The following is a 56,105-nucleotide window of genomic DNA, read 5'->3' as shown; positions in this document are numbered from 1 at the left end:
CAAGTGTGCCTGTAAAAACCACTGTCTTGCCGGCGACGGCGCCGGATGCGTTCACCGTTTCAGCCTTTTCCGGCGTCACTTCTTCCAGCAAGCGATCGACCGCATCGCGATTGTGTTTCTCGTCAAAGAAATCGATGACCCCGCGCGCCACAAGGGCGCCGACGCCGTCAATGGAAAGCATGTCCTTATAGGCTTCGCTTTCCGGGTCATGAGCCTCGCGCGCGGCGACGTAAAATGATTGAAAATCGCCATAATGGCTCGCGAAAAGCCGCGCGTTTGTTTCACCCACATGGCGAATGCCAAGCGCGTTGATAAACCGCGCTGACGATATGGACCGGCGCTCATCAATGCCGTCGAACAAATTCTGAACGGATTTTTGATTGGTGGGCGGTTTTTCTTTTCCGGTCTTGTCCTTTTTCCGCTCGCCCTTGTCGTCGAGATCATAACGATGAAGGTCAATCTTTCCGGCTTCCTGCCGCTTGCGCAGGGTGAAAATATCCGCTGGCTCCTTGATGACGCCTTGTTCATGGAAGGCGGCGATCTGTTTTTCGCCCAGACCTTCGATGTCGAACGCCTGGCGCGAGACAAAGTGCTTCAACCGCTCCACCGCCTGCGCATCGCAGACAAGCCCGCCAGTGCAGCGCCGGTCCACATCCGCTTTGCCGGTATTGGGATTGACTTCGTTGACGGCGTGGCTGCCGCAGACCGGACAAAATTCAGGAAAGACAAATTTCTTCGCGCCTTTGGGCCGTTTGTCTTTCAGGACTTCAACGACTTGCGGAATAACATCGCCTGCGCGCTGGATCACCACCGTGTCGCCTGCGCGAATATCCTTCTCGTCGATGTAGTCAGCGTTGTGTAGGGTGGCGTTGGAAACAACCACGCCGCCGACCGTGACTGGCGCCAAGCGCGCCACCGGCGTCAGCTTGCCCGTTCGGCCCAACTGGATGTCGATTTTTTCAAGGATTGTCGTCGCTTTTTCCGCCGGGAATTTATGTGCGATGGCCCAGCGCGGCGCGCGGCCAACATAGTGGAGCCGCTCCTGAAGTGCGAGATCGTCGACCTTGTAGACAACGCCGTCAATGTCATAGCCTAGCGTCGCGCGCCGCATTTCAATCTCGCGATATTGCGCAATCATCTCTTCTATGGTGTCGCAGCGTTTCGTCAGGGGATTGATTTTGAAACCGAGCTTGCCCAGCCGCTCGATCGCTTTCCATTGCGTCGCAGCCAGAGGCTCGCTCAACTCTCCCCACGCATAAGCGAAAAAATGCAATGGCCGCGATGCGGTGATCGCCGCATCGAGCTGACGGAGCGAGCCCGCCGCCGCATTGCGCGGATTGGCGAATGGCTCCTCCCCCTCCGCTTCGAGCCGCGCATTCAGAGCTTCGAAATCCTCGTGGCTCATATAAATTTCACCGCGCACCTCAAGCACAGCCGGGGCGGCTTTGAGGCTTTGGGGAATGTCGGCGATGGTCAGCGCATTCGCGGTGACATTTTCACCCGTTTCGCCGTCGCCGCGGGTCGCCGCAATTTTCAATTCGCCATTTTCATAGCGCAGATTGAGGGACAGACCATCGATCTTCGGCTCTGCGGTGAAGCCGAGTTTTTCATTCTCATCGAGCCCCAGGAACCGGCGCACGCGCTTACCGAACTCGACGACATCTTCATCGCTGAAGGCGTTGTCGAGAGACAACATGGGAACAGCGTGTTTTGATTTTTCGAACTTGGTCGACGGCGCGGCGCCAACCTTGTCCGATGGGGAATCGTCGCGCTTCAGCTTCGGGAAGCGCTTTTCAACCAGCAGATTGCGCCGGCGCAGGGCGTCATATTGCGCGTCCGTGATTTCCGGTTTGTCATGCTCGTAATAGGCCTGGTCTGCGCGCGCGACTGTTTCGGCGAGCCGTTGCAGCTCCGCCGCCGCCTCTTCAGGCGAAAGTTTGTTCACGGGAATTGACGAAAAGTCTTCTGATTTTTTTTTCGCGGCCATGATCTGTCAGTTTCGGCGTTATGCGCGTTTGCGCGCCGGTGTTTTCTTTGTCGCTGCTTTTTTGGATGCAGCTTTTTTTGGCGCCGCCTGCGTCGCCGCACCCGGCGCCCCGAGAAGACGCCTTGCGGCGGCGCGCGCTTCGTCAGTCACTTCGGCGCCAGACAACATGCGCGCGATTTCTTCGATGCGGGTCTCGGGCTCGAGCGGCGTCACTTTGGTCAGCGTCGTTGATTTTGTCTGGGTCTTTTCAATCCGCCAATGAGCGCCTGCGCGCGCGGCCACCTGCGGACTGTGCGTGACCACCAGAACCTGCGCATCCGCAGCTAGGCGCGAAAGGCGCTCGCCCACGGCGTCAGCGACAGCGCCGCCGACCCCCGCATCCACTTCATCGAAAATAATGACGGTGCGGTTTTCCTTTGCGGCGAGCGCAGCTTTCATCGCCAGCACAAAACGCGACAGCTCGCCGCCCGACGCAATGGTTTTCAGCGGCCCCGCCGGCGCGCCCGGATTGGTCGCCACCATGAATTCAACGGCGTCATACCCCTCCGATGTGGGGTGACTTCCACTGGTCTCGATCCGGGTGGAAAACGCCGCCTTGCCGAGCTTCAATGGCGCGAGTTCTTTCATCACGGCGCTGTCGAGTTTCTTCGCCGCCGCTTGCCGGTCTTTTGACAGGGCCGCAGCCTCCTTGTCGAACGCGTCTTTTGTATTTTTTACACTCGTTTCGAGCGCTTCAAACGCCGCCTCGCCCAATTCCAGCTCTTCCAGCGCCTGGCGCGCCTTTTGAAGAAACCCGGCAAGCGCATCGGGCGTGACGCCATGTTTGCGGGCTTCGGCGCGGAGCGCGAACAACCGTTCTTCCACGCGATCAAGCTCATCAGGGTCGGCGCCGAAGCGGTCGATAGCGGCTTCAAGCGCGCCTCGCGCCTCCGCCGCCTCATTCAGCGCCGCATCCAGACGCGCCGCAGCAACCGTCAGCGGATTATCCGCACCTTGAATTTGCGCGCCGGCGCGTTCGATCCGGCGCAAGGCGGTCGCAAGTTTTGCATCGAAAGCGCCTTCGCCAATGGCGGTCATCGCGGCGTTCAGATCATCGGCGATCTTGTCGGAGGCCATCAATTCCGCACGGCGCCCGGCAAGCGCGGCTTCTTCATCCGCTTGCGGATCAAGCTTGCCGAGCCGGTCCACAACATGGCGCAGATAATCCGCCTCGCGCAAATTCGCATCACGCTCGCGCTTTTTTTCCTCGAGCGCCTCCACGGCGTCGCGCCAGCTTCGCCAGAGAGCGGAGACATTCGCCGCTTTTTTCTGCAAGCCGCCAAATTCGTCGAGCATGCCGCGATGGGCTGACGCGGTCAGCAATCCGCGCCCGTCATGTTGCCCGTGAATCTCGATCAGCGTTTCGCCGACACTGCGCAACATCGCGATCGACACTGGCTGATCATTGACGAAACCGCGCCCGCGCCCGTCCGCCGTCTGCACGCGCCTGAGAATGATTTGATCCTCACCGGTGTCGAGACCGTTTTCTTCCAGCACTTTCCAGACGGGATGGTTCGCCTGCGGCTCGAAGATCACGGAGACGACGCCCTGCTTGGCGCCCTGCCGCACCGCGCCGCGCTCGGCGCGCCCGCCGACGGCGAGCCCCAGCGCATCAAGCAAAATGGACTTGCCCGCCCCGGTTTCGCCCGTGAGCGCAGTCATGCCGGGCCCCAGCGCGAGGCGCGCCTGATCGATCAGCACGAAATCTTGAATATGAAGCGCGGTGAGCATTGCTAACGCGAGAACCCCTTCCGCGGGAAACGGCCCCGCGAACGACAAAGAAAGGATTTATCGCAGTTTACGCCGGGATTAAAGCTCGTCCCGCGCTTCTTCGAGCGGGTTTTCCGGCAGATTGTCAGACGGCTCAAGCGCTTCCATCTCGGAGGGGCTTGGCGGCTCAATGGCGCGAAGGGAATCAGGGTCGATATTCTCGACTGACTGCGCCTGTTCTTTCAGTTTTTCCGGCTTGCGGCGCGTGGGCTCAGAGCCTTCGGCGACAATGTGGCGCTGCTCAAACAGGCGGTAGCTGTCCTGATACCAGCGGCTGCCGGGATAGTTATATCCAAGAACGGCGGCGGCGGCGCGTGCTTCATCGATGATGCCGAGTTCGAGATAGGCTTCCGTAAGACGAAGCAACGCCTCCGGCACATGGCTGGTGGTCTGATAGTCGGTGATAACCTTCTTGAACCGGTTGATGGCGGCGATATGTTTGTTCTGCTTCAGATAGAAGCGGCCGATATACATCTCTTTGCCGGCGAGGTGATCATTGGTGAGGTCCAGCTTCAGGCGCGCGTCGCGCGCATATTCCGTATCCGGATAACGCCGCACGACATCATTCAGCGCCTCCACCGCATTGTTGGTGAATTCCTGATCGCGGCCCACATCGCGAATGCGTTCATAGTGACACATGGCTTTGAGGTAATAGGCGTAAGCCGCATCCTTGTTGCCGGGATGGAGCGCCAGGAACTGGTCCACGGCGGTGACGGCCTCTTCGTAATCATTGCCTTGATAATAAGCGAAGGCTTTCATTAGCATCGCCCGGCGCGCCCATGCGGAGTAAGGGTGCTGGCGCTCGACCTCTTCGAAATAGGCGATGGCGCGGTCATAGCGCTTGCGCTCAAGATCCTTCACCGCAAGGTCGTACAAAATCTCAACCGGGCGCTCTACATACGCAAAGCGCTGTTTCTTTTTGCCGGAAGAGCCGCAGGCGACAATGGCGAGCGACGCGGCGAGGATGAAGAAGAGTTTGGCCAGGAACGCAAAACGCATTTTCACAGGGGACAGCACCTTCCATCTATAGCCCATTTACGACAGCCCACTTACGTTAGTCAGGAGGCCTCGTTTGAACGCCGACCGCCGGCGAATGGGCAACGGGCTGGAATATCTAGTTGGCCCCGAGGCCTCGTGTCAAACACCGCCCGCGCCAGATGGCGGTTCAGGCCGTGGCGCGCGACGGCTGGCGGGTTTCGGCCTGCGCCTCTTTAAGATAGAGGGCGGCGCGGGTGTTGAGATCATGGCCGGGTTTGACCGCCCGGATCCGCCCGATCACGGGCCCGCCGAGAAGATAGAGATCGCCAATCAGATCGAGCGCCTTGTGCAGCGCAAATTCCGCCGGGTCGCGCAACGGCTCCTCATTGAGGACACGGTCTCCATCGACAACGATGCCGTTCGACAGCGCCCCGCCCCGGATCAGCCCCGCAGAGCGCAGCGCCTCCACTTCATTGAGCCTGCAAAAAGTGCGCGCGCTCGCCAGGCGGGCGATCACCGCCGGATCGTCGAGATCAAGGCGCAAGGACTGGCGGCCGATCAGGCAGTCGCAAAAATCAATCTCGATTTCCACAAGCCGGCCCGCATAAGGCTCCACCGTGATGGAGCGCTCGCCATCGGCGATATGTTCGGCCTCAGTGATCACCACTGGCCGACGGCGCGTCTTGAGGCTGGCGAGCCCAGCCTTGGCGATCCCGGTTACAAAGGCCGCCGCGCTGCCGTCAAGAATTGGGACTTCCGGTCCGTCGATCTCAATGACCAGGTTATCGACGCCGGTAAGCGCCAGCGCCGCCATCAGGTGTTCAACGGTGGCGACGCTCACCCCCGCATTATTGGTCAGGGTTGTGCCGTGATTGGCGCAAGCGACATTTTCCGGAATGGCGGCGATGATATTGTCGGGCGCAGCCAGATCGGTGCGCCGAAACAAAATTCCATCGGGACCCTCGCCGGCAATCGCCGGCGTCAGAACAACCCGGCAGGCTTCGCCGGAATGCAGCCCCACTCCCGCAAATTCCACCACTGTCTTGAGCGTCCGCTGGAAGGCGGGACTACGCATATCTTGCTCACTCGTCAGGCGCGAAACGTTTTTCCCCACACCGCCCTTCGGACCCCCCGCCGGGCGGCGCGCCAAGTTCCATGACCATAGCGATTTCCTGCGAGTGCGAATAGCTGTCATGATGAATGTTTGTTTCCAATTGCTACAGCGAAACCGGCCTTAAACGTCAATTGCGCCCTCAGCATTTAAGCTGGGGCGCAATTTGTTATTTATAACAGCATCTTAGGGGAATACCCTAAGAGTTACCCTGTCTTTTTCTTGCGGAGGAAAGACGGGATTTCGAGGTCGGCGTCCGCCTGATCGTCAAACAGGTCGCCGCGCGGCCCGGTCGCGGGCTTGGTTGCCTCAGGCGCCCGAGGCGGGGCGAGATCGCGCCGGTCTTCGGTTCCGCCAAGGGACTTGAACATATCGACAGCAGCCTCAAGCGAGTGCTTGCCCAGCGCCTGGGCCCCGCGGAACGGGTTAATGCCTTGCTGCTTTGGCTCCGCTGACGGGCGCATGGGGCGCGGCGCTCGGGCCGTCTCGCTATGGGTTTGCGCTTGCGGACGCGCCTCTGCCGGCTGGCCTTCAGTCAGCATCTTGCGAATACGCTCGTGAACATCGCCCACCGGATTGACCGCAGCGGCGGCGCTCGCCACCGGCGCAGTCCTCGCCGCCGGAGCCGAAACCGGACGCGACACCGGAACGGAGGGCGCAGACATGGCCGACGCCTGGGCGCGGACCGGCGCAGCCGCCGGGCGGTCGACCGGGGTCGGCTCGCGCCACGGCTTGGAGACGGCGCCGGTATTGATTTTGATCTGCGGGCGCGAGGCGTCGCGTTCTTCAATATCAATGCCGGTCGCGACGACAGACACGCGGACCTTGCCTTCGAGATCCTGATTAAAGGTCGAGCCGACAATGATGTTGGCGTCAGGGTCGACTTCGGCGCGGATACGGTTCGCCGCTTCATCAACCTCGAACAGGGTCATGTCCATGGACCCAGTGATGTTGATGAGGACGCCCTTGGCGCCTTTCATGGATTGTTCGTCGAGCAGCGGATTTGAAATCGCGGCTTCGGCGGCCTGGATGGCGCGTTTTTCGCCTTCAGCCTCGCCCGTGCCCATCATCGCCTTGCCCATCTCGCTCATCACCGTACGCACGTCAGCAAAGTCGAGATTGATCAGGCCCGGCATCACCATCAGGTCCGTGATGCCTCTGACGCCGGAATGCAGCACCTGGTCCGCCATGGCGAAAGCTTCATGGAAGGTGGTGCGCTCATTGGCGATCGCGAAAAGATTCTGGTTCGGGATAATCAAAAGCGTGTCTACATGCTTTTGCAGCTCTTCGATGCCCGCCGTTGCAAGACGCATGCGCCGCGCGCCTTCGAAATGGAATGGCTTCGTCACCACGCCGACCGTCAGGATGTCGCGTTCCTTCGCAGCCTTGGCGATCACCGGCGCAGCGCCTGTTCCCGTACCGCCGCCCATGCCTGCGGTCACGAACAGCATGTGGGCGTTGCCGACATGCTCAAGGATTTCATCGAGAGACTCTTCAGCGGCCGCACGCCCGATATCCGGAATGGACCCAGCCCCCAGACCTTGCGTCGTTTTCACGCCGAGCTGGATCTTGTTCGGCGCCTTAGCCAGGCCCACCGCCTGTGCGTCAGTGTTGGCGACCACGAACTCCACGCCCTCAAGCTGGCTTTCGATCATGTTGTTGACGGCGTTTCCGCCTGCCCCGCCAACGCCGATAACCGTGATGCGGGGTTTCAATTCTGTCAGTTCCGGCACGCTGAGATTTAGTGGCATGGAGTTCTCCGATGATGCGCAAATTGTCGGGCTTGGTGGGGCGCCCTCTCCCCCCTTGGTTAATCCGTCGTTAAAGAATCGTTCAGAACCCTTTCCAAATGGTTAACAGGCTCTTAACGACTCCCCTCCGGCTCTCTTTTTTTAAGAGAAACGTCGCCGGTGGTGTGATGCTTGGGCGCGCTGTTCGGAATGGGATACGCAACGCACCGAAAACGCGTTTTTAGAACTTCGCGCGCAGCCAGGAATCCATCCCGCCAAACACGACTGCTCCAAAATTGCTTCGCTGACCTGCTTGGGGTGATTGGCGCAAAAGGCCAATACCTGTTTCGCGGTCTGCGCCTAAATTTGCGTAATACTGTACAAGGCCTGCGCACACCGCAAAGCCCGGCGCTGACGCCGCTTCCGGCGACCCGGCGAGCGTCGCCGGACGGCCAAGACGGGTCTTCATCATCAGCGTGCGCTCGGCGACTTCACGGGCGCCCACAAGCAGCGAACCGCCGCCGGTCAAAACAATGCGGCGCAATCCCGAGCGGCGCATGCCGTCATCAGGGAGCTGTTCGGCGACAAGTTCGAAAATTTCTTCAAGGCGCGGCAGGATCACTTCGCAAAGATCGGCGCGCGAGGCGCGCGCGGTTTCGCCGGGAACGCCAAGCTGCGGGAAGTCAACGAAGCGATGTTCATCGCCAGGACCCATCAGCGCTGAGCCGTAAAGCGTCTTCACTCGTTCCGCATGAGAGAGCGAAGCGCCGAAAATCTGCGCAATATCGCGCGTAATATGCCCGCCGCCCACCGGCGCGCCGCCGCATTCCACAAGCACGCCATTGTCATAGACGGCGAAATCGGTCGATGCGGCGCCGATATTGATCATGACGACGCCGAGTTCTTTTTCGTCTTCCAGCAGCACCGCCTCCGCCGCGGCGTAAGGCGCGGCGGCGAATTCCTCGACCTTCAGATCACAACGCTCAATCAGGTCCGCAAGATTGTCGAGATAGCTTTTGCGTGCGCCCACGGCGAACATCTGCGTCGACAGGATGCTGCCCGAAAGCCCGATGGGATCGCCGAGCCCGTCTTCGCCGTCGAGCTTGAAACCCGCTGCGATCGCGTGGAGCGGCGCGCAATCGGGCGGCGTCGCGATTTTCATGCCTTCGGCGAGACTGTCGCTCACATCTTCATGCGCCACCACGCCGCCGGCGATCTCGAGATCAACGCCAATGCGCCGCGCGCGCAGATGTTTGCCCGGCACGGCGACGGTCAGACGGCCCACATGTTCGCCAGCCATGCGTTCAGCCGCCTCGACTGCGCCGCGTATGCCAGTCTCTACAGCTTCAACGGCTGCGGCCCCGCGTGTGTGGCCAGGGGCGCCGTAGCAGCCGACGCCGACAATCTCGGCATGGGGGCCATGCCCCTCTTCCTCATCGATGCGGGCGATGAAACAGGAAACTTTTGACGCGCCGATATCAAGCGCAGCGGCGAGCGTTTCGTCCTTGCGGCGTTTTCTGGTTTTCGGTTTTGTCGCCACTGCTGACCTCATAGGCGGCGCTGCGCCGTTGTTAGTTCACTTGCCCGAGCGGCATATCCAGCTCGACAGCGCCTCTTTTTCTGTACACGAAATTGTCCGGGTTCCGCAGATCGACATATTCGAGCGGCTCGTCAAGCAAGCCGGTTTTTGTTTCTATACGCGATAGATAGTCCATAGCCTCAGACAGATCCTTCTCGGGAAACCGAACCTCCACCCCGTCCTTGGTCTTCAGATTCCAGCGCCGGTCGCTGACGCGGATCAGCGCAGAAACACGGCTTTGAATATCCGGCGCGCCATGCAACGCCAGAAGCATCTCTGACGCCGCGTCCGGGGCGCCTGCGCCGACGATCAGCGGCAGGTCTGAATATTCATAAGCGCTGACTTCACGAATGACGGCGCCCTGATCGTCGATAAGATGAAGATTGCCTGACAATTGCCAGACCGCCGCCGGTTCGCGCTCGCGGACGGAAACATGCACTGTATTGGGCAACAACCGAGAGACCGCCGCGCTGCGCACCCAGCCCAGCTCTTCGACGCGCGCACGGGCGCGGTCCGCATCGAAGTGAAGAATAGAGGAGCCAACAACCGGCCCCACCGCCGTGAGAAGGTCGTCTTCCTCCGTCTTGGAGAATCCGCGCGCGGTGATGCGTGTAATTTCGAACCCGGCGTTCACGGCGCCCGCGCCGGCGACCCGGTTCAGCTTTTCGCCAAGCAAACCGATATAACCGCCCGCCCAGAGAAAGCCGAGCGCAACCACGGCCACCAACAGCGACCCCGCCACCGCCGCACGAGACATATTGGTCCAGACGGCGCTCAAGCGGTCAAAAAAACCGCTCGGCTTTTTTCGCGACTTGCGGCGCGATTTTGCGGGTGCTTTTTTCTTTACCTTTGGCATGAGGCATCCTCCACCATCCAGGCGCAAAGCGCCGGAAATGAAACGCCGAGATGAGCCGCCTGCTCTGGCGCGAGCGACGTGGCGGTGAGCCCCGGCTGCGTGTTCACTTCAAGGCAATAAAGCTGTTCGCCGCTCGTTTCATAGTCATAACGGAAATCGGCGCGCGACACCCCGCGGCAGCCAAGCGCGTTATGCGCGCGCAAGGCGAGATCGAGGCAACGTTCCGTGATGTCCTGGGGCACATCGGCCGGCAGCACATGTTTCGATCCGCCAGCGGCGTATTTCGCTTCATAATCGTAAAATGCGAGCGCCGTCGTAATTTCTGTAACGCAAAGCGCGCGGTCGCCCATGACGGCGACGGTGAGCTCACGGCCAGGAATGAACTTTTCGACCAGCACTTCCTCGCCCAGCGCCCACTCTTTCGAGGTCAGCTCGGCGGGCGGGCGGTTGTCGCCCTTGCGCACAATATAAACACCGACGGAGGAGCCCTGCGCATTTGGCTTCACCACATATGGCGGCTCCATGACGTGACCGCCAGCGGCTTCGGCGCGCGTGACAATCTTTCCGAAAGGCGACGGAATATTGGCGTCCTCGAACACGGCTTTGGCGCGCTGCTTGTCCATGGCCAGCGACGACGCCAGCACCCCGGAATGGGTGTAGGGAATACCCATAATTTCAAGCAGGCCCTGCACACAGCCATCCTCGCCCCATTGCCCGTGGAGCGCGTTGAAAACCGCGTCGGGTTTTGCTTCCGCAAGGCGTTGGCCAAGGTCGCGGTTCACGTCGATTTCAAACACGTCGTAACCGGCCTCGACAAGCGCCTTCGCCGCCGCTGCGCCGGAATTCAAGGAGACTTCGCGCTCTGGCGACCAGCCGCCTTTCAGAACTGCGATGCGGTTATAGCGTTTACTCACTGGGCCGGCTCTCCTATGCGCTTGATCTCCCAGTGCAACTCAACGCCGGTCTTGGTTAACACATCTTTACGAAGTGACTCGATTAGCGCCTCGAGGTCCGCCGCCGTCGCGTTTCCGCGGTTGATCATGAAATTGCAGTGGTGGGTCGACACCTGCGCATCGCCGATGACACGGCCCCGGCCGCCCACTTCGTCGATCAATTGCCAGGATTTCTTACCCCCGGAGATTTCCGGGTCGGGATTGGCGAAGGTCGACCCGCCCGTGCGCTCGCGGATCGGCTGGGTTTGCTCGCGCTGCTCGCTGATCTGATCCATGCGCTTCATGATCGCGGCGGGCTCGTCCGGGCGGCCCTCGAAAGTTGCGCTCGTAAAGATGAAATCCTCCGGCGCGGAACAATGGCGATAGGAAAAACCGAGATCGGCGTTGGAGAGGACGTGACGCGCGCCTTTCCGGTCATACGCTATCGCCTCAACCAGAATATCCTTCACCTCGCCGCCATAAGCGCCCGCGTTCATTCGGATCGCGCCGCCGATAGTCCCCGGCACGCCGCGAAAAAATTCAAGACCCGCCACGCCCGCCTGCGCCGCCGCCTTGGCGACCTGCGCGTCAATGCACCCGGCGCCGGCGGTGACGCGCATCCCGTCCACCGTCACTTGACGAAACGGCGAACCGAAACGGATGACGACGCCCCTGACGCCGCCGTCGCGCACAAGCAAGTTCGACCCGACGCCCATGACATGCACCGGAATTTCCTCCGGCGTTTCTTTTAAAAAGTGTGCAATGTCGTCTTCATCGGCGGGCGAGAACAACACATCCGCCGGCCCGCCGACGCGGAACCATGTGAGCGCGGAAAGGTCTGCGTTCTCGGTGTATTTCCCGCGAACGGCAGGGAGGTCGGATGTTTTGATACGCGAAAACATCAATTCTTCTTGGCGACTTTCCGATAGTCATCCCATGACCATTCAGATCGTGCACAAGCGTTCCTTGTACCACTACAATCGGTTGTGCCAATTCTTCCTTGGTCATCAATACCGGCAAAAACTTCGTACTCGTCTCCCACCCCAAAGCTTAAGCCGCAGTTCGCACCACTATCTTCTGGGTAATAGACATCTGCCATAGCGCCGATATCACCTTTAAGAACTTCAAGTACCTGAAACTTTCCTACTCGATCTAATATCGAGTACTCTTCAGACTCGAAAGATTTTGCGCCTATAAACACACCACGGAAAACTACATCCGTTTGCTCGAAATGTTTTTTGACCGTCATATTGTCTGGCCAGATGCAGGAGCAGGCCTGCGCAGGAACGATTGCGGCACAGAGGAAAAGAACAATAGAAATAAAAATGCGCATGACCTATTTCCTCTTCGCCAGTTCACCCGCCAGCGCATTCGCATATTTCGTGATGTCCCCGGCGCCGAGGCAGATGACATAGTCGCCCTCTTCCGCGACATCAGCGATAACGCCGGGCAATTCGTCGAAGGACTTCAACGCCCGCGCGCCCTGATGACCGTGGCTTTCGAGACCGGCGACGAGACTGTCGCGGCTGAAGCCTTCAATGGGCGCCTCGCCCGCTGCATAAACATCAGTGACAAGCGCCACATCCGCTTCATTCATACAGGCGCAGAACTCATCAAAAAGATCGCGCAGGCGCGTATAGCGGTGCGGCTGCACCACAGCGATCACCTTACCCTTGGCGATGGAGCGCGCGGCCCGCAGCACAGCCGCGATTTCCGCCGGGTGGTGGCCATAATCATCAATGATGGTGACGCCTTTCCACTCGCCCGCCGGAGAGAAGCGCCGCTTCACGCCCGCAAATTTTGAAAGGCCCGACTTGATCTGCGCATCTGTCGCGCCGAGACGTTTGGCGACGATGGCGGCGGGCAGTGAATTCAGCACGTTATGAGTACCCGGCATGGGGAGGCGCACGCCCTCAATCCGGTCTACCTCCTGTCCGCGTTCGCGGAAGATGATGTCGTAATGGCTGGCGCCGTCTTCATGGCGGATATTGACCGCGCGCACATCCGCCTGCGGATTGACGCCATAGGTGATGAGACGCCGGTCGGTGACGCGGCCTACAAGCGCCTGCACCTCTGGATGATCGAGGCAGACGACGCCGAAGCCGTAAAACGGCGTGTTCTCAATGAAGCGGTCAAAGGCGGCGCGGAGCTTTTCAAACCCGCCCCAGTGATCGAGATGTTCGGGATCGATATTGGTGACGATGGCGACCGTCGTCGGCAGGCGGATAAACGTGCCGTCGCTTTCATCGGCCTCGACCACCATCCAGTCGCCTTCGCCGATGCGCGCATTGGCGCCATAGGCATTGATGACGCCGCCATTGATGACGGTCGGGTCGAGGTTCGCTTCATCGAGCAGCGCCGCAACCATGGTCGTCGTCGTCGTTTTGCCGTGCGTGCCGGCGACAGAGACGGTCCATTTGAGGCGCATCAATTCGGCGAGCATGTCAGCGCGCTTCACCACCGGAATATGCCGCGCCCGCGCGGCGGCGGCCTCCGGATTGTCGCGCTTGATCGCGGTCGAGATGATCACCGCATCGGCGCCGTCCACATTCTCTGCGCTATGACCGATGGTGACGGGAATGCCCTTGTCGCGCAGACGCTGCACATTGGCGCTATCGGCGACGTCAGAGCCGCGCACATCATAGCCGAGCGTGCGCATCACATCGGCGATGCCGCTCATGCCGATGCCGCCGATCCCGACGAAATGCACGACGCCCGCGCCAAAGGGCAGGCGCACCTTGATCGCCGGCGGATCCACTTTTGAATATTGATCTTTACCCGTCATAATACTCTTTACTCAGGCCGCCGCTTTTTGGGCGGCGATGTTCTCAACCAGATCGGCGAGCCGCGAGGCGGCGCCGGATTTCACCGCGCCTTTGGCGTTCGCGGCCATCGCTTTCAGCCGCTCCGGATTGGACAATAACGCTTCCAGCGGCGCGGCGAGCTCATATTGATTAAACTCTTTTTCCGGCAAAATCACGGCGGCGTTTTTATCCTTTAGCGCCCGCGCGTTGCCGGTCTGGTGATCATCCATGGCGATGGCGAGCGGCACAAGAATCGACGGCCGCCCAATCGCCGCTAACTCCGTCACCGTCGATGCGCCCGCGCGGGAAATAACGAGATGCGCGGCGGCCATGCGTTGGGGCAAATCAGTGAAAAAAGGCGCGACTTCGGCGCGGACGCCCGCGCCCGCATAGCCTGCTTTCACCGCTTCCATATCGCCTTCACGCGCCTGATGGGTGACGACGAGACGCTTGCGTAGATCTGGCGCCAGGCCGGCAATCGCTTTCACCGGCGCATCGGAGAAAATACTTGCGCCCTGACTGCCGCCAAAAACCAGAAGGTGAATGTCGCCATCTAGTGACGGGTAAGGCGCGTTCGAAACCAGATTCACCGCGTCGCGAACGGGATTGCCAACTTCAATCGTTTCGACGCCAGCCGGCAATTTTTCCAACACCGGAAAGGCATGCGCCGTGAAGGCTGCGCCCTTCACCAGCATGCGGTTGGCGCGGCCCAGAACGCCGTTCTGTTCATGGACGCCATAAGGGATGTTCATCAACGCCGCCGCTTTCATGGCAGGCAGCGACGGATAGCCGCCAAAACCGACAGCCGCGGCGGGCTTGCGCTTTCTAAATTCGCGCAAGGATGTGAAAAGCCCGGACGCAATAGACACCGCCGCAGCCGCCTTCGCCACTGGCCCGCCAATGGAAGGGGTCGCGGCGGAAATCTCGAACCGTTCATCCGCCGGAAAATTTTGCGCATAGCGCGCGCCCCGCGCATCGGTGACGAGCAACACGCGATGGCCGCGCCGCTTTAGCTCCTGCGCCAGCGCTTCGGCGGGAAACAGATGCCCGCCCGTGCCGCCGGCTGCGAGCGCGATGGGCCCCGCAACACTCACGGCATGATGTCCTTGCGGCGGAAAACACCCTGATGGGTGCGCGTCAACGCAAAGATGAGCCCGACCGTCAGCCCCGTCGCGAGGAGTGACGAACCGCCATAGGAGATGAAGGGCAAGGTCATGCCCTTGGCCGGAAGCGCGCGCAAAGATACGCCAATATTGATGATCGCCTGAAAGCCGATGATCGCCGCGAGGCCCGTGGCCGCGCATTGGGCGAAAATGCTTTTCAGGCCTGCCGCCACGGCCATGATGCGCGCGGTGAAAATCGCAAACAAAATGATGATAAGAAGCGCCAGCAGGAACCCGAACTCCTCCCCCGCCACGGCGAAGATGAAATCCGTATGCGCGTCAGGGAGCATCGTTTTCACCGGCGGCGCATCGCCCCGCCCGATCAGCCCGCCATTGGCGATGGTCTCAATCGCGCGATCGACCTGATAGGTTTCGGTGGTTTCGGGTTTGAAAAATCCGTCAACGCGCGCGGCGACGTGATCAGATAAATAATAACCGGCGGTGAGCGCGCCCATGCCGACCACGCCGAGCAAACCGATCCACAGCCAGCTCCACCCGGCGACAAAAAACATCACCGCCCAGACCGCCGTGATCAGCGCCCACTGACCGAAGTCAGGCTGCAACAACAACAAGAGCGCAAAAAATCCGTAAAGCCCGATGGCGATGGCGCCGCCGGGAAATTTCGGATCGCGCGCGCCCTCGGCCAGCATCCAGGCGGCGGCGACGACAAAACCGGGCTTGGCGAATTCCGAAGGCTGCAACGACATGCCGGCGAAATAAAGCCAGCGCTTCGCGCCGTTCACCTCTGCGCCGAAAAGCAAGAGATAGATCATCAGCGCGATAGCCCCGAGAAAGACAAAAACGCCGAGCCGGCGCGCCTGCAATGGCGTCAGGAATGCAATCGCCGTCACAATGAGCAGGGTCGGGCCCATGAAAATGAGCTGGCGCACGGGAAACTGGAACTGATCCACATTCGGCATGCGAGCGGCCGCGGACGGGCCCGCCGCCATCAACACGACGCCGCCAATAAGAATGATCAGCGACAAAACGCCGAGCGCCGGGCGGTCTATGGACCACCACAGGCGGGCGAAAGGGGATGTATCAAGCCGCGACAAACGCCTCACGCCGCTTCTCCATTGGTTGCGGAAAGCTCCGATACGAGATCGCGGAACGCGCGCCCGCGCTCCTCGAAATTCTTGAACTGGTCATAAGAGGCGCAGGCCGGCGACAGGAGCACGACCGGATTTTTTGCGTCTGATTTCGCCGCATCCTTCGCCGCCGCCGCAACGGCTTTATCAAGATCGCCGCAGTGAACGCATTTGACGGCGTCTTTTAGCACGGCTTCAAAGTTCGCCGCGGCTTCGCCAATCAGATAGACCGTCTGCACGCGGTCCATGAGCGGCAAGAGGCTTTCAATTCCACCCTCTTTCGGCTTGCCGCCGGCGATCCAGAAAATATCCGTAAACGCGGCCAGCGCCCGCGCCGCTGCGTCGGCGTTTGTGGCTTTTGAATCGTTGATGAACAGCACCTTGCCGTTGCGGCCGACCTCTTCAATGCGGTGCGGCAAGCCTTCGTAACGAAGCGCTGACTTCACCGCCAAAGCAGGATCGACACCGAACTTTTCACACACGGCGACCGCGGCGGCGGCGTTTTGTTGATTGTGCACACCGCGCAAGGACCGCGCCTTGGAAAGGTCGCCGGCGAGCGACGTCTTGCCGTCAAGGTTGTAGTAGATCTTGTCTTCCAGCGCATAGACGCCGCGCCCGAGGGCGCTTCCCGCCGACACAGGCCTTACCGCAGCGGGACCGCGCGCCATCATTTCGGTGCAGACGCTCTGGGCGTAATCGTCATCCACGCCGATGATGGCAAGATCGTCCGCTGTCTGATTGAGAAAAATCCGTTTCTTCGCGTCGAGATAGCCGTCGATCGAGCCATGCCGCTCAATGTGATCAGGCGAGAGATTTAAAAATACAGCCGCATCGAGACGAAGCGAATAGGTCAGGTCGAGCTGAAACGACGAGAGCTCGAGCACATAGATCGCATCATTTTCAAACGCCGGCAGAGACAGCACCGCCTCGCCGATATTGCCGCCCACATAGGCGTCTTCACCCGCTTGCTTTAAAACATGGCCGATCAGCGCGGTTGTCGTGGATTTTCCATTAGAGCCGGTGACGCCAATGACGCGCGGGCGCGCCCGCGGCTCCAGCGCATTAAGCGCGCGCGCGAACAATTCCGTATCGCCAATGACAGCAACTTTTTCCAGCTTGGCCTTTCTGACAATCGCATGAGGCTTTGGATGGGTAAGCGGCACGCCGGGCGACACAATGACCGCTTCAAGTTCTTTCCACGGCCAGTTTTTCGGATGCTCGCAGCGATATTCAGTGTCCGCGACTTTGTCGCGCGCCTGACGATTCTCGTCGAAAGAAAAAACCTGGGCGCCCGATTTGGCGAGCGCTTCACAGGTCGCAACGCCCGAGACGCCGAGGCCGAAAACACCAAATTTCTTCCGCTTTACATCAGGGATCAGGATCATCGTTTTCCCTAACGCAGTTTCAGCGTGGCGAGGCCGATCATCGCGAGCACGAAAGCGATGATCCAGAAGCGGATGACAATGGTCGACTCTTTCCAGCCGAGTTGTTCGAAATGATGGTGGATCGGCGCCATTCTGAAGACACGCTTGCCCGTCAGTTTGAAGGACGCGATCTGGATCATCACCGACAACCCCTCCAGCACAAAAAGTCCGCCCACAATAGCGAGCACGATCTCATGCTTGGCTGCAACAGCGATAGTTCCGATGGCGCCGCCAAGCGCCAGCGAACCCGTGTCGCCCATAAAAATCGCCGCAGGCGGCGCATTATACCAGAGAAAGCCGAGCCCCGCGCCAATGATGGCGCCGCAAATGACGGTCAGTTCGCCAACGCCCGGCACGAACGGAACGCTGAGATAGTTGGCGTAAATGGCGTTGCCGACCAGATAGGCGATCAACGCATAGGCCCCCGCCGCAATCATCACCGGCACCGTCGCGAGACCATCCAGCCCATCGGTCAAATTCACCGTGTTCGATGCGCCGACAATGACGAAAGCGGCGAAAGGCACAATGAAAATGCCCAGGGGCACGCCCGGCGCGTTGAACCATGCCTCGAAAATTGACAAGGGCACAAAAGGAACGCCCACAGAGGTCGCGAGCCCTGTTGGCGCGTCAGGCGCCTGAGATAGTGCGTCCATGCACATCCATGCGGCGAGCAAGGCCACCGCAAACTGGACAATCAGTTTCAGACTGCCGACGACGCCGTCTGATGTCTGCTTCGTCACCTTCATGTAATCGTCGATGAAGCCGAGGGCGCCGAACGCAAGCGTCACGCCCATCACGATCCAGACATAGATATTGTCGAGACGCGCCCAGAGAAACGTTGCAACGGTGAGCGACAACAGGATCAGAACCCCGCCCATGGTGGGAGTGCCAGCCTTTTCGATAATATGCGTCTGCGGGCCGTCGGTGCGGATCGGCTGACCGCGCCCCTGCTTGCGGCGCATCCAGCGGATCAATGACGGCCCAGTCAGGAATGAAATGATCAACGCCGTCATCACCGCGCCGCCTGTGCGGAATGTCAGGTAATTGAACAGGTTGAAAAGTTGGAACTGATCCGCAAGCGGCGTCAGCAGGTGATATAACATTAAGCTCGGCCTTCTTTTTGTTCTTCCTTGACGCCGCTTTCTTTGAGTGCGCGCGCCACGGCGCTCACTTTCGAGGCGTTTGATCCCTTGACCATGATGATATCTCCTGGCGCGACCGCGTCGAGCACCGGCCCCACGAGACCGACCGCATCGCCGGCGTGAAGGCCGCGCATTTCAGGCGGTAGCGCATCCCAGAGATGACGCATCAATTGGCCCGCTGCGTAGACCCGGTCAACCTTCGCCGCAACCAGCGCGGTTACAAGTTTTTCATGCAGTTTTGGGCCTTCCGGCCCGAGTTCCAGCATTTCGCCGAGAATGGCGATCCGCCGTCCGCCAGCGGGTGGTTCTGAAGCGCCCAGCAGGCCGATGGCCGCCTCCATGGAGGCCGGATTGGCGTTATAGCTCTCGTCGATCAGGGTCGCCGCGCCGCCCTCGACAGCGATTTGCGTGCGGGCGCCGCGCCCCTCAGCCGGCGTAATCGCGCTGAGCGCGCGGATCGCTCCCTCAAGCGGGCAACCGACCGCATCGGCGGCGGCGAGCGCGGCCAGCATATTGGTCGCCTGGTGGCGGCCGGGAATTCCGGCGGAAAACTCTATGGTCTCGCCCTTGATTTTCGCCTTCAACTGCGCGCCGGCGCCGTCCGCCTTGTAGTCAAGCAACTGGAAGTCGGCCCCGGCTTTTTCGCCAAAGGAAATAAAACTGGCGGCGCCCGCCTCCTCCGCCCGTTTTTTCAGGAGCGGGAAGAATTCATTATCAAAAGGCAGCACGGCGACGCCGCCCGGCGCCAGCCCGGAAAAAATTTCCGCTTTCGCTTCGGCGATCTCTTCGACGGATTTGAAAAATTCCAGATGCGCCGCCGCCACGGTCGTGACGATAGCCGCATGCGGGCGAACCAGCGCCGTTAGAGGCGTGATCTCGCCCGGATGGTTCATACCGATTTCGAAGACGCCATAATCAGCGCGCATGGGCAACCGCGCCAGAGTCAGCGGCACGCCCCAGTGATTGTTGAAACTCTTGTCCGCCGCATGCACGTCTCCATCGCTGCCGAGAACCGCGCGCAGGATTTCCTTGGTGGAGGTTTTACCGGCGCTTCCCGTCACCGCCACGCGCTTGCCGAAATTGCGGGTCCGCGCCGCGCGCGCAAGATCGCGCAACCCTTCAAGCGTGTCGCCGACCACGAGCAAGGGCGCGCCTTCGGGCGCGTCCTCCGGCGCGCGCGCCACGAGCGCCGCGGAAGCGCCCGCCGCGAAGGCGTTTTTCAGGAACTCATGGCCGTCGCGCGCATCGCGAAGCGCCACGAAAATATCGCCCGGTTTCAGCGTGCGCGTGTCAATGGAAACCCCGCCAGCCGACCATTCCTCCGCCGTCCAGCGTTTCGGATCGCCGCCGCGCGCACATAAAGCGCCGCCCGTCGCCGCCGCCGCTTCATAGGCGTCCCACAGAGTGTTCAACATCTCTTTCACCATCACCCGAGCTCCTTCATCCGATCCGCAACGGCATCGCGCGCAACGCTCGCGTCGTCGAACGGAAAGACCTGATCCCCCACCTGCTGCCCCGCCTCGTGCCCCTTCCCCAAAATCAGAAGCACGTCGCCTTCGTCAAGCATTGCAACCCCCGCTGCAATGGCTTCGCCCCGGTCGCCGATCTCTTTGGCGTCCGGGCACCCTTTCAGAATTTCGGCCCGGATTGACGCCGGGTCTTCCGTGCGCGGATTGTCGTCCGTCACCATCACAATATCGGCGTTCGCCTTCGCCGCCGCCCCCATCAGCGGACGCTTGGTGCGGTCGCGGTCGCCGCCCGCGCCGAGAATAGCGATGACGCGGCCCGGCGCATGCGGGCGAATGGCTTTCAACGCTGTCCCTACTGCGTCGGGCGTATGGGCGTAATCCACATAGACGCCGCCGCCAGCGATTTCCGCAACAAACTCCATGCGTCCCGGCGCGCCCTCAATATTGGCGAGTTGCATCATGACGTCAGCGCCCTTCGCTCCCGCGGCGATCACGATCCCCGCCGCGAGCAGCGCATTTTCCGCCTGAAACGCGCCGATGAGCGGCGGATCAGCGCGGTAAACATAGCCGCCGCATTCGAGTTCAAGCGCCAGCCCGCTCATATGCGGTTCGCAACTCAATAATTTGACGTCACGGCCGTTCCAGCCGGTCTGCACAGTCGGTAGGCCGCGCAAACGCGCGAGCTCAACCACCGCCTCCGCGCCTTCGCCGTCCATGTTGATCGCCGCCGTGCCATTGCTTGCAAGCAGGTCCGTAAACAACCGGCCTTTGGCGTTAAAATAATCTTCGAAGGTCGGGTGATAGTCGAGATGATCCTGAGTGATGTTGGTGAACGCGGCGACACGAAAATGAACGCCGTCGGCGCGATGTTGCGCAAGGCCATGGCTAGAAACCTCCATCGCCAGATGCGTCACGCCCGCACGGGTCATGGCGTCCATGGTTTCATGCAGCGTCACCGGATCAGGCGTCGTATGCGCAAGCGCGCGTTCATAAACGCGGGACTGTGCGCCGAGCGTTCCTATGCTGCCTGCTTCACATCCCAGCAGTGTCCAGAGCTGCGCTGCAAAACGCGCCGTCGAGGTCTTGCCATTGGTGCCGGTAATCCCGGCAACGACTTCCGGCTGACGGGGATAAAACCGCGCGGCCAGCTGCGCCAGACGTCGACGCGGTTCGGCGTCCACGATCACCGGCAATTTGGACGTAACGCCGGGAAGCGCCAAAATGGCGGCGGCGCCGTTCTCCTCAGCCTGCGGAATATAGCTTGCGCCATCAGCCTGCACGCCCGGCAACGCCGCAAACAGAAAGCCGCGCGAGACGGCGCGGCTGTCGGCGGTCAGCCCGTCAATCTGCGGATCGGGCTCAATCGTCTCATAGGCAAGCTCGGAAAGCCTCATGGCGCCCCTCCGCCGCCATTCGCCCCACCGGCGCCGCTTGCTTGCGTTGCGAGTTTTGCTTCCTGGCGAAGCGCGGGCGGCTGCCCCGTGACGAAAGAGGCGAGCGCCGTCGATTCATTGATGGTTGAAAGGCCAAGCAACGGGGCCGCTCGTTCAACAAAACGCGAAAAGGCTGGCGCTGCATTCCAGCCGGCGGTTGCAAAGCCATACGTGCCTTCGGCCGGCTGCGGATTGTCATAGGTGATGAGGATTGCATAACGCGGCGCATAACCCGGCACGGCGCCGACAAAACTCGCGATGCGCGCATTGGTCTGATAGCCGCCGGTGAGCGAGCGCTTGTCCGCCGTCGCCGTCTTGCCGATCGGGAAGAACCCGTCGGCTTCGGCGTAGCTCGCCGTGCCGTCGGTCACAACGCGGCGTAGAATACGGCGCATTGCGATGCTCGTATTTTCAGAAAAAACGCGCTCGCCTTCCGGCTGTTTTGTCGGCGCAAGAAAATGCGGCGTGTGATAGACGCCGCCATTTACAACCGCCGAAAACGCCGCAAGCAAATGCAGCGGCGTCACAGCGATGCCGTGACCATAGGAAATTGTCGCCGTCTCAACAGGGCCCCATTGCCAGGGAAGCTCTGGTTCGCGATTTTCTGAAATCTCCAGCGGCAGCGCAGAAAACAATCCCAACGCCTCCAGATAGCGCTGCTGTTTTTCAGCGCCGAGATCAAGCGCCATGCGCGCGGCGCCGATATTCGACGAATGCTGTATGACCTCGGACAAGGTCAGGATGCGGTTCTCGCCATGAAAATCTGAAATCCGCCGGTCAGCGACCTGAAAACTTCCGCGCGCGTCATAAGTTGTCGACTCCCGCCCGAGCCCTTCCTCGATTACCGCCGCCGCCGTAAAACTCTTGAAGGCGGAGCCGAGCTCATAGCGGTCATAGGTGGCGCGATTGCGGCGGGAATCAGCCCCGACGGCGCCCGGCGCGTTGGGATCAAAATCGGGAAGACTGGCGAGCGCAATCACCTCCCCCGTCTCCACATCCATGACAGCGCCCCAAGCGGCTTCGGGCGAGAATTTCTCCATATCCGCCGCGAGCTCTTCTTCGAGAATTTGCTGTACGCGAATATCGATGCTGGCGCGCATCGGCCCTTTACCGCGATAGCGGTTCGCGGTTTTCTCCAGCCCCATGACGCCGCCTTTGCCGGGCTCGTCATGGCCAATCACATGAGCGGCGAGTTCACCTTGCGGGAAAAAGCGCTTAACCCGCGCGGCGAAACGCACGCCAGGCAGGCCAAGATCGAAAACCGCTTTACGTTCCGCCGGGGTCAGATCCGCCCGCACTTCAACATAACGGCCCTCTGCCAGCTTTTCTTCAAGACCGACAACGTCAATATCAGAGAGCACGCCGGCGAGCTTCACCGCGGCCTCTTTCGCATCCCAGACTTCATTTCCCGCGACTTCAAGCGCGATAACCGGCACATCAACGGCAAGCAAGGCGCCGTTGCGATCGACGATCTCCGCGCGTGGCGCATCGGCCTGCGGCGCGGCGGCGTAATGCCCATCCGGCGCCAGACCGCCAAATGAGATAAACGCAAGCCGCACCCCAAGCGCGGCGAAGACAAAGACAAAAACGGAAGCGCACATCATGATGCGCATGCGTGCCCGCTCAGCGATCCGCCCGCGCGCGCCCATGGCGCGCACTTTCAGCGCACTCGCATCGGGGTCAGCGCCTTCGGCTTCAGCGATCACATAGGCCTTGGGTTTCGCTCGTTTTGTCTTCCTCAGAAACACCGTCGGGGGGCTTTCTATTTCTGGCCCTTTTGAGGCGTGAAAATCTTACTGCGCATCCGCTACTTGCGCCATGGCGAGCGCATGAAGAATGACATCGCCATCAGGCGCGGGCGCATCTTCTTCGGCCGCGTAATCGCTATCGCCGAGGAGCGTCGCAAATTCGCGCGCATTGACAAGCTGCGCGCTTTCGGACGGACGAAGGTCCGTTTTTGTCCCGGCGACCTTCGCTAACCGGTCAGGGTTTTCAAGATAGGCGATTTCCGCCCGCAGCATTTGGATCGAGCGCAGCTCCTCGACCTGGCTGGTTTCGATTTCCTGAATATCCTCGCGCAGCTCGCGCACGGAAACTTCGGCGCGATACCGCCCAAAGGCCGCCGCCGCCAACAGTACGCACAAGAATATGGTGGTTATACGGATCATGTTATTTTCCTCCGTGCATAAAAGACAATCTGATTTCCTTGGGCGCGCCGAGAGCGTCGCCATCCGGCGCAGGGGGCGCCTCGGTTCTGACGCCGGCGCGCAGTTTCGCCGACCGCGCGCGCGGATTTTCCGCGGTTTCCTGTTCCGCCGGCTCCACCGCCCGCGGATAAAGAAGCTCAAAAGACGCTGGCGGCAAATCTTCCGGCGGCAGGTGACGCGACCCGGCGCGCTTGCCCTCTGTTCGTCCGGCTAGAAACCGTTTGACAATGCGATCCTCGAGCGAATGGAACGCGACAACCACCAGTCGTCCCGCGGGACGCAACAGCCGCTCCGCCGCGCGCAGCCCGGCGATCAACTGCCCAAGCTCGTCATTGACGAAAATTCGCAAGGCCTGAAAGCTGCGCGTCGCAGGATGAATCTTATGGCGTGCCGCGCCGGGGGTCGCCTTTTCGATGATGGACGCAAGCGCCGCTGTTGTGGTGATCGGCGCATTATCGCGCTCACGAATGATTGCGCGCGCAATGGCGTTGGCCCGGTTCTCCTCGCCATAGCGACGAAAGATCGTGGCAAGGTCGTGTGCGTCGGCGCGGGCGATGACATCCGCGGCGTCGGGCTTGCCGCCATCCATCCGCATGGATAAAGGCCCTTCAAAGCGGAAGGAAAATCCACGCTCCGCTTCGTCAAGCTGCATCGACGAAACGCCGAGATCAAAGACGACCCCGTCCACCATTTCAACGCCTTCTTCAGCGAGGGCCTCTCGCATTTCTGCAAAGGGCCGGTTGATGAGGAACAGGCGCCCGGCGAATTCTTTCGCCCATTCTTTCGCGCGTTCAATCGCCGTCGGGTCGCGGTCAAAACCGTAAACTATGCAATCGGCGGCGTTCAAAATCGCGCGGGAATATCCGCCGGCGCCGAATGTCGCGTCCACATAGACGCCGCCCTTTTTCGGCGCCAGGGCGGCGATGACTTCCTTCAGCATGACAGGCTTATGCGGAACAGCGGCGATCATTCTGCGCCCCCATTCGCTTTCGGATTTCGCAAGGAACGCTTCGCCTCATTGGCGATCTTCTTCGCTTCATCGAGCGGCGCCGCGAAAAGATCCGGATTCCAGATTTGAAAGGAGCGGATATGACCGGCGAACAGCGCCTTTCCGTTTAACTGCGCATGTGTGCGCAACTCCTCCGGCAGGTTGATGCGGCCTTCAGGATCGGTGTTGACCGGCGTCATCTGTGTCGCGATGGCGCGCTCCAGCGCGATGCGCTTTTCAGAATAGGGATCGAGATCCTCGATCATCTCAAGCAGGTAATCGATATATTCCGGACCGCCGCATTCAAGGCACGGCTCCTCCGTGGACGGAAGGCAATAGATCACGTTCTCGGTCGCGAGATCGAGCACACGCCGGAAAGCCGCCGGCGTCGCCAGGCGTCCCTTCGCATCGATTTTGTTGACATAGGACCCAAAAAACCGGGCCCCGGCCCCGCGCCGCATGCCGCTCCCTCCGTCTCGGTGCGTGCGAATTACCGCCGCGCACACACCGTCTCGCCCCCGAAATTTGGGCTTATATGGGATAGCATGGGAATTTATGGGCGGTCAAAGAATCATTCGACCGGGATCGCGATTTTCTCGTGATGGTTCCGGAACAGAAACAGAACACCCGCAAAGGACGCGTCCTAAGAATCGGTAAACAGCGGTTAACAAAAGATGAATTTTCCACGCGCCATGTGGAAAAGTTTCGCCGTCAGGCCAGCAGGCCTGTCATTGGCGTCCAGGGCGCGGTCGCGACGTGGTCGCTCCCGACCAGTTTTTCGAGTTGTTGCGCGCTGTCGGAAGCCGCCCTCAGCTTTCGCCGCGCCGCCTCCTCCGCCTGCTCATAGGTCGCAAGCATCGCGGCGATTTTCAGACGGCGGGCTGCGCGACGGTCATCGGCGCAGGCGTCCTTCTCAAGCTGCGCCAGACAAAGCTCGGCCGCCTGACGCGCGTCACTAATCTCTACAAGATCTTCACGCAAAGCCGCATGCTCTTCACGCGCAATGCGCAACAGCCTCATGAGCGCGCCGTGTTCTCTTGCCTTGCCGATCATGCCCCGCCTCTTCGGTCAGATTGAGTGATGTTTCGCCTTGCTTGTTCAAACCCACCGCCAAAAAAGTTGAGTCCAACCTTCAAACTCACCATTGCGGCAAACCCGGCCAAGCTATTTCGAATGCGATATGACGCCTGCGACGAAAGCTCTGGAGCTCTTAACGCAGTGTGCTTAAAGACCGGTGAATTGGTGAACCGCTTTAACGTCAAAAAAGTCCAACATGCTTAATGACAGCGCCCGCAAATCAAGCAAACACTGGGGCTCGCCAGTAATATGTGTTTTCGCCGCCTTAAAAAGCGCCTGATAAAGCAGCGAATTTGACTCACGCTGTTAACCATTATGAAAGCTATGGTCGTTAACTTCCAGACGACAACACGAAAAGAGCGCAATGTGTTCGAGGGGAACGTAGCGCCAACAGGAGACGGACTATGCGGGTTCTGCTGATCGAAGACGACGGCGCCACGGCACAAAGCATTGAACTGATGCTGAAGTCAGACGGCTTCAATTGCTACACCACCGATCTTGGCGAAGAAGGCGTCGATCTCGGCAAGGTGTATGATTACGATATTATTCTTCTCGACCTGAACTTGCCGGACATGACCGGCTTTGACGTGCTGAAATCTTTGCGCGTCGCCAAGGTCAACACACCGATCCTTATTCTGACGGGTCAGGGCGATATCGAAACCAAAGTGCGCGGCCTCGGCTTCGGCGCCGACGACTACATGACCAAGCCTTTCCACAAGGACGAGCTTGTCGCGCGCATCCATGCGATTGTGCGCCGTTCAAAAGGTCATTCGCAGTCGGTCATCACCACAGGCCGCCTGGTCGTCAATCTCGACGCGAAAACGGTTGAGGTTGCGGGCCAGCGCGTCCACCTCACCGGCAAAGAATATCAAATGCTGGAGCTTCTTTCGCTCCGCAAGGGCACGACACTCACCAAAGAGATGTTCCTCAACCACCTTTATGGCGGCATGGACGAGCCCGAACTCAAGATTATCGATGTCTTTATCTGTAAGCTGCGTAAAAAACTCGCTGCTGCGACACAAGGCGAGCATTATATCGAAACGGTCTGGGGGCGCGGCTATGTTCTTCGCGACCCGCAGGAGGAAAAAGCCCAATCCGTCGCGTAGTCTCCCGCTATCGCGCGACGTATATTCTACACTTGCACCAACAAAAAACGCCCCGGAGACATCCGGGGCGTTTTTTGTTGCGATGACTATGGCCGCCTTACGCCGCACACTCCACGCAGCGCACAGGCTTCCCCGGCGTTTTGCCCGCAACCGGATAAGCGCAGGACGGGCATGGCTGGGCCAGGTCGATATCAGCCCGCGCAAATCCATATTTATCCGTCAGGATCTGCGCGGTCGCAGCGACAATCGCTTGCGCCTCCGCCGGCGTTAGACGGTCGTTTTCATGCAGCCAGTCTGCACGTTCGGCATAACGCGGAAAAACCGGCGACTCGCCCCAGCGCCAGTTCGGGTCCGCCGACTCCATGCTGCGCCCGAGAAGATGCAGGTGCATGCTGCGGTGGTCGGGTGCGCGTTTTCCGCCTTCCGGCGGCGCCAGCGGATTGAGCGCCCAGTTGCCCGCCTCCCAGTAATTGATGCAGCCGCCATCGAGTTGAGGCAATGTCCGGAGCATTGCAGCGCCCGCAGCGGCCACAAGACAGGACCAGTTGCGCAATTCATCCAGCGTCAATTCGCTCCGCTCCCACACCTTGCGCGGCGGGTTGACGATCAGATTGCCGCCATCCGCGCGGGAGACGAGCGCGCCGTCTCGGGTTGGGAGACACAAGGCGCCCCCGGCGCAGGTGAATAATTCCATTGGCATTGAGGCTCTCCAAAAAGCACGCGCCGGATTGTAACAGGCGCGCCGCGCCCGGCCCATCATCCGTGGAACAAATCGACCGCCGCGCGCGTTACCGGATCATAATCCTTCTCATCCGGGAGCGCCGCCATGTCCGACCTCAAGAAAGCCCGCGAAAATCCCAAATCCCTTTTTTGGGATGAGGTCGATGACGTCAACTCCGGCATGCTCGGCGTTGAAGGCAGCGGACAACATTTGCAGCCCATGTCGCCCTATTGCGACCCCGACCGCAATTCCATCTGGTTCTTCACGGAAAAAGATTCCGACCTGCTCGGCGCCATTGAAGCCTCAGGCGGAAAGGCGATGTTTACTGTCGTCTCCAAAAGCCGCCACTTTCATAGCTGCGCCCGGGGAACGCTCGTTGAAAATCTCGACCGCGCCAAGGTTGAGGAATATTGGAACCCGATCGCCGCCGCCTGGTATGCCGAAGGTAAGGACGATCCCAATCTCACCTTGCTGCAGCTGAAACTTGAGGATGCTTCCATCTGGGCGTCTTCCGGCAATCCGCTGGCGTTCGCCTGGCGCATCTTCAAAGGCAATCTGTCGGACGACCCACCCGAAGACATGGGCGAGCGCAATCATTTCAGATTCGCCGATTAGGCGGCCCTGACCGCCTCCTCCATCGCAAGGACGGCCTTCTTGCGCGCGACGCCCCAGCGGTAATTGTGGATGACGCCTGAAGACAAGATCACCCGGTGGCAGGGGATCAGCACTGAAATCAGATTGGCGCCGACCGCAGCGCCCACGGCGCGGTTCGCCTTCGGTTTGCCAATGTCAGATGCAATGTCGCCATAGGTGCAGCGCGCGCCATAGGGAATTTTCAACAGCGCTTCCCAGACCTTCAACTGAAAATTTGTGCCGCGCACATGAAGGCGCAAGGGTTCTTCCATCTTACGATTGAGCGCAAAGGCAAACGCCTGCGCCGCAAATGGCGCCACATAGTCCTTGTCCTGAACGAATTGCGCCGCCTCCCAGTCATGGGTCATTTCTGCAAGATGAAGATCGTCTCCGCCCTCATCGGCGAAACTGAGCCAGCAGACGCCCTTGTCCGTAACGCCAATCAGCACCCGGCCAAGAGGGCCGTTAAGAAACGCGTAACGAATGACGAGCCCTGCGCCGCGACGGCGATACTCCCCCGGGGTCATCGCCTCCGAGGCGAGAAACAGATCGTGCAGCCGCGAAGAGCCGGACAGTCCTGCGGAAAAGGAAGCGGATAACACATCCTCGCCCTCGGCCATGGCGCGCTTGGCCTCCTGCGCCGCGAGATATTGCAGGAAGCGCTTGGGCGACACGCCCGCGCCGGCTTTGAACATGCGCTGAAAATGCGCCGGAGAGAGCCCCACATGCGCCGCCGTCTCCTCAAGGCCCGGATGGGTTTCCGCGTTGGCGGTGAGAAAATCAATGGCCCGGGCCACCGGCTCGAAAGCCTCGAGACGGACGGCGGGGTGGCTGGACGGGTGGATGGAGGTCATAGCGTTCATGCGCCCATTTATGCGGGGAAAATCACCCAGCGACACCCGAAACTTGCGGGTTCGGGCCGCTTCTTTTACGCGCCATTAACCCTAATGGCGCCTAAATATCCTCGCAACAATCCGGAGGAGATCCTCAAATGGAAGATCTCAGTTACATTATCGGTATCGGTTTTTCCGGCGCAGACTTACCTCGCGCCGTGATCCTCGCTTTCCTGTTCGCCATGTTCGCCCAGGGCAATGGCAATATCTGGAAAGCCGGCCTTCTGGCGCTTCTCATCGACCGCACGGTGTGGCCAATCGCAGCCATGGGCGCCTCGGGCGCGGAACTGCAATCGGTTTATTCGGCGATCGCCGGCATGGCGAAAACATTCAAGGCTGACATCGGCATCTACATCGTCCGCTATATCGGCCTGGTGCTGATGATCGGCGGGTTCCGCTGGATGCGCGCTGGCATCCATGGCATGTCGCCGAAAAAAGCCGCCGCCTAAATCTGGCCTAGACTTTTTCGAACGCTGTGACGGCGTTCAGGCCGCCAAAGGCAAATGAATTGGAGAGTGCGACAGCGATGTCGCGCTCTCTTGCTTCATTTGGGACATAGTCAAGATCGCATTCCGGGTCCGGTTCGTCATAATTGACCGTAGGCGGAACAACGCCTTCACGAAGCGCCAATATCGCCGCGACCGCCTCTATGCCGCCAGCGGCCCCAAGCAGATGACCATGCATGGATTTGGTCGAGGAAACGGCGAGCGCGTCAGCGCCGGCGCCGAAGACGGAGCGGATCGCCTTCGTCTCTGTCGGATCGTTCAGGAGCGTCCCGGTGCCGTGGGCGTTGACGTAAACCTGTGACGCATCGCTGACGGTTAGATCTTTCAACGCGAGCGACATGGCGCCCGCAGCGCCGTTAACATCGGGATTGATCATGTCCTTGCCGTCGGCGTTCATGCCGAACCCTGCCAGGCGGCACAAAATATTCGCGCCTCGTTTTTTCGCATGGCTTTCTTCTTCGAGAATCAACACACCCGCACCCTCGCCAATGACGAGCCCTTTGCGGTTTTTTGAGAACGGGCGGCAGGTCTCATCAGAGAGAATATGCATCGCCTTCCAGGCTTCGAGCGCGCCATAACAAAGGATCGCTTCGCTTGCGCCGGCAAAGGCGACATCGGCCGCGCCCGACTTGATCAGCTCCGCGCTGACCCCGATTGCGTGCGCGCCGGTGGCGCAGGCGCTGGAGACCGCAAAAGAAGGCCCGCGCACACCATAGGTAATCGTCAAATGACTCGCCGCCGCATTGGGAATGACCTTGAGAATGGTCAGCGGATGCGGGCGGCGCTCGCGGCACAGCATCGATATGTAACCTGTATCGAAGGTGGTTTGTCCGCCGATCCCTGTGCCGATGATGCATGCTGTCCGGGCGCCCAGCGCATCGTTAAACTCAAGGCCGGATTGCGTCGCCGCTTCCTCCGCCGCCAGCGCCGCGAGCTGCGAAAACCGGTCGGCGCGCATGAGTTGAGGACTGAGTTCTTTAATGCGGGCTTCGATCCCGTCGATCGGCGCAACCGGAACGGTCAGTGAAAATCGGTCGGCTGTATATTCGCGCTTTTGAATCGCGCAGCGTCCCGCGAAAAGCCCGTTACGAAAATCCGCAACGCTGGCGCCCAACGGCGTTACCGCGCCCATTCCCGTTACAACGACATTGCGAGTCATAAGACGCGTCTATTTCTTGATGAGTTTGTCGAGGGCGTCGATCAAATCGCCGACGGTCGCCATATCTCCGAACGGATTTTCATTGGCGTTAAAAGGCACTTCAACGCCAAGCTTCTCCTCAACCTCATAAATGATTTCCACGACGGAGAAGGAATCGATGCCGAGATCGGCAATCGGCGTTTCACGGCTGGGCTCGCCTGTGAGGCCCACCGCATGGTCCTTGATAATCTCGAGCAGGGTCGGTTCCAGTTCGGCCATCAGTCTCTCCATTCCTCCCAACGGTCTTAGCGGAGACCGCCGGAAATGCCTAGGCCGACAAGCATTTAAGGGCCATCAGTCCCTGAAATTCTGGTATTGCAGCGGCTGTTCGAGCTTCATCGCCTTGACGAAAGCGATCACCTCCTGAAGGTCGTCGCGCTTCTTGCCGGTGACGCGCAGCTCCTCGCCCTGGATCGCGACCTGCACCTTCAGCTTCTCGCCCTTGATCGCCTTGACAATCTTTTTGGCGAGCTCCTTGTCGATGCCTTCCTTGATTTTCACATGCTGGCGCACGGACTGTCCCGCCGCCGGCTCAACTTTCTGATAGTCAAGCGAGCCCGGTTCGATCCCGCGCTTTTGCATATTGCCCTGCAATATTTCGTGCATCTGGCGCAGCTTCATATCGTCATCAGCGAAAATAGTGATCACGCCGTCTTTCATTTCGACGGTCGATTTGGATCCCTTGAAATCGTAGCGCGTAGAGATTTCGCGCGTCACATTCTGGATCGCGTTTTCTGCTTCGGAGAGATCAACTTCGGAAACGATATCAAAAGAAGGCATGGGTTTATCTCTTTTCTGTCTCTTTAAATTTTCGCGGGATTCAGCGACTCCCGCAAGCAACGCAAAAATAAACGCCAGACGGTCTGTAAGCCGGGTTCTGTCCTTCTTGCGAAGGGACGGCCATTCCTCTAGGCGCGCCATTACTGACGCGCTCAAGCAACCAACCCGGACGGCTCGGCGCGGAAACACGCCTGCCCCAAAAGGGGCGCGCCATCCCTATTCGGTCTTGCTCCAGGCGGGGCTTGCCATGCCCGTCCCATTGCTGGGCCGGCGGTGCGCTCTTACCGCACCTTTTCACCCTTACCTCTAAAAAGAGGCGGTTCGTTCTCTGTGGCGCTTTCCCTCAGATCACCCCTTTTCAGGGATAACCCGGCCGGGCGTTACCCGGCGCCTTGTCTCCATGGAGCCCGGACTTTCCTCGCGCGGCAAACGCCGCCCGCAGCCGTCCGACCGTCTGGCGGGGTGTGATGTGGCCGTCTAAGAGAGCAAGGTCAAGCGTGAGGGGAAAACACCAATGGCGCCGCTCTATCATTATGGCTCCGAGGCGGAGATCATCCGCATTGGCGAGGGATTCGCGGCGAGCACGCTCCCCAAGGCGGAATGGACCCATGGCGCCCATTGGGCGGCGGCGTTCTGGCTGATCCTCAAGCGTCCGGACCTCACCCCCGAAGCCGATATGCCTGGCATGATCCGGCGCTACAACGAGGCGGTCGGCACACCAAACACAGATAGCGAAGGCTATCACGAGACGATCACCCAAGCCTCACTGATTGTCGCGCGAGGTTTTATCGCCCGGGAGGGGGAGAACGCGTCCCTGCACGCGCTCTGCAACAGCCTCTTTGCATCGCGCTTCGGGCGCAGCGACTGGCTGTTCCAACATTGGTCGAAAGGCGTGCTATTTTCAGTGAAGGCGCGCAAGGAATGGGTCGCTCCTGATCTCAACCCACTGATCGTTTGAGGGGAAATGGCGATGACCGTCAATTTCGTTTAGGCTTCTCAAAACTAACGGAGAGCGATCACATGAAATTTCTTGCCGCCCTGGCTGTCATTATTGTCGCGCTGTTGCATTTCGGCTTTCTGGCGCTCGAAATGTTTTACTGGGACCACCCGATTGGCCAGAAAATATTCTCCATGACGCCCGAACAATCGTTTGAGACCGCGGCGCTTGCCGCCAATCAGGGACTTTATAACGGCTTTCTCGCCGCCGGATTGTTGTGGAGCGTCATCACCCGCAAAACCGACGTCGTGATTTTCTTTTTATTGTGCGCTGTGGTCGCCGGCATATTTGGCGCCGTCACGGCAAAACCGACTATCCTGTTGATACAGGCGGCGCCAGCGGCCCTCGCCCTCCTGCTCACAGCGCTCGCCGGTCGGCGATAACCAAAAAACATCGTAAATAATTGATTGAGACTTTTGGTCGGACTGCGACGCCGGCGATCAAGTGAAATTAAAATTCCTGTCTTACCTGTCACTTGCCCCTCGCGCAGTGGAAGAGACATGCAGACCCTGATTGAACGACATTTCGCCGCCCTTGCTTTTGTCATCGGCGCCGGCGCCTCGGTGATTGTGCTGAATTCCCCGTGGTTCGCTTTTCTGTCGATCATTCTGGTCTGGACCGCCTTGCGCGCGCCGAAAGACTTCGGCTTCGGTCATCTGATGAATATCCGCTCGGCGGCGACGATTTCCGACGCCGCTTATGAAGGCCTTTGGGCGGCGGTAGCGATTGTCTTTGGCGTGACGGTCTTGTTTGAAGGCGTAACGGCGGCCGTCTGGACGTAGAACTAGCTGAAGCGCCGATACGACACTTCTCCCGATCCGACCACGCGCTCGGCCTTGCCATTGACGATATTGTCAAAGCGCACCCATTCGGCGGATTCCTCATCCCCTTCCGGTCGCCAGTCGCCATTATCGGCACGATCCAGCATGGATCCCCAATTGGCGCTCTTCGCACTCAGCCTGGTCCCGCGCGCATAGACTCGCGTCGGCAGCGCCCACCGGTCATCGCTGTCATAGAGCCCTTCCAGCGCCTGTAATTCTTTCACGACAGGAAGATAGCCTGCTGACGATTCCGCAAGATACTCAACATTTCCCGCCCAGACGCGCACTACCGCATCGTCATCCGTTTCGAACTCAAGCCCGGTGATTTCAAACACCTTGTCCGCGCAGGCAAAATAATTGTCGCCGACAGGCTGCATCTTGGCGGCTCCTCCGTCACGCCTTAACGCAACGCCGCCGTCAGTTGCGATAATTTCAAAACTGTCCCCGCTCTCCGCCGTGTACAGACCAGTGAACTGCTCGGGATTTTCGACGACTGGTCTCGACGGCTTGGCTTCGGGAAAAGATGTTCCTTCCTGCGCCGCGCGCAGAAGTTCACATCCCAGTAGACTGACATCACGCGGCCGGTAAGCATGAGCGTAATGAATGTTGGACGATGCAAAGCAGGCGACGCCCGCCGCCGGGTCCACATGAAGGGATGAAGAAAACGAAACCATCCCGCCCGTATGATGCAGATAGGGGCGATCATTTTCGTTGATATGCGCAATTCCGTTTCCATAACGCGCGTCTTCGGACCAGCCGGGCGCGGCGGCGGGATCGGCCATAAAGCGCGCCGCCGTCTCGTCCGAAAAGACTGCCCCGCCCTTGCCGCCGGCGAGACCGATCAGGAAACGTAGGAAAATCGCCATATCGCCGGCCGTCGCGGCGACACAGCCTGACGCGCCGTCATAATCGACCCACGGCGCCGCCGTGAGCGGACCGGGGCGCATATGAGGCCGGTCGAATAGCGCTGGCTCATAGCCTTGCGCGTAACGGGGCCGATCAATCTTGCGGAGCGCGCCAACGGATTGATCCATACCGAGCGGCCGCAATACCCGCGCCTCCAGCGCCTCAGGGAAAAGGCGACCGTCAATGCGCTCAATGATTTTTCCGGCGATCTTGTAGCCGGTATTGCTGTAGGCCCAGTAGGTTCCCGGCTTACTGCCGGTCCACAAGCCGCCGTCCAGGAACAGGGGCGCGCCATTGGGCAATCCGGAATTATGGTTCAACAGGTGCTGGAGGGTGATGTCCTCTCCGCCGCGCACGATGAGTTCCGGCATCAGTTCCGCCAGCCGCGTATCGGGAGATAGTTTGCCTTCATCGATCAGCGACCAGGCGGCGAGCGAGGCCATCATCTTGGTGATCGAGCCGACCTGAAACAGATGATCCGGCCCCACCGCAATTTTCTTGTCCACATCGGCGAGCCCGGAGGTCGCAAAACCGGTGAAGCCGTTGCTGTCGACCATACAGGCGGTCATGCCGGGAAGGCCCCAATCGGCGCAATGCTGGTCCATGCAGTCCTGGAGCGTTGATAGCGCTTTCGCTTGCGCGCCCGCGCCGCCGGATTTTCGCGTCTTCGCCTGCGCTGACGATACAAGCCCCGCCGCCAGCGTGACGCCGCCCATAAATGCTCTTCGATTCACTTGCATATCGCCCCTCCAAACATCCGTGATGTTCAGGGAAGCATTTTTTGCGTCTCAATCAAAGCGGCCTTGGTGCGCGGATCAAACCCCTGCCCCAAGGACTCCGGGCAAAAGCGCCGCTGAAAGGCCAACAATGCAGCGCCATGATCGCCCTTCGGCGCGTCATACCCAATCTCATACAGCGCGGTCAGAGCGTCTTCATAGGATACGGACAGCCCCGCCTCAGCCGATCCTTCATAGGGCGCAATCGCCAGCCCTTCTTTCGCGAGACGCCCCCACGGAAATTTCTCACCCGGATCTTCCTTGCGGCGCGGCGCCACATCAGAGTGACCCAGAACCCGAGCCGGGCGGATATTATGACGGGTGCGGATGTCTTTCAGCAACTCCATGACCGAAGCGATCTGCACGTCCGGAAAATCCCGATAGCCCCATTCATGGCCGGGATTGACGATCTCAATCCCGATGGAGCGCGCATTGATGTCGCCCTCGCTTTTCCAGCTTGAAACGCCTGCGTGCCAGGCGCGCATGCGTTCGTCAACGAGGTGATAGACGTCGCCGTTTTCTTCCACGAGATAATGAGCGCTGACTCGCGCCTCCGCGCTTTGCAGACGCGCCAGCGCTTCGGCCCCGGTCTGCATGCCGGTGTAATGCAGGATTACCGTGTCGATATTCGCTCCGCGAGCGTCGAAATTCGGCGACGGCGCGTCGATGATATTCATGCCCCTTCTCCCTGCGGCTGCACGAGGGCGTCATTCTTGGCCTGTTTCTTTACATTGCGCAAAAGAACGAGGCCAACGCCGCAAAGCGTCATGAAGCCGCCAACCATCATCCTGACCCCAAACGGGTCGCCCATCAGAAGAACGCCGAAAAAGACAGCGCAGACCGTCGTCAACAAGACGCTTGGCGCGACGACGCTGATGGGCAGGCGCTGCAATAACCAATAATAGGCCGTATGTCCGAACAGCGAGGCGCCAAGCGCAGAATAAAGAATCGCGCCCACAAGGAAAAGCTTGTCGCTGTGCTGCAGGGCGTCAAGCTGTCCGTCCTCGAAAACAAGCGTCATGCCTGAAAGGATGACGGCGCCGACAAGCGAGAACCAGGCAAGCAGCTCATGGGGTTTGAAGGCCGTTGTGCGCTTGACGATGACCGCGCCTACCGCCTCAGAAAAGGCGCCTGCCGCCACCAGACCGACGCCAAGACCCACATGCTCGCCGCCGCCGCCATCGCCGCCAAGCGCGATCACGGCGACGCCCGCGAAAGCGAACGCAATGCCGAGAATGCGGGGCAAGCCGGGACGGTCATTGAGGAACAAGAATGCAAGCATCGTCGAGAACGGCACATTCAATTCAATCGCGATGGCGGCGGCCGAAGCGGTTGCGAATTTCATGCCGGTGAACATAAGCGCATAGTTGAGCGCGCCGATACAGACGCCGCCGATCAGCACGAACCGCATCTCCCCTTTTCGCCAGGTAAGAAAACGCGACAGGATTGCCGCCACAAGCACCATGCGGATCGCCGCATAAAAAATCGGCGGCATTACCCCCACTGCTGTTTTGATGACAACGAAGTGGAAGCCCCAGATAACGCAGATCAAAAGGAGGATGCTGATTTCGCGAACGGACAATGGACTGACCAATGGATGAAAAGGATGAAAGATCCTTCGGCCTTAGGCCGAACCAAGGCGCAACGGCAATCGAAAAAATCTGTCAGGAAGCGAAGAAAAAGACGGCGCCGGCCTGTCAGGCGGAAACCGGCCGCCAGCCGCGCGCGCTTTTCTTGTTGGTCACCAGCCCGGCAAGAGCCGAAGCCGCCAGCACGAAAGGCGCCGCGACAGCAATCGCGATGACCGCGAGAGAGGAAAGAAGGATAACGCCAGTGAAGAACAAAGCCTCACCTGCCCGTTTCACCACCGATTGCCGCGGGGCCTCAACTCGGCCCGCCTCTGCGACTGTATCTGGAATGGTCTTTTCCACCGAACCCCGTCAACGCGACTCTACTTGTGCATCAGATCAAAAAGCGGACCCAAGGTCCAGAGGCTGACGCAACCTTTGCGCCCCGTCTTAGGCATAATCCGTTAATATCTGCTCATATGCATTATTAATCGCCGCCATCCGGCCCTCGGAAATGCGCACCAGATCGGGCGGAACCCCGCGCGCCATCAGGGCGTCGGGGTGATGATCCCTTGAAAGCGCGCGATAGGCGGATTTGACCGCCGCCAGGCTGACGCCCGGCTCAATTCCCAAAATGAGATAGGGATCGTCCGCCCCCAGCCCCAGATGGGCCGCTTTCAGGCGATGATAGGCGGGCTTGGAGACCTTGAAGACCTTCGCCGCCTCCTCCAGGAGCTCAAGCTCTCTTGGATGGGCGACGCCGTCCGCCACGGCCACATGGAAAAGGCAGTCGAGCACATCTTCGAGCACTTCCGGCGCATCTTCGAAAATCTTGGCGACCCGGGTGAGATATTCCCGGAATCCGGCCACATCCTGCTGGGCGAGCTGATAGACCATGCGGACCTTATCGGCCTCGCTCTCGGGAAAATGGAAATAGCTTCGGAACGCATCGATCTCGTCATCGGTGACGACCCCGTCGGCCTTCGCCATTTTTGCAGAGAGCGCAATCAGCGCGATAGAAAAGGCCGCCTCGTTACGGCGCTGCTTCTGCGCCGCGAGCGCGTCCAGCAAGGCCCCAATGGTGCGCCGCTTGGTCTCGGCGATCCCCGCCTCTATTTTTTCCCAGAAAGACATGTGCGGGGCTCTTACAGGCCTGCGGCGGCAAAATCCAGAACCGCGCGCCCGGCTTTGTGGAAAACTAGTTCGCAATTTATTTTTCCATACTCCGCAGGGATTTATCCACCGGCGCGCGCACCCCTTGCGCTTTGGCCTCAAGGCGCACCCTTTGCCACTGGAGATTTGGGGGACACACTATCTCCCGGCGGCGAGGCAAAGGCCGTCCGGGCGCAAGGCTCCACTGAGGGCAAGCGCAAAACGGGAGACGGGCGATGGGGCGTACGTTTCAGGAAGTCGGCGTTTTGGTGAGCGGGCTGTTTTGCGGAGCGGCTTTCACACTGATTGCGCTGGCGATTGCAGGTGTTTTTCAGTAGGTGCAATTTTTCCGTTTACGGATAATTTAATCAGGAAGCCAGCTTTCTCAAGGCGCCAGGCAGCGCCAGATTTTTACGGTCAGCCGCTCCTTGTCCCCCGGCGACGGCGATAACGTCTCCACCTTATCAAGTTTCAAGTTTGAGGCGGCGCACCAATCCGCAACCTCCGCATCGGAGAAGCCAAGCCTGCGGTGTGCATGTTCTTCGCGCAGAAATTCAAGATCATGAGGCGCAAAATCAGAAATGATCAGCCGTCCTCCTTTTTTGAGAACGCGCGCAGCTTCCGCGACGGCCGCCCCCGGCTCGCCGAGATAATGCAACACCTGATGCAAACAGGCGACGTCGGCGCATTGATCTTCCAGCGGCAGGGAAAAAAGATCGCCATGGCGCACTTGCGCATGGGTAATCCCCGCCCGGTCGAGATTGGCGCGCGCCAGCGCCAGCATTTCATGGGAAAGGTCATAACCCACGGCGTTTTCATAACGTCCCGCGAAAATCTCCAGCATTCGTCCGGCGCCCGTGCCCAGATCCACAAAAAGCTGCATCGGCCCATCGGCCTGCGCCAGAATGCGCGCCTCGATGTCCTGCTCCGGCAGATGCAGCTCGCGAAGACGGCTCCATTCGCCGGCATTCGCTTCGAAATAGGCGGCGGCCTGCGCTGCACGCGCATGACGCGTCTGTTCGAAACGTTCAGCGTCCCGGGCGAGCAGGCGGTCCCCGGACGCCCCGATCGCCCGGGCCGCCTCAATCACAGCTTCACAGGAAGGATCGCCGCCCGCGAGCGCCGTCCGGTAGAACATCCACGCCCCTTCCCGATGACGTTCTGCGAGCCCGGCGTCGGCGAGAATTTTCAAATGACGGCTCACCCGCGGCTGGCTCTGGCCGAGGATCGTTGTGATCTCGCTCACCGTCAGTTCCCCGCGAATCAGGAGCACCATGATGCGGAGCCGAGTTTCTTCCCCGATGGCCCGAAAAATATTGAGTGCGGCGTCGAGCGCCATAGGTTCTTCCCCGATAATTGCCGCCAAGGCTTTGATACATAAAGATATCTTTATGAGAGAGCAATCTCGGGCCAAATCCCACGCAAACGTGCAGGTTTGTTCATTGTTACGTCGCCCCGAAGCCTTATATGCTAGGCCAAATGGAGCCAAAATGGCCCGTAAGTGTTACCGGACCGCCAGAGGGGGCCCTGAGGGGGCGTTGTTTATGAAACTACATGTTGCAACTTGGGCCGCCCCTTGCGCCGCTTTCTGGCTGGCGCTCGCAGGGACGACGGCTTCCGCGCAGCTTTCCGGCGCCGGCGACGATCCGGACGCTCTCGCTAAAGAGCTTGAAGCCGCTGACACACAGGCCGACGGCTCCGTCAGCGATCCCTGGGAAGGCTTCAACCGCAAGATGTTCGCCTTCAATGACGGCCTTGACCGCAAACTCATGACGCCCACCGCAAAAGCCTATCGCGCCGTCACTCACAAGAAGCAGCGCAAGGGCTTTCGAAACTTTCTCGCCAATCTCAGAACGCCAGTGATTTTTGTGAATGACATTCTGCAAGGAGAACCCGGACGCGCCGGCGAAACCTTGGGCCGGTTCTTCATCAACTCGACCATCGGCTTCGGCGGCATGGGCGATCCGGCCGAACGTATGGGCATTGCTCAGCACTCGGAGGATTTCGGCCAGACCCTCGCCGTGTGGGGCGTCGATTCCGGCCCTTATATGGTGCTGCCGTTTCTAGGGCCGAGCACCATGCGCGACGGTTTCGGCGCGGGCGTCGATTTGACTCTGGACCCTGGGTTCTGGATATCAACTGACACGGCCAGATATCTTCAATGGTCGAAGGCCGGCGCCGGCGTCATTACATCGCGCGAGCCGCTGATCGAACCGCTCGACGGCATCCGCGCGGACTCACTCGACTTTTACGCCTCGATCCGCAGTTTCTATCTGCAATCGCGCAAGCGTGAGATCAACAATGGCCGCACGACCTATGAAGACTTGCCGGATATCGGCGACTTTGAAGAATTCGATGAACTCGAATAGTTCCCTTCGGGAGAGTATCTCATGACAGCACTGACCCGCCGTTCTTTCACCGCCTGCGTCGCCGCATGCTTTATGGCCATCGGCTTCACGCAGCCCGCAGCCGCAGACCAGGCCGCGGAAACCTATGTTCAGAACCTTCTCGATGAAGCCGCGCCGAGACTGACCAGCGGCGATCAGGAAGCCATGCTCGCCGCCGTGGATGAACTGGTCGATAAATATGTGGACATGCGCCGGGTCGGGCGTTTCGTTCTCGGCCGCGCCGCGCGACAGATGACGGACGAGCAGGCGGCGGAATATTTCCCGCTCTTCAAGGACTATGCGAAGATGGTCTATCGCAACACGATGGAAAATTACGCCGGCCAGCGCCTGACTGTCACCGGCTCCGTCGACCGCGCAGCCTATGACATCATCGTCAATTCCAAGATCGCCAACCCGGAGCCCGGCGACCAGTTCGCTGACTCTGTCATTCACTGGCGCATCTATCGCGACAAGGAAGGCAATATGTCGATCTTCGACGCCGGCGCAAACGAGATCTGGCTGGCGATTGAACAGCAGGAGCAGTTCACGTCGATCATCGCCAATAATGGCGGCGGCGTGAAAGGCATCGACGCCCTGATCGAAGACATGAAGGCGCGCCTGAACTGATAAAGCCTTGCATCATCTGATAATAAAAAAGGCCGCCCCAAGGGGCGGCCTTTTTTGTATCCAAATGGCGTCGCTTAGGACGAATAATATTCGACCACCAGATTCGGCTCCATCGTGCACTGATAAGGCACTTCAGCGAATTCCGGCACGCGCAGATAGGTCGCCGTCATCTTCTTGGGGTCGACTTCAAGATAATCCGGTATGTCGCGCTCTGCGCTTTGCAGGGCTTCCAGCACCAGCGCCATGTTGCGGGATTTTTCCTTGACCTCGACAACGTCGCCGACTTTGAGGCGCATGGACGGGATGTTGGTGCGAACGCCGTTCACTTTTACATGGCCGTGATTGATGAACTGACGGGCCGCAAATACGGTCGGTACGAATTTCGAACGATAGACCACAGCGTCGAGGCGGCTTTCCAGAAGTCCGATCAACAGCTCGGCGGTGTTGCCGCGCTGGCGAACCGCTTCGTTGTAGGTCCGCTCGAAATGCTTTTCGGAGATGTTGCCGTAATAGCCTTTGAGCTTCTGCTTCGCCATGAGCTGAAGGCCGAAGTCCGACAGCTTGCCCTTGCGGCGCTGGCCATGCATGCCCGGGCCGTAGTCGCGTTTATTGATGGGAGATTTTGGCCGGCCCCAGACGTTTTCGCCGACCCGGCGGTCAAGCTTGTGCTTGGCGCTAATGCGCTTTGACATCGTATCCTCAATTCCCGGCGCGGCCCGGCGCGCGGGGCCCATCCCCGGCGCAATCAAAACGGCGGTCCACGCGCCACCCGTTAGAAGCGGCGGGAAGTACCCAAGCGGGACGTGACTGTCAACGGCGGCGCTGCCGAAATGCGGCCTTTTTCCTGATTCCACGCCCAAAAAGCGAAAGGCCCGCCGGTTGGCGGGCCTTAAGCAAAATCAGTTAACGCCCGTGCGCTTAGGCGTTTTTGCGGCGGCCAGCGAAGCCAAGCCCGCCAAGACCGGCGATCATCAGCCAGGCGGCGGCCGGAAGCGGCACGTCAGAAACCTGACCGAACTCGGTAAAGTGGCTGAGACCAGAACCTGCTCCAGCAAATGACGTAAAATCGATGTTGAGCGATCCGCCGGAAGTGTTTTTGATGAAGACCGCAACATTGCCGATCTTCAAAACAACATACTCGGCTAAGGTCGAAAACATCATGCTGCCGCTATTGCCGGCGATCTGGGTCCCATCCGTACCGGCAAACAATCCCGCAGAACCTGAAATGAGAATGCTGAGGCGTTCAGCTTCAGACGCTTCATTCGACGGCGTACCGTCGTAATAGTCTGCAAAAGTGCTGGAAAGCGTGCCCGCGCCTGTCGGCTGAGCGCCATTGCCGCCTGCGCCTGTAAACGCCTCGCAACTCGTCGTGCATTCAATTGTGCCAAGGCCGTCATCGATCGTGATGACATTGGCGCTTGCCGCCGAGAAACCAACCGTGGCGACTGCGGCCAAAACTGTTACAAACTTTTTGATCACGAGGATCCCCCTTACTAAACGCTACACACGCGTGCATTGCAAAAAGCATGGCCAAGAGGTTTATGCAATATATGCACCTAACGCCTACGCTAAAATTTTATCGTTAATTCGCGGCCTGAAAGAAAGCGCTCTCCGGACACAACCCAGAGACGAAATTTTTCACGATGCCGGAAATCAGCTCGCCGCCAATTGGGGCGCCTGTTCGATCTCATATTCAGTGAAATCCGGCCTCGCCATCTCGCGAATATAGGTGCGGACATTGTGAGGGTAGAGCGTAAAATTCCGCCCGTTCTCGTCCACATACCAGGCGCCGCAGTTTGCAGCCCAGACACGGTCCTGAAGGTCGTGCTGAATGCGCTCGTCATAGGCTTTCGCCGCTTCCGGGCGTGGCGCGATACGCCCCGCCTCCCCCGCCCGGCGGATGAGATCGATGACGTAGTTCACCTGCGCCTCAATCATCAGGATGACGGAGTTATGGCCGAGGCCTGAGTTTGGCCCAAGCAGCATAAAGAAATTGGGAAAACCGGGAGCCATGATCGTGCGGTGCGCCGCGATCCCGCCTTTCCATGTTTCCCTGAGGCTTTGACCGGTAGGACCGATGACATCAATCGATTCAAGAATGTCGAAAGGTTTGAAGCCCGTCGCAAGAACAAGGATGTCGGCAGGATGTTCGCGGCCGTCGCTGGTTTTGACGCCGGTCTCCGTCACCGCCTCGATCGCTTCCGTCAGCAAGTCCACATTCTCTTTTTGGATCGCGGGCAGATAATCGTCCGAGATCAAAATGCGCTTGCAGCCTACGGGATAAGACGGCGTCAGTTTCGCGCGCAAGACCGGATCGGAAACTTGCGCTTCCATCTGCTTTTCGAAAATCTTCCGGACTGTCGCCTTGACGCGGTTTTCATCTTTCTTGAAAGCGGCAAACCGCCATTCCGCCAGCGTAAAATAAAATCCGCGATAAGCGCGTGCGAGAAACGGCGCTTTTGCAAACAACCCCTTCAGCCATTTCGGATAATAGTAGCTCTGGCGCGGCATCACCCAATTTGGGGTGCGCTGATAAACATCAAGATGGGAGACCTTGTCGACGATCGCCGGAATAACCTGCACTGCGCTCGCCGCCGACCCAACAATGGCGACACGTTTTCCCGTGAGATCGATGTCGTCGCGCCATTGCGCCGTATGAAAGACCGGCCCCTTAAAATCACGAAGCCCGGCAATATCCGGAATATTTGGTTCATGAAGGCCGCCAAGGCCGCTCACCACATAGTCGGCTTTCACCGAAGCGCCGTCAGCGAAGTCAATTGTCCATTCTCCGCCGTCATGACGGATCGCGGTCACGGTCTTGTTGAACTTGATGGAGGGATGGAGCCCATATTTCTGGGCGCAGTGTTTCATGTAGTCCCAGATTTCGGCGCCCGGTGAATAACGCCGCGACCAGTTCGGGTTCGGTTCGAACGAAAAGGAATAAAGATGCGAAGGCACATCGCAGGCGACGCCGGGATAGCGGTTCTCGCGCCAGGTCCCGCCGACATCTCCGGCCTTTTCGTAGATTGTAAAGTTCTCGAAGCCTTCCTGCTTCAATCGGATCGCCATGCCCATCCCGGAAAAACCGGCGCCGAGAATGGCGATGCGCGGTCCTTTTCCTTTGCGGGAAAGTGAGCCCGGTTCTGGAAGGTGGGTTCTGTGATCGTCCGCCATGGCGCCCCTGGTTTTTCTGGGTTTTTGATAAGGCGTTACACTGACCAGTTTACCCTACAATCGGACAACTCTTCAAGCGTGGCGCGCAGCCATCTCCGGCAAAGGTCAGGACCGCAGAGAAAAGGGGGTGAAATTCGTGTCGGCGTCATAAACATCGACGCCCTCCGCCCGCTTCAGCGCCGCCACCACGCGGTAGGTCACGGGCGTCAGCACGGCCTCCCACAGGACTTTGAGAAGATAATTGGTGGCGAGCACGGTCAGCACCTGACTCGTGGACCATACCCCGAGAAACGCGATGGGATAAAACAGGACACTGTCGACGCCCTGCCCCACCACGGTCGATCCGATCGTTCTTTGCCAGAGATGCTTGCCGCCCGAGGCGACTTTCATCCGCGCCATGACGAAGGCGTTGGCGAGTTCACCGGCCCAGAAGGCGATGATGGACGCAAAAACAATGCGCGGGGTGAGACCAAAGACAGCCTCATAAGCCGCCTGTCCTTCCCATCCCGGTGCCGGTGGCATGGAGACGACGACCCATGACATGAAAGCCATGAACAGGACCGCGCCAAAGCCCGCCCAAACAACGCGGCGCGCCCGGGCGTAGCCGTATACTTCGGTCATGACATCGCCGAGCACATAGGAAAGCGGGAAAAACAATATCCCCGCGCCGAACATGCCCACATTCCAGCTTCCGATTTTGAATTCGAAAAGCTGCACCAGTTTCGCAGCGCCGATCAGGTTCGAGCAGATCAGGATGGCGACAAACGCCGCCATGGCGAAGTCGTAATATTTGAAGCGGTGATTATGCAGCGCGTCCGCATGGTCAATGCGCTCAAGTGTTTGTTGTTGCGCCATACGCCCGCCCCTTCGCCGCGCCTATTGGTTCCAGCCGTCCCAGCCGGGCCCGCGCACAACGCGTCCGGCTTTCGCGCCCGTATGCTCGCCGTCTTTCAGCGTCTGCACGCCATTTACAAACACCTGCTCAACGCCGACGGCAAGCTGATGCGGTTCCGCGAATGTCGCTTTGTCCTGAATGGTTTGCGGATCGAAAACTACGATGTCGGCATAGTAACCCGGCGCCAAAAGGCCCCGGTCCTTGATTTTGAGATTGCCGGCGGGCTGTGACGTCAGCTTGCGGACGGCTTCTTCGATCGTCAGCACACCCTCGTCGCGGACATATTTGGCGAAGACCCGCGCGAAATTGCCGTAAGCGCGAGGATGGGTGCTTTGCTCAAGAAAGACGCCTTCCGGCGCCATGGAGCCGCCGTCGGATCCGAAGCTGACCCAGGGAAGCGCAATCTTCTTTCTGATGTTGTCTTCCGACATGGAGAAATAAACGACCTGCACGCGGCTTCCATCTTCGACCACAAGATCCATGGCCGTTTCCTCGTAAGGGGCGCCGCGCTCCTCGGCGACTTCCGCCAGCGTCTTGCCGATATATTTGCGAAGCTCCGGATTGCGGAATCCGACCAGCAACACGCCTTCGGGTCCGCCGGCATTGGTGATGCCGCTGACAAACTTGTCGGAAGGCTCGCGGATTTCTTTTCCGACGCGCGCGCGGATTGCAGGATCGCGCAAGCGCTCCGCCCATTTTTCGTAACCGCCTTCCTGCACCCAGAGCGGCATCGCCGCGTCGAGCCCCGTTGAACTTGCCGGATAGGCGTACATGTCCGCCGTAATCTTCAAGCCTTCGCCCTGAGCGGCCTCCACCTTGGCGATGACGTCATCAAGCTTGCCCCAATTGGCGCGCCCGCTCGCCTTCAGATGATAGATTTCCGCCGGAGCGCCGGTGGCGCGAGAAATTCCGATCAACTCGTCTATAGCTTCGAGCAGCTCTTCGTCTTCCGACCGGATATGGGAAATATACATGCCGTCCGATTCGGCGGCGGCGGCGACAAGCGCCGTCAGCTCTTCGGTGCTGGCGAAATTCGCCGGGGCGTAAATCAGCGATGAACCAACGCCCATTGCGCCTTCGCGCATCGCCTCGCGCACCATGGCCTGCATTTCTTCAAGCTCTTCCGGCGTCGCGGCGCGATTTTCATAACCGATCACCGAAGCGCGCAGGGTTGTCGCGCCAACAAAGGACGCCACATTGGGAGAGACGCCGCTTTCCTCCAGGAACTCAAGATATTCGCCCAGAGTCGTCCATTCGATGTCGTAAAATATATCCGTCTGGCGCGCTTTCGCCTGGCGCTTGATCTCATCCGACCACGGACCATAGGAAACGCCCTCGCCGAAAACTTCGAGCGTCACCCCTTGTGAGATGTCGCCGAGACTGCGACCGTCCTCGATAAGGTCTTCAACGGCCCAGCTCAACATGTTGATGAATCCGGGTGCAACAGCGAGCCCGTCAGCGTCAACAACCAGATCCGCCTTTGCATCTGTCAAAGACCCGATCGCGGCAATGCGGTCTCCTTTGACCGCCACATCTGCGATTTCACCGGGTGCGCCGGACCCGTCATAAACAGTCCCGCCGCGAATAATGACGTCATATTGGTCGGGAACGAACTGACCATCTTCCACAACCGCGCCGCCATTGCAGGCGGTCAGGAAAAGCGCCAATCCGGCGCCAATTTTTTTCAACATCATCCCCGCTCCTCTGTTCAAAGCAAGTTTCAGCTGTTTGTGATCCCCGCGCAAGCTGGGCGGTTTTATTTAGCCAGCCAGATTGACCCGCATCGAGGCGCTTTCGCTCGGCAGCGCAGCAAGGTTCATAGCGACAGAAATCCGGTCTCGCTCCCCAGCATGTGGCCGCACCCCATGCATGAGCCAGGACGGAAAGATCACGAGCCGCCCCGGCTCCGGGGTCAGACTAACTTTCGTGCTCTGATGCGCGCCATTGTCATCAGCAAAAACAAGATCGGCTCCATACATTCGGTTCATAGGAAACCGCGGATCGAGCAGAACCAACGGACCCCCTTCTAGATCGCCGCCATCATCGACATAGTAGACGCCTGACCACAGGCAAGAAGGATGAGCGTGATACTGGTTAGACGCGCCAGCGGGCGAGACATTCGCCCACATATCCATAGCCATACGATATCGCGACCTGCCCGATTTGGCGCCAAGGTCTTTCGTGTGCCGACCGCAAAGCTGCATCATGGCCTTGGCAAGCGTCTGGGCCGCAGGGCCGCCCCATTTCAACATCTTGCTGTCAGAGTGCCAGCCGAGGACGTTTGAGCGGGTGAGCCCTTCAGAAACTTCCTTTCGAGCAAGGATTGTTTCCTTTAAGGCTGCGTTTAGCGCAGGAGCGTCCTTCAGTTCGGCAACAATAATATTGGTCGGGAAGATGTCCCGAACCTCGTGATGCACGATGAGCTCTTGTTTTGTATGTTCTTCCATTCTGCTTGACCATCGGAACTGTCTGTATCGGATTAATTTTTGCTGGCGCAGGCGCTTCTGTCCAGCGCGGACCCGCCATGAAAATTCAGGTCACCGCCGACTGTCATCGCCGCCGCGGCGACCGCCCACCAGCGCCTTGATGACGCCGCGCAAGGTCCGCACCTCCGCTTCGGTCAGCCCAGCCCTCAACAGCGCCGCTTTTATATTGCGGGTAAACGCAATCCGCTTTTCCGGAACGAGGAAGTAGCCGGCGGCGTCAAGTTCAGTGACCAGATGATCGAACAACCGCTCGAAATTTTCCCTGATCGCCGGTTCATGCTCGTAGAGCTCTGACGCCAGCGCCGTTTGCCCCTGGGCCCGCGCCCATTCATAGGCGACAATCATCGCCGCCTGTCCTAAATTGAGCGAGGCGAAAGCCGGATTGACCGGAATCGACACGATAGCGTCGGCGCGCATCACATCGTCATTGGCAAGACCGGAGCGTTCGCCGCCAAACATCACAGCGCAGCGCTCACCGCGTTCAACCCGCCGCCGAAGCTCCTGAGCAGCCTCGGTCGGGTCTAACACCGGCAGCAGGACTTCCCGCGGTCGCGCCGTGGTCGCGAGCACATAATGGCAGTCGGCCAGGGCCTGCCGCGTGGTCTCGAACACCTCCGCGCGGTCAATGACGATGGAGGCGCCTGCGGCCATGGCCCCGGCCTTTTCATTGGGCCAGCCATCTCTCGGATTGACCAGCCTCAGGCCCGAAAGCCCGAAATTGAGCATGGCCCGGGCCGCGGCGCCGATATTTTCGCCCATTTGCGGCTCAACCAGGACGAAAATAGGCGCGGCTTTCAGGTCGCCGCGTCCATCCCGCCGGGCGATTCGCTCAATCGTGGGAGCCCGCCCCGGCGCAGACTGCGCATCGTCCGGTTTCTTCTTCATATGCTCGATATCTCTTCAGCGGCCATTAGGTTCCGGGCTGCCTCTTTTCATCGGCCCCTGCACGATGCTAAGAGCCCCGCAACACCCATCACAGATTAGTCTCCAGCGGGCATGCCGTCCAAGCACGCCCAAGCAGTCCGGTAGGAAATTCCATGCAAAAAATCAAAGTCGATAATCCAGTCGTTGAAATGGACGGGGACGAGATGACCCGGATCATCTGGCAGATGATCAAGGACAAGCTCATCCACCCCTATCTTGATGTCGACCTGAAATATTTCGACCTTGGTATGGAAAGCCGCGACGCGACCGACGACCAGATCACCGTGGATGCGGCGGAAGCCACGAAAAAATACGGGGTGGCGGTCAAATGCGCGACCATCACGCCTGACGAAGCGCGCGTTGAGGAATTCGGCCTCAAGAAAATGTGGCGCTCGCCCAACGGCACGATCCGCAACATTCTCGGCGGCGTCGTCTTTCGCGAGCCGATTATCATGCGCAACGTGCCGCGCCTCGTTCCGGGCTGGACCCAGCCGGTAATCATCGGCCGCCACGCTTTCGGCGACCAGTACCGGGCGTCCGACATGCTGTTCCCCGGCAAGGGCAAGCTGACCATGAAATGGGAAGGCGAGAACGGCGAAGTTCAGGAACAGGAAGTTTTCGACGCGCCTTCAGCCGGCATCTATATGGGCATGTACAATCTCGATGATTCGATCACGGATTTTGCACGCGCGTGCTTCAACTACGCCCTTCAGCGCAAATATCCGCTGTATCTGTCGACCAAGAACACCATTCTCAAAAAATATGACGGCCGTTTCAAAGACATTTTCGCCGACATGTATGAGGCCGAGTTCAAAGAGAAATTCGCCGAGCACGGCCTTACCTATGAGCACCGCCTGATCGACGACATGGTGGCGGCCTGCCTGAAATGGTCCGGCGGTTATGTCTGGGCGTGCAAGAACTATGATGGCGATGTGCAATCCGACACAGTGGCCCAAGGATATGGCTCGCTCGGCCTGATGACCTCCGTGCTGATGACGCCAGACGGGAAAACCGTGGAAGCCGAAGCGGCTCACGGCACAGTCACCCGCCACTTCCGCGCCCATGAACGCGGCGAGGAAACCTCGACCAACTCCATCGCCTCGATCTACGCCTGGACGCGCGGCCTCGCCCATCGCGGCAAGCTCGACAACAATGAAGCGCTCATCAACTTCGCCAAGACCCTTGAACAGACCGTGATCAAGACCGTTGAATCCGGCTATATGACCAAGGATCTCGCCCTCCTCATCGGCGCCGAGCAGAAATGGCTGACAACCTCCGGATTCCTTGAAAAAGTTGATGAAAACTTCCGCAAGGCGATGGGGGCTTAAGGTCCGGGAGTCCCATTGCTGGACGGGAACTTTTCCAGCGCAGAGGCGTTACTAGATGCCAACCCATACGCGCAGAGTTAAAAAATCCCGGCCGAGTACCCAATGTCCAGATTGACGCCGTTTGAAAAAGACCTTCGCTTTGTTCGCCAGTTTGCGCGGGCCGTCACCTCCGACCAGTTTCTGGGGGACGAAATTGCAGCAGCAGCCCTCAGCAACTTCGACTACGCCTCACTGGAAGGTCTTTCCGATCGCGAACGGCAAGTCGCTGTGTTCCGCGCCTTCTATGACGCTTGGCGCAGCGCCCCGGCGGAGAGCGGCGTTGCCTTTTCGAATCGGTCCGTGCTCGCTGCCCGTCCCTTCACTGCGGAGCCGCCGCGTCAGCTTGTCCTTCTTGTTGACGTGATCGGGATCGACAGCAGCAAGGCGGCGGCGCTTCTGGATATCGATTCCGATGAAGCGAAACGCATGCTTGCGGAAGAACGCAAACTTATCGCGGCGACGCAGATTTCAGGCGCAGCCCTTGTTGTCGAAGATGAACCGGTGATTGCGCTTGAGGTCGCTGCGACGCTGGAAATGATCGGCCTTGATGTCGTTGCAACGGCGCGCAACGCCGAAGATGCGGTCCGCCTGGCGCATCAGCATAAACCAGATGTGGTGATGGCGGATTATGATCTCGGCGCAGGCCGGACCGGTCTTGACGCCGTGCGCGACATCACATCGGAGCTTCCGGTGATTGCGATTTTCCTGACCGCTTACCCTGATGATGTCTTGAGCGGCAGTGACTATGATCCCACCTTTATCCTGACGAAACCCTTTGAGGAACGCGCCCTTCGCGCAGCTATTGTGCATGGACTGTCCATGCCGCGGGCCGGAATCATAAAATAAGTCACCCTACCCATGCGCAACCTTAACCCTCTCTCTTTTCGGCGACGCCCCGCCTGTGATCCTTTCGGAATTCGCCTGCAATGACGTTGACGCGGCGGCAACGCGGTCTCATCGCTTTTGTTTCCGTCGGTATGGGTCTGCTGGTGCTTTTTGCGGCGGCGGCCGCTGCATTTTTTGTAAATCAGGCAAGCACACGCGCCGATGCTCTTGTCACGCACACAATCACCATCATCACCGAAGCGCTGAAATATCAAAGCAGCATTCAGGGCGCCGTCATCGGCGAGCGCGCTTACCTGATCACGCGCGATGAACAATATTTGACCGATTATGAAACCGCGCTGTCGGATTATGAAGAAGCCCGCCAGACAATACGGGAGCTGACGCGCGACAACCCCGCGCAACAGCTTCGCCTCGACAATATCGACATTCAGGCGAAAAACATTACCGATTCCCTCATGCGGGCGGTTAAAAACGTAGCGGCGGGCGACGGCGAAGACCGGGAAACGCTTGTCCGACGAAGCAATGTCGACGCCCTCCTAGCCCAGTTCAACGACATGATATCGATATTAATCCAGGAGGAACAAACGCTGCTACAAACGCGCCGGGTGGAGCAAAACAGAACCGATCGGCTGGTCGGACAGATCATCCTTGGATCGCTCGCCATTATTTCAGGCTTGCTCCTCTTGCAGCTCGCCATGTTGCGCGAACAAAACCGTTTGCAGACAGTTCGAACCACCGAGATTTTGGAGCTTAACACCGAACTTGAGCAACATGTCGCTGAACGGACAAAAGAACTTGAAGAAGCGAAAATCTCCCTGGAAGAGGAAAATCTGCGCGTTGAATCCCTGTTGCGCGACCTTCATCACCGCGTCGGCAACAGTCTGCAGCTCGTAGCGTCTTTTCTCTCTCTCCAGGCGAATCAGGTGGGCGGCGAAGAAGCCAAATCCACCTTACGCGCTGCGCGTGGGCGGGTTCTCTCCATCGCCGCCACACAACGCCGGCTCGCGATGAATACAAACCATGAAGTCGTCGCGTCCCGTCATTTCATCGAACAAATTGTCGCCGATCTCAAAACCAACCTGAATTTCGAACAGAATATCAACATCACAACCGATGTCGGAAATTTCAACATTCCCTCACGGGACGCTGTCACGATCGGCGTTCTCGTTTCCGAGATGGTCACCAATGCGGCGAAATACGCATTCTCGGGCCGGGAAAGCGGGTTCATTCGAGTCACCTTTGATCATGACCCCAGCGCCGAACAGTGTGTGCTAATCGTGGAGGATGATGGCGTCGGTCTGAGTGACGGGCCCGCCAACCCCCATGGCGGCCTTGGGCGGCGGATCATCGACAGCCTGGTCGCCGCGCTGGGTGGAGAAATAGAACGCGGCGAGAGCGGTCTGGGACAAGGGCCTGGCCTCCGTTTGGCCGTGATTTACCCTTTTTCCCCGGCTGAATAAGGCTAAAGAAATCAACCTTTTCCGCCCTTCCTCGCAGATTTGGGGCAGTTGGGCGCATTCGGCTCGCATTCCCGGCCCCCTCATGGCAGCATGAAGGCCTTGGGGCGTTGCGTAGACCCTTAGGAGCTGACCTATGTTGAGACCTTTTTTCCTCTCCGGAATCGCCGCCTGTGCGCTGAGCCTGCCTGCCGCCGCGGAGACCCGGAGCTATGACCTCGCCGCTTTTGACAGCATCGATATTTCGGCCGGCCTGAAACTCGTCGCCAAAGCGGGGGGCAAACAGTCAATCGCGGTTGAAACGGAGGAAGGCGATTACAGCGATTTCGAAATCGAGGTGAAAAGCGGCGTTCTCTATCTCAGCCGCGAGTGGAACCGTTTGCGCTGGCATCAGAAAAAAGCCGACTACACGGTTTTCGTGACAACACCGGAGATCAAAGCGCTCGACGCCTCCTCCGGATCGCATTCGACCCTGGAAGATATCGATTCACGCCGTTTCAACGCTGACCTTTCAAGCGGCTCCTTCGCTGTCATCTCCGGGCGCAGCGATGATTGCACGGTAGACATTTCCAGCGGCGCCAATCTCGATGCGCGCGCCCTGATCTGCAGCAGCGCGAATGTCGATGTCTCAAGCGGCGGCCATGGCGAGGTCACCGTCCTGAAAGCGCTTGTGGGCGACGCGTCCAGCGGCGGTCATATGGCGGTGTTCGGAACGCCCGAGCGCGTCAATATTGACCGCTCTTCAGGCGGGCGCATCAAGATCAAGACGCCGGTGACGGCGACGCGGGACTGATCCGCGACCACACAAAACGAATAAGAGCGTGAAAACGCCGTTCAAAAAAGAAGGGAAATCAAATGTCGAAACCTGTCACCTTTATCATGGCGGCCAGCGCGGCTGCATTAAGCGCTCTGGCGTTCGCCCATGCTGAAACACAAACTTACGATTTTTCAGGTTTTTCCGTTATCGACGCCTCCGCTGGCGTTGATGTTGAGGTGAGAGTTGGCGGGGCTTATTCGGTCCGCGCGGAAGGCGAGCCCGAGGCGCTGGAGCGCCTGCGTATCGAGCGTGATGGCGATGTTCTCGAAATCGGACGCGTGCGAGACCGGTCATTCTTTTCACCCGGCCGCAAATGGAAAGTGGTGGTTTACGTCAACATGCCCGAGCTTAACGGCGTCGACGCCTCCAGCGGCTCGGACGTAACGGCAACCGGCATCGACGCCGGCGAGTTCAGCGCCTCTGTGTCGAGTGGCGCAGATGCAAGCCTGCGCGGCACATGCGCGACAATTAAAGCCGACGGCAGCAGCGGCGCCGATCTCAATGCGGAAGGTCTGCAATGCGAGAATGCGGTCGCGGATGTTTCTTCCGGCGCCGACCTTACGCTCTACGCGTCTGAAAGCCTTGTTGCCGATGCGTCAAGCGGCGGCGATATCACCGTTTATGGCGCACCGAAAAACACCAATATCGACAAATCGTCCGGTGGCGATGTTCACATCCGCGATTAAATAGAGCTCTAAGCGCTCAGCGCCTTTTCAATCGCTTTAATGGCGTCGCCCGCAAGGGCGCCGTCCGGTCCGCCGGCCTGCGCCATATCCGGGCGCCCGCCGCCGCCCTTACCGCCCATGGCCTCGGCGCCGGCGCGCACGAGATCGACGGCGGAAAGCCGGTCCTTCAGATCGTCGGTGACGCCGACAGCCAGCGCCGCCTTGCCGTCATTGACGCCGACAAAAGCGGCCACGCCTGAGCCAATTTTCTGTTTCGCCTGATCGACGAGCCCGCGAAGATCCTTCGCGGCGACGCCATCAAGAACACGCCCGAGAAACTTGACGCCGCCAATCTCAGCGACCTCCTCTTCGGCCGCCGCCCCCGCGCCGCCGCCAAGAGCCAATTGCTTTTTCGCCGCAGCGAGTTCGCGCTCAAGCTTTTTGCGTTCGGCCACCAGCGCTTCGATGCGCGCAGGCAATTCATCCGGCGTCGTCTTGAGAGCGTCGGACGCCTGACGCGCCAGCGCAGCCTGGCCTTCGAGATACGCCCGCGCCGCCTCACCGGTCAGCGCCTCAATCCGGCGCACACCCGCCGAAACCGCGCTCTCTCCGACAATTTTGAAAAGCGCAATGTCGCCAATCCGGCGCACATGGGTCCCGCCGCAAAGCTCCACGGAATAGGGTTTATCGCCGCCCTCAAGCGCCCGGCCCATGGTCAGCACACGGACGTCATCATCGTATTTTTCACCAAAAAGCGCGATCGCGCCTGATTCAACCGCGTCATCATAGGACATGACGCGAGTTTCAACTGGCGTATTCTGGCGAATGACCGCGTTAACGCGCGCCTCAACCTCGGCGATTTCCTTGGCGCTGATCGCCTTCGGATTAGTGATGTCAAAACGCATACGCTCCGGCGCGACAAGCGAGCCTTTCTGGGCCACATGCGGTCCAAGCACATCGCGCAGGGCCGCATGCGCCAGATGGGTCACTGAATGGTTGGCGCGAATGCGGTTGCGGCGCGCAACATCAATCGCAAGATGCACGGCTTCGCCTTTTTTAATCGCCCCCTTTTCCACCTTGCCGATATGGCCGTGAAGCGCGCCAGCGCGTTTCTTGACGTCTTCAATCACGATGACGGCGCCGCTATCGGTCGTTATGCGCCCGGCGTCGCCCACCTGCCCGCCGGATTCGGCGTAAAATGGGGTTTGATTGACGATGATTTCGACCGCATCGCCTTTGGTCGCTTCATCGACGATCTCGCCGCCGGAAACGATCGCCTGAATAACGCCTTCAGCTTCCTCGTGAATGTAACCGAGAAATTCGGTTGCGCCATTTTCGGAGCGAAGATCGAACCAGACGCTTTCATCAGCGGCGTCGCCCGATCCCGCCCAGGCGGCGCGCGCGGCGGCTTTTTGCGCAGCCATCGCCTTGTCGAAGCCTTCGACGTCAACGCTTCGGCCTTCGCGGCGAAGCGCATCCTGCGTCAGATCGAGGGGAAAACCGTAAGTGTCATAGAGCTTGAAGGCCGCCTCACCGGGAAGCGCGGCGCCCTCGCCCAGATTCGCGGTTTCTTCCTCCAAAAGTTTCAGCCCTCGTTCGAGCAGGCTGCGGAATTTTTCTTCTTCACTGCGAAGGGTTTCCACAATCAGCGGCTCAGCGCGCTGCAATTCCGGAAAGGCGCCGCCCATCTCCCGCACCAGCACCGGCGCCAGGCGTGCGAGCAGCGGGTCGCGTGCGCCAAGGCTATGGGCGTATCGCATGGCGCGGCGCATAATCCGGCGTAGCACATAACCCCGGCCCTCATTGGAAGGGCCAACGCCGTCGGCGATCAGAAAACTGGTCGCCCGCAGATGGTCGGCGATCACGCGATGCGCCGGCTTGTCCTCGCCTTCCGCCTTGCGGCCTGTCAGATCGACAGACGCCGCAATCAGGGTGCGGAACAAATCAATGTCGTAATTGTCGTGAACGCCCTGCAAGACGGCGGCGATGCGCTCCAGCCCCATGCCGGTATCGATAGACGGTTTAGGCAGATCGACCTGTTTGCCGTCGCTGAGTTTTTCGAACTGCATGAAGACGAGATTCCAGATCTCGACAAAACGGTCGCCGTCCTCATCCGGCGAGCCCGGAGGACCGCCCGGAATGTGATCGCCATGATCGTAGAAAATCTCCGAGCACGGCCCGCAGGGGCCGGTGTCTCCCATAGCCCAGAAATTATCATTCGTCGGAATGCGGATGATCTTGTGTTCCGGCAAACCGGAAATCTTGCGCCAGAGATCAAACGCCTCATCATCAGTGTGATAGACGGTGACCGTCAGCCGATCGGCCAGCAGCCCAAAATCCTTGTGGACCAGAGTCCAGGCGGCGTTGATCGCCTCTTCCTTGAAATAGTCGCCGAACGAAAAGTTGCCGAGCATCTCAAAAAATGTGTGGTGACGCGCGGTGTACCCCACATTGTCGAGGTCATTGTGCTTGCCGCCCGCGCGAACGCATTTCTGCGACGAGGCGGCGCGGGAATAGTCGCGCGTTTCGGCGCCGGTGAAAATGTTCTTGAACGGCACCATGCCGGCGTTGACGAACATGAGCGTCGGATCGTTTTGCGGCACAAGCGGCGCTGAAGGCGCAATGA

Annotated in this window: 54 protein-coding genes and 1 other RNA gene (2 of these 55 cut by a window edge); 13 read left to right on the top strand and 42 right to left on the bottom strand. The window is 59.5% G+C overall.

Going from position 1 to position 56,105, the window contains the following annotated elements; genetic code table 11:
- The 22 genes from ligA to ACFOOP_RS08690 all read right to left on the bottom strand — a co-directional run.
- On the bottom strand, positions 1–1,987 hold the 5' portion of the coding sequence (gene ligA, locus ACFOOP_RS08795; protein ID WP_379880539.1) for an NAD-dependent DNA ligase LigA. It extends 188 nt beyond the left edge of the window; the window shows 1,987 of its 2,175 coding nt (coding positions 1–1,987); it begins with the start codon at positions 1,985–1,987; its stop codon lies beyond the left edge, outside the window.
- Positions 1,988–2,005: 18 nt separating this feature from the next.
- Entirely contained in the window at positions 2,006–3,757 is a 1,752-nt protein-coding gene (recN, locus tag ACFOOP_RS08790) for a DNA repair protein RecN (protein WP_379880538.1), read from the bottom strand.
- A 78-nt stretch (positions 3,758–3,835) separates the two neighbouring features.
- Positions 3,836–4,795 (bottom strand): outer membrane protein assembly factor BamD, encoded by a 960-nt coding sequence (locus ACFOOP_RS08785; protein ID WP_379881542.1) that lies wholly within the window; start codon positions 4,793–4,795, stop codon positions 3,836–3,838.
- Between the two features lie 166 nt (positions 4,796–4,961).
- Complete coding sequence (gene lpxC / locus ACFOOP_RS08780; RefSeq protein ID WP_379880537.1) at positions 4,962–5,849, bottom strand: UDP-3-O-acyl-N-acetylglucosamine deacetylase; 888 nt, start codon at positions 5,847–5,849, stop codon at positions 4,962–4,964.
- Between the two features lie 242 nt (positions 5,850–6,091).
- A complete protein-coding gene (gene ftsZ, locus ACFOOP_RS08775; RefSeq protein ID WP_379880536.1) occupies positions 6,092–7,636 on the bottom strand; it encodes a cell division protein FtsZ in 1,545 nt (514 codons plus the stop codon).
- A gap of 220 nt (positions 7,637–7,856) precedes the next feature.
- The gene (gene ftsA / locus ACFOOP_RS08770; RefSeq protein ID WP_379880535.1) at positions 7,857–9,155 is read right to left on the bottom strand and encodes a cell division protein FtsA; all 1,299 of its coding nucleotides are present in this window, start codon (positions 9,153–9,155) and stop codon (positions 7,857–7,859) included.
- Between the two features lie 31 nt (positions 9,156–9,186).
- Complete coding sequence (locus ACFOOP_RS08765; RefSeq protein WP_379880534.1) at positions 9,187–10,050, bottom strand: cell division protein FtsQ/DivIB; 864 nt, start codon at positions 10,048–10,050, stop codon at positions 9,187–9,189.
- The gene (locus tag ACFOOP_RS08760; RefSeq protein WP_379880533.1) at positions 10,038–10,964 is read right to left on the bottom strand and encodes a D-alanine--D-alanine ligase; all 927 of its coding nucleotides are present in this window, start codon (positions 10,962–10,964) and stop codon (positions 10,038–10,040) included. The genes ACFOOP_RS08765 and ACFOOP_RS08760 overlap by 13 nt, the downstream gene beginning before the upstream one ends.
- Positions 10,961–11,884: a UDP-N-acetylmuramate dehydrogenase gene (gene murB, locus ACFOOP_RS08755; RefSeq protein WP_379880532.1), complete on the bottom strand. Its 924-nt coding sequence runs from the start codon at positions 11,882–11,884 to the stop codon at positions 10,961–10,963. Before murB ends, ACFOOP_RS08760 begins: the two co-directional genes overlap by 4 nt.
- Positions 11,884–12,315, bottom strand: a complete 432-nt coding sequence (locus tag ACFOOP_RS08750; RefSeq protein ID WP_379880531.1) for a hypothetical protein — start codon at positions 12,313–12,315, stop codon at positions 11,884–11,886. The genes murB and ACFOOP_RS08750 overlap by 1 nt, the downstream gene beginning before the upstream one ends.
- Before the next feature lie 3 nt (positions 12,316–12,318).
- Positions 12,319–13,719, bottom strand: a complete 1,401-nt coding sequence (gene murC, locus ACFOOP_RS08745) for a UDP-N-acetylmuramate--L-alanine ligase (RefSeq protein WP_379881541.1) — start codon at positions 13,717–13,719, stop codon at positions 12,319–12,321.
- A 60-nt stretch (positions 13,720–13,779) separates the two neighbouring features.
- The gene (locus tag ACFOOP_RS08740; RefSeq protein ID WP_379880530.1) at positions 13,780–14,880 is read right to left on the bottom strand and encodes a UDP-N-acetylglucosamine--N-acetylmuramyl-(pentapeptide) pyrophosphoryl-undecaprenol N-acetylglucosamine transferase; all 1,101 of its coding nucleotides are present in this window, start codon (positions 14,878–14,880) and stop codon (positions 13,780–13,782) included.
- Positions 14,877–16,013: an FtsW/RodA/SpoVE family cell cycle protein gene (locus ACFOOP_RS08735; RefSeq protein WP_379880529.1), complete on the bottom strand. Its 1,137-nt coding sequence runs from the start codon at positions 16,011–16,013 to the stop codon at positions 14,877–14,879. Before ACFOOP_RS08735 ends, ACFOOP_RS08740 begins: the two co-directional genes overlap by 4 nt.
- Complete coding sequence (gene murD, locus ACFOOP_RS08730) at positions 16,010–17,422, bottom strand: UDP-N-acetylmuramoyl-L-alanine--D-glutamate ligase (protein WP_379880527.1); 1,413 nt, start codon at positions 17,420–17,422, stop codon at positions 16,010–16,012. Before murD ends, ACFOOP_RS08735 begins: the two co-directional genes overlap by 4 nt.
- An 8-nt stretch (positions 17,423–17,430) precedes the next feature.
- Positions 17,431–18,564 (bottom strand): phospho-N-acetylmuramoyl-pentapeptide-transferase, encoded by a 1,134-nt coding sequence (mraY, locus tag ACFOOP_RS08725; protein WP_379880526.1) that lies wholly within the window; start codon positions 18,562–18,564, stop codon positions 17,431–17,433.
- Positions 18,564–20,030, bottom strand: coding sequence for a UDP-N-acetylmuramoylalanyl-D-glutamyl-2,6-diaminopimelate--D-alanyl-D-alanine ligase (locus ACFOOP_RS08720; protein ID WP_379880525.1), 1,467 nt, complete (start codon positions 20,028–20,030; stop codon positions 18,564–18,566). Before ACFOOP_RS08720 ends, mraY begins: the two co-directional genes overlap by 1 nt.
- Positions 20,030–21,466 (bottom strand): UDP-N-acetylmuramoyl-L-alanyl-D-glutamate--2,6-diaminopimelate ligase, encoded by a 1,437-nt coding sequence (locus ACFOOP_RS08715; protein ID WP_379880524.1) that lies wholly within the window; start codon positions 21,464–21,466, stop codon positions 20,030–20,032. The genes ACFOOP_RS08720 and ACFOOP_RS08715 overlap by 1 nt, the downstream gene beginning before the upstream one ends.
- Positions 21,463–23,253: a peptidoglycan D,D-transpeptidase FtsI family protein gene (locus ACFOOP_RS08710; RefSeq protein ID WP_379880523.1), complete on the bottom strand. Its 1,791-nt coding sequence runs from the start codon at positions 23,251–23,253 to the stop codon at positions 21,463–21,465. The genes ACFOOP_RS08715 and ACFOOP_RS08710 overlap by 4 nt, the downstream gene beginning before the upstream one ends.
- A gap of 45 nt (positions 23,254–23,298) precedes the next feature.
- Entirely contained in the window at positions 23,299–23,673 is a 375-nt protein-coding gene (gene ftsL, locus ACFOOP_RS08705; RefSeq protein WP_379880522.1) for a cell division protein FtsL, read from the bottom strand.
- Position 23,674: 1 nt separating this feature from the next.
- Positions 23,675–24,682: a 16S rRNA (cytosine(1402)-N(4))-methyltransferase RsmH gene (gene rsmH / locus ACFOOP_RS08700; protein ID WP_379880521.1), complete on the bottom strand. Its 1,008-nt coding sequence runs from the start codon at positions 24,680–24,682 to the stop codon at positions 23,675–23,677.
- Positions 24,679–25,161, bottom strand: a complete 483-nt coding sequence (locus ACFOOP_RS08695) for a division/cell wall cluster transcriptional repressor MraZ (RefSeq protein WP_379880520.1) — start codon at positions 25,159–25,161, stop codon at positions 24,679–24,681. Before ACFOOP_RS08695 ends, rsmH begins: the two co-directional genes overlap by 4 nt.
- Before the next feature lie 250 nt (positions 25,162–25,411).
- Positions 25,412–25,753 (bottom strand): hypothetical protein, encoded by a 342-nt coding sequence (locus ACFOOP_RS08690; protein WP_379880518.1) that lies wholly within the window; start codon positions 25,751–25,753, stop codon positions 25,412–25,414.
- Positions 25,754–26,181: 428 nt separating this feature from the next.
- On the opposite strand from ACFOOP_RS08690, the gene ctrA reads away from it, so the two are divergent.
- Complete coding sequence (gene ctrA / locus ACFOOP_RS08685; RefSeq protein ID WP_379880517.1) at positions 26,182–26,883, top strand: response regulator transcription factor CtrA; 702 nt, start codon at positions 26,182–26,184, stop codon at positions 26,881–26,883.
- 97 nt (positions 26,884–26,980) lie between these two features.
- Here ctrA and ACFOOP_RS08680 read toward each other — a convergent pair whose 3' ends face one another.
- Positions 26,981–27,583, bottom strand: a complete 603-nt coding sequence (locus ACFOOP_RS08680; RefSeq protein ID WP_379880516.1) for a hypothetical protein — start codon at positions 27,581–27,583, stop codon at positions 26,981–26,983.
- 126 nt (positions 27,584–27,709) lie between these two features.
- Here ACFOOP_RS08680 and ACFOOP_RS08675 point away from each other — a divergent pair, with 126 nt between their 5' ends.
- The gene (locus ACFOOP_RS08675) at positions 27,710–28,219 is read left to right on the top strand and encodes a pyridoxamine 5'-phosphate oxidase family protein (RefSeq protein WP_379880515.1); all 510 of its coding nucleotides are present in this window, start codon (positions 27,710–27,712) and stop codon (positions 28,217–28,219) included.
- Here ACFOOP_RS08675 and ACFOOP_RS08670 read toward each other — a convergent pair.
- A complete protein-coding gene (locus tag ACFOOP_RS08670) occupies positions 28,216–29,100 on the bottom strand; it encodes a bifunctional transcriptional activator/DNA repair enzyme AdaA (RefSeq protein ID WP_379880514.1) in 885 nt (294 codons plus the stop codon). The two genes, ACFOOP_RS08675 and ACFOOP_RS08670, sit on opposite strands and share 4 nt — an antisense overlap.
- 128 nt (positions 29,101–29,228) lie before the next feature.
- Here ACFOOP_RS08670 and ACFOOP_RS08665 point away from each other — a divergent pair, with 128 nt between their 5' ends.
- The gene (locus ACFOOP_RS08665) at positions 29,229–29,579 is read left to right on the top strand and encodes a hypothetical protein (protein ID WP_379880513.1); all 351 of its coding nucleotides are present in this window, start codon (positions 29,229–29,231) and stop codon (positions 29,577–29,579) included.
- A 7-nt stretch (positions 29,580–29,586) separates the two neighbouring features.
- Here ACFOOP_RS08665 and ACFOOP_RS08660 read toward each other — a convergent pair whose 3' ends face one another.
- The 4 genes from ACFOOP_RS08660 to rnpB form a co-directional block, all read right to left on the bottom strand.
- Positions 29,587–30,795, bottom strand: a complete 1,209-nt coding sequence (locus tag ACFOOP_RS08660) for a beta-ketoacyl-[acyl-carrier-protein] synthase family protein (protein WP_379880512.1) — start codon at positions 30,793–30,795, stop codon at positions 29,587–29,589.
- A gap of 9 nt (positions 30,796–30,804) precedes the next feature.
- On the bottom strand, positions 30,805–31,053 hold the full coding sequence (locus ACFOOP_RS08655; protein WP_379880511.1) for an acyl carrier protein: 249 nt from the start codon (positions 31,051–31,053) through the stop codon (positions 30,805–30,807).
- A gap of 75 nt (positions 31,054–31,128) precedes the next feature.
- Positions 31,129–31,614: a YajQ family cyclic di-GMP-binding protein gene (locus ACFOOP_RS08650; protein ID WP_379880510.1), complete on the bottom strand. Its 486-nt coding sequence runs from the start codon at positions 31,612–31,614 to the stop codon at positions 31,129–31,131.
- A gap of 70 nt (positions 31,615–31,684) precedes the next feature.
- An RNA gene (rnpB, locus tag ACFOOP_RS08645) (RNase P RNA component class A) lies at positions 31,685–32,072 on the bottom strand.
- Between the two features lie 56 nt (positions 32,073–32,128).
- Between rnpB and ACFOOP_RS08640 the strand changes: the two genes are divergently transcribed.
- The 3 genes from ACFOOP_RS08640 to ACFOOP_RS08630 all read left to right on the top strand — a co-directional run bounded on the left by ACFOOP_RS08640 (position 32,129) and on the right by ACFOOP_RS08630 (position 33,393).
- Positions 32,129–32,572 (top strand): hypothetical protein, encoded by a 444-nt coding sequence (locus ACFOOP_RS08640; protein WP_379880509.1) that lies wholly within the window; start codon positions 32,129–32,131, stop codon positions 32,570–32,572.
- A 62-nt stretch (positions 32,573–32,634) separates the two neighbouring features.
- Positions 32,635–32,994 carry a DUF1304 domain-containing protein gene (locus ACFOOP_RS08635; protein ID WP_379880508.1) on the top strand — a complete coding sequence of 120 codons (360 nt, stop codon included), beginning with the start codon at positions 32,635–32,637 and terminating at the stop codon, positions 32,992–32,994.
- Between the two features lie 117 nt (positions 32,995–33,111).
- Complete coding sequence (locus ACFOOP_RS08630) at positions 33,112–33,393, top strand: hypothetical protein (protein ID WP_379880507.1); 282 nt, start codon at positions 33,112–33,114, stop codon at positions 33,391–33,393.
- A 2-nt stretch (positions 33,394–33,395) separates the two neighbouring features.
- Here ACFOOP_RS08630 and ACFOOP_RS08625 read toward each other — a convergent pair whose 3' ends face one another.
- The 6 genes from ACFOOP_RS08625 to ACFOOP_RS08600 all read right to left on the bottom strand — a co-directional run bounded on the left by ACFOOP_RS08625 (position 33,396) and on the right by ACFOOP_RS08600 (position 39,173).
- Entirely contained in the window at positions 33,396–35,078 is a 1,683-nt protein-coding gene (locus ACFOOP_RS08625) for a serine hydrolase domain-containing protein (RefSeq protein WP_379880506.1), read from the bottom strand.
- 26 nt (positions 35,079–35,104) lie between these two features.
- Positions 35,105–35,791, bottom strand: a complete 687-nt coding sequence (locus tag ACFOOP_RS08620) for an N-acetylmuramoyl-L-alanine amidase (protein ID WP_379880505.1) — start codon at positions 35,789–35,791, stop codon at positions 35,105–35,107.
- On the bottom strand, positions 35,788–36,696 hold the full coding sequence (locus tag ACFOOP_RS08615) for a DMT family transporter (RefSeq protein WP_379880504.1): 909 nt from the start codon (positions 36,694–36,696) through the stop codon (positions 35,788–35,790). Before ACFOOP_RS08615 ends, ACFOOP_RS08620 begins: the two co-directional genes overlap by 4 nt.
- Before the next feature lie 115 nt (positions 36,697–36,811).
- Positions 36,812–37,045, bottom strand: coding sequence for a hypothetical protein (locus ACFOOP_RS08610; protein WP_379880503.1), 234 nt, complete (start codon positions 37,043–37,045; stop codon positions 36,812–36,814).
- An 87-nt stretch (positions 37,046–37,132) separates the two neighbouring features.
- A complete protein-coding gene (locus tag ACFOOP_RS08605; RefSeq protein ID WP_379880502.1) occupies positions 37,133–37,816 on the bottom strand; it encodes a TerB family tellurite resistance protein in 684 nt (227 codons plus the stop codon).
- Positions 37,817–38,219: 403 nt separating this feature from the next.
- Positions 38,220–39,173: an ArsR/SmtB family transcription factor gene (locus ACFOOP_RS08600; RefSeq protein ID WP_379880501.1), complete on the bottom strand. Its 954-nt coding sequence runs from the start codon at positions 39,171–39,173 to the stop codon at positions 38,220–38,222.
- Between the two features lie 205 nt (positions 39,174–39,378).
- Here ACFOOP_RS08600 and ACFOOP_RS08595 point away from each other — a divergent pair, with 205 nt between their 5' ends.
- Together ACFOOP_RS08595 and ACFOOP_RS08590 are read left to right on the top strand one after the other, a co-directional pair.
- Positions 39,379–40,203 carry an MlaA family lipoprotein gene (locus ACFOOP_RS08595; protein ID WP_379880500.1) on the top strand — a complete coding sequence of 275 codons (825 nt, stop codon included), beginning with the start codon at positions 39,379–39,381 and terminating at the stop codon, positions 40,201–40,203.
- 21 nt (positions 40,204–40,224) lie between these two features.
- Positions 40,225–40,848 (top strand): MlaC/ttg2D family ABC transporter substrate-binding protein, encoded by a 624-nt coding sequence (locus tag ACFOOP_RS08590; protein WP_379880498.1) that lies wholly within the window; start codon positions 40,225–40,227, stop codon positions 40,846–40,848.
- A 74-nt stretch (positions 40,849–40,922) separates the two neighbouring features.
- On the opposite strand, the gene rpsD is transcribed toward ACFOOP_RS08590, so the two are convergent.
- The 7 genes from rpsD to ACFOOP_RS08555 all read right to left on the bottom strand — a co-directional run bounded on the left by rpsD (position 40,923) and on the right by ACFOOP_RS08555 (position 48,288).
- Complete coding sequence (rpsD, locus tag ACFOOP_RS08585) at positions 40,923–41,540, bottom strand: 30S ribosomal protein S4 (RefSeq protein ID WP_379880497.1); 618 nt, start codon at positions 41,538–41,540, stop codon at positions 40,923–40,925.
- Positions 41,541–41,766: 226 nt separating this feature from the next.
- A complete protein-coding gene (locus tag ACFOOP_RS08580; RefSeq protein ID WP_379880496.1) occupies positions 41,767–42,327 on the bottom strand; it encodes a VPLPA-CTERM sorting domain-containing protein in 561 nt (186 codons plus the stop codon).
- A 174-nt stretch (positions 42,328–42,501) separates the two neighbouring features.
- Entirely contained in the window at positions 42,502–44,022 is a 1,521-nt protein-coding gene (locus tag ACFOOP_RS08575; protein ID WP_379880495.1) for a flavin-containing monooxygenase, read from the bottom strand.
- Between the two features lie 105 nt (positions 44,023–44,127).
- Positions 44,128–44,877 carry a queuosine precursor transporter gene (locus ACFOOP_RS08570; RefSeq protein ID WP_379880494.1) on the bottom strand — a complete coding sequence of 250 codons (750 nt, stop codon included), beginning with the start codon at positions 44,875–44,877 and terminating at the stop codon, positions 44,128–44,130.
- A gap of 21 nt (positions 44,878–44,898) precedes the next feature.
- Complete coding sequence (locus ACFOOP_RS08565) at positions 44,899–46,608, bottom strand: N-acyl-D-amino-acid deacylase family protein (RefSeq protein ID WP_379881540.1); 1,710 nt, start codon at positions 46,606–46,608, stop codon at positions 44,899–44,901.
- Positions 46,609–46,677: 69 nt separating this feature from the next.
- A complete protein-coding gene (locus ACFOOP_RS08560) occupies positions 46,678–47,364 on the bottom strand; it encodes a 2OG-Fe(II) oxygenase family protein (protein ID WP_379880493.1) in 687 nt (228 codons plus the stop codon).
- Between the two features lie 90 nt (positions 47,365–47,454).
- Positions 47,455–48,288, bottom strand: coding sequence for an RNA methyltransferase (locus ACFOOP_RS08555; protein WP_379880492.1), 834 nt, complete (start codon positions 48,286–48,288; stop codon positions 47,455–47,457).
- 152 nt (positions 48,289–48,440) lie between these two features.
- Here ACFOOP_RS08555 and ACFOOP_RS08550 point away from each other — a divergent pair, with 152 nt between their 5' ends.
- From ACFOOP_RS08550 to ACFOOP_RS08530, 5 genes are all read left to right on the top strand, one after another.
- On the top strand, positions 48,441–49,655 hold the full coding sequence (locus tag ACFOOP_RS08550) for an NADP-dependent isocitrate dehydrogenase (RefSeq protein WP_379880491.1): 1,215 nt from the start codon (positions 48,441–48,443) through the stop codon (positions 49,653–49,655).
- Positions 49,656–49,757: 102 nt separating this feature from the next.
- Positions 49,758–50,540, top strand: a complete 783-nt coding sequence (locus tag ACFOOP_RS08545) for a response regulator (RefSeq protein ID WP_379880490.1) — start codon at positions 49,758–49,760, stop codon at positions 50,538–50,540.
- 80 nt (positions 50,541–50,620) lie between these two features.
- A complete protein-coding gene (locus ACFOOP_RS08540) occupies positions 50,621–52,000 on the top strand; it encodes a sensor histidine kinase (protein ID WP_379880489.1) in 1,380 nt (459 codons plus the stop codon).
- 133 nt (positions 52,001–52,133) lie between these two features.
- Positions 52,134–52,790: a GIN domain-containing protein gene (locus ACFOOP_RS08535; RefSeq protein WP_379880488.1), complete on the top strand. Its 657-nt coding sequence runs from the start codon at positions 52,134–52,136 to the stop codon at positions 52,788–52,790.
- Between the two features lie 62 nt (positions 52,791–52,852).
- Entirely contained in the window at positions 52,853–53,500 is a 648-nt protein-coding gene (locus tag ACFOOP_RS08530) for a head GIN domain-containing protein (RefSeq protein ID WP_379880487.1), read from the top strand.
- Between the two features lie 8 nt (positions 53,501–53,508).
- Here ACFOOP_RS08530 and alaS read toward each other — a convergent pair whose 3' ends face one another.
- Positions 53,509–56,105 carry the 3' portion of an alanine--tRNA ligase gene (gene alaS / locus ACFOOP_RS08525; RefSeq protein WP_379880486.1) on the bottom strand. 61 nt of this gene lie beyond the right edge of the window, so only the last 2,597 of its 2,658 coding nucleotides appear in the window; the start codon falls outside the window, past its right edge; the stop codon is at positions 53,509–53,511.

Source organism: Hyphococcus aureus, assembly GCF_042643165.1.
Classification (GTDB): Bacteria; Pseudomonadota; Alphaproteobacteria; order Caulobacterales; family Parvularculaceae; genus Hyphococcus; species Hyphococcus aureus.
The sequence above is the reverse complement of the archived record's forward strand: the minus strand, read 5'-3'. Positions and strand labels throughout refer to the sequence as shown.

What these genes read in the sequence shown, in the direction of transcription:
- ACFOOP_RS08535 (WP_379880488.1), top strand. Translation starts at nt 52,134, where the DNA reads ATGTTGAGACCTTTTTTCCTCTCCGGAATCGCCGCCTGTGCGCTGAGC.
- recN (WP_379880538.1), bottom strand. Translation starts at nt 3,757, where the DNA reads ATGCTCACCGCGCTTCATATTCAAGATTTCGTGCTGATCGATCAGGCG.
- ACFOOP_RS08765 (WP_379880534.1), bottom strand. Translation starts at nt 10,050, where the DNA reads ATGCCAAAGGTAAAGAAAAAAGCACCCGCAAAATCGCGCCGCAAGTCG.
- ACFOOP_RS08635 (WP_379880508.1), top strand. Translation starts at nt 32,635, where the DNA reads ATGAAATTTCTTGCCGCCCTGGCTGTCATTATTGTCGCGCTGTTGCAT.
- ACFOOP_RS08690 (WP_379880518.1), bottom strand. Translation starts at nt 25,753, where the DNA reads ATGATCGGCAAGGCAAGAGAACACGGCGCGCTCATGAGGCTGTTGCGC.
- ACFOOP_RS08605 (WP_379880502.1), bottom strand. Translation starts at nt 37,816, where the DNA reads ATGTCTTTCTGGGAAAAAATAGAGGCGGGGATCGCCGAGACCAAGCGG.
- rpsD (WP_379880497.1), bottom strand. Translation starts at nt 41,540, where the DNA reads ATGTCAAAGCGCATTAGCGCCAAGCACAAGCTTGACCGCCGGGTCGGC.
- ACFOOP_RS08785 (WP_379881542.1), bottom strand. Translation starts at nt 4,795, where the DNA reads ATGCGTTTTGCGTTCCTGGCCAAACTCTTCTTCATCCTCGCCGCGTCG.
- ACFOOP_RS08595 (WP_379880500.1), top strand. Translation starts at nt 39,379, where the DNA reads ATGAAACTACATGTTGCAACTTGGGCCGCCCCTTGCGCCGCTTTCTGG.
- ACFOOP_RS08550 (WP_379880491.1), top strand. Translation starts at nt 48,441, where the DNA reads ATGCAAAAAATCAAAGTCGATAATCCAGTCGTTGAAATGGACGGGGAC.
- ctrA (WP_379880517.1), top strand. Translation starts at nt 26,182, where the DNA reads ATGCGGGTTCTGCTGATCGAAGACGACGGCGCCACGGCACAAAGCATT.
- ACFOOP_RS08530 (WP_379880487.1), top strand. Translation starts at nt 52,853, where the DNA reads ATGTCGAAACCTGTCACCTTTATCATGGCGGCCAGCGCGGCTGCATTA.
- ACFOOP_RS08620 (WP_379880505.1), bottom strand. Translation starts at nt 35,791, where the DNA reads ATGAATATCATCGACGCGCCGTCGCCGAATTTCGACGCTCGCGGAGCG.
- ACFOOP_RS08600 (WP_379880501.1), bottom strand. Translation starts at nt 39,173, where the DNA reads ATGGCGCTCGACGCCGCACTCAATATTTTTCGGGCCATCGGGGAAGAA.
- ACFOOP_RS08720 (WP_379880525.1), bottom strand. Translation starts at nt 20,030, where the DNA reads ATGGTGAAAGAGATGTTGAACACTCTGTGGGACGCCTATGAAGCGGCG.
- ACFOOP_RS08715 (WP_379880524.1), bottom strand. Translation starts at nt 21,466, where the DNA reads ATGAGGCTTTCCGAGCTTGCCTATGAGACGATTGAGCCCGATCCGCAG.
- ACFOOP_RS08630 (WP_379880507.1), top strand. Translation starts at nt 33,112, where the DNA reads ATGCAGACCCTGATTGAACGACATTTCGCCGCCCTTGCTTTTGTCATC.
- ACFOOP_RS08665 (WP_379880513.1), top strand. Translation starts at nt 29,229, where the DNA reads ATGGAAGATCTCAGTTACATTATCGGTATCGGTTTTTCCGGCGCAGAC.
- ACFOOP_RS08695 (WP_379880520.1), bottom strand. Translation starts at nt 25,161, where the DNA reads ATGCGGCGCGGGGCCGGGGCCCGGTTTTTTGGGTCCTATGTCAACAAA.
- murD (WP_379880527.1), bottom strand. Translation starts at nt 17,422, where the DNA reads ATGATCCTGATCCCTGATGTAAAGCGGAAGAAATTTGGTGTTTTCGGC.
- ftsZ (WP_379880536.1), bottom strand. Translation starts at nt 7,636, where the DNA reads ATGCCACTAAATCTCAGCGTGCCGGAACTGACAGAATTGAAACCCCGC.
- ACFOOP_RS08590 (WP_379880498.1), top strand. Translation starts at nt 40,225, where the DNA reads ATGACAGCACTGACCCGCCGTTCTTTCACCGCCTGCGTCGCCGCATGC.
- murB (WP_379880532.1), bottom strand. Translation starts at nt 11,884, where the DNA reads ATGTTTTCGCGTATCAAAACATCCGACCTCCCTGCCGTTCGCGGGAAA.
- ACFOOP_RS08565 (WP_379881540.1), bottom strand. Translation starts at nt 46,608, where the DNA reads ATGTTGAAAAAAATTGGCGCCGGATTGGCGCTTTTCCTGACCGCCTGC.
- ftsL (WP_379880522.1), bottom strand. Translation starts at nt 23,673, where the DNA reads ATGATCCGTATAACCACCATATTCTTGTGCGTACTGTTGGCGGCGGCG.
- ACFOOP_RS08570 (WP_379880494.1), bottom strand. Translation starts at nt 44,877, where the DNA reads ATGGCGCAACAACAAACACTTGAGCGCATTGACCATGCGGACGCGCTG.
- ACFOOP_RS08750 (WP_379880531.1), bottom strand. Translation starts at nt 12,315, where the DNA reads ATGCGCATTTTTATTTCTATTGTTCTTTTCCTCTGTGCCGCAATCGTT.
- ACFOOP_RS08650 (WP_379880510.1), bottom strand. Translation starts at nt 31,614, where the DNA reads ATGCCTTCTTTTGATATCGTTTCCGAAGTTGATCTCTCCGAAGCAGAA.
- lpxC (WP_379880537.1), bottom strand. Translation starts at nt 5,849, where the DNA reads ATGCGTAGTCCCGCCTTCCAGCGGACGCTCAAGACAGTGGTGGAATTT.
- ACFOOP_RS08555 (WP_379880492.1), bottom strand. Translation starts at nt 48,288, where the DNA reads ATGAAGAAGAAACCGGACGATGCGCAGTCTGCGCCGGGGCGGGCTCCC.
- ACFOOP_RS08560 (WP_379880493.1), bottom strand. Translation starts at nt 47,364, where the DNA reads ATGGAAGAACATACAAAACAAGAGCTCATCGTGCATCACGAGGTTCGG.
- ACFOOP_RS08540 (WP_379880489.1), top strand. Translation starts at nt 50,621, where the DNA reads ATGACGTTGACGCGGCGGCAACGCGGTCTCATCGCTTTTGTTTCCGTC.
- ACFOOP_RS08640 (WP_379880509.1), top strand. Translation starts at nt 32,129, where the DNA reads ATGGCGCCGCTCTATCATTATGGCTCCGAGGCGGAGATCATCCGCATT.
- ACFOOP_RS08545 (WP_379880490.1), top strand. Translation starts at nt 49,758, where the DNA reads ATGTCCAGATTGACGCCGTTTGAAAAAGACCTTCGCTTTGTTCGCCAG.
- ACFOOP_RS08680 (WP_379880516.1), bottom strand. Translation starts at nt 27,583, where the DNA reads ATGCCAATGGAATTATTCACCTGCGCCGGGGGCGCCTTGTGTCTCCCA.
- ACFOOP_RS08675 (WP_379880515.1), top strand. Translation starts at nt 27,710, where the DNA reads ATGTCCGACCTCAAGAAAGCCCGCGAAAATCCCAAATCCCTTTTTTGG.
- mraY (WP_379880526.1), bottom strand. Translation starts at nt 18,564, where the DNA reads ATGTTATATCACCTGCTGACGCCGCTTGCGGATCAGTTCCAACTTTTC.
- ACFOOP_RS08655 (WP_379880511.1), bottom strand. Translation starts at nt 31,053, where the DNA reads ATGGCCGAACTGGAACCGACCCTGCTCGAGATTATCAAGGACCATGCG.
- ACFOOP_RS08575 (WP_379880495.1), bottom strand. Translation starts at nt 44,022, where the DNA reads ATGGCGGACGATCACAGAACCCACCTTCCAGAACCGGGCTCACTTTCC.
- ACFOOP_RS08670 (WP_379880514.1), bottom strand. Translation starts at nt 29,100, where the DNA reads ATGAACGCTATGACCTCCATCCACCCGTCCAGCCACCCCGCCGTCCGT.
- ACFOOP_RS08625 (WP_379880506.1), bottom strand. Translation starts at nt 35,078, where the DNA reads ATGCAAGTGAATCGAAGAGCATTTATGGGCGGCGTCACGCTGGCGGCG.
- rsmH (WP_379880521.1), bottom strand. Translation starts at nt 24,682, where the DNA reads ATGATCGCCGCTGTTCCGCATAAGCCTGTCATGCTGAAGGAAGTCATC.
- ACFOOP_RS08660 (WP_379880512.1), bottom strand. Translation starts at nt 30,795, where the DNA reads ATGACTCGCAATGTCGTTGTAACGGGAATGGGCGCGGTAACGCCGTTG.